This window comes from Pedobacter cryoconitis, assembly GCF_014200605.1.
Lineage (GTDB): Bacteria > Bacteroidota > Bacteroidia > Sphingobacteriales > Sphingobacteriaceae > Pedobacter > Pedobacter cryoconitis_B.
Window position 1 is genome coordinate 57,672 of sequence record NZ_JACHCE010000007.1, and the last position, 57,671, is coordinate 115,342.

The 57,671-nt window shown below is 37.0% G+C and carries 56 protein-coding genes and 1 other RNA gene (1 of these 57 only partly in view); 30 read left to right on the forward strand and 27 right to left on the reverse strand.

All coding sequences use genetic code 11. The annotated features are described in order from the left end of the window. Positions 1-25 precede the first annotated feature (25 nt). The 3 genes from HDE68_RS19255 to HDE68_RS19265 all read left to right on the forward strand — a co-directional run bounded on the left by HDE68_RS19255 (position 26) and on the right by HDE68_RS19265 (position 3,218). Positions 26-949 carry an alpha/beta fold hydrolase gene (locus HDE68_RS19255; RefSeq protein ID WP_183883865.1) on the forward strand — a complete coding sequence of 308 codons (924 nt, stop codon included), beginning with the start codon at positions 26-28 and terminating at the stop codon, positions 947-949. 179 nt (positions 950-1,128) lie between these two features. Next, a complete protein-coding gene (locus HDE68_RS19260; protein WP_183883866.1) occupies positions 1,129-1,920 on the forward strand; it encodes a M12 family metallopeptidase in 792 nt (263 codons plus the stop codon). Positions 1,921-2,132: 212 nt separating this feature from the next. Then, a complete protein-coding gene (locus tag HDE68_RS19265) occupies positions 2,133-3,218 on the forward strand; it encodes an esterase-like activity of phytase family protein (RefSeq protein WP_183883867.1) in 1,086 nt (361 codons plus the stop codon). Here the strand turns inward: HDE68_RS19265 and HDE68_RS19270 are convergent. Both HDE68_RS19270 and dinB read right to left on the reverse strand, forming a co-directional pair. Continuing rightward, positions 3,208-3,783 carry a pentapeptide repeat-containing protein gene (locus HDE68_RS19270; RefSeq protein ID WP_183883868.1) on the reverse strand — a complete coding sequence of 192 codons (576 nt, stop codon included), beginning with the start codon at positions 3,781-3,783 and terminating at the stop codon, positions 3,208-3,210. The two genes, HDE68_RS19265 and HDE68_RS19270, sit on opposite strands and share 11 nt — an antisense overlap. A gap of 19 nt (positions 3,784-3,802) precedes the next feature. Beyond that, positions 3,803-4,906 carry a DNA polymerase IV gene (dinB, locus tag HDE68_RS19275; protein ID WP_183883869.1) on the reverse strand — a complete coding sequence of 368 codons (1,104 nt, stop codon included), beginning with the start codon at positions 4,904-4,906 and terminating at the stop codon, positions 3,803-3,805. 171 nt (positions 4,907-5,077) lie between these two features. Here dinB and HDE68_RS19280 point away from each other — a divergent pair, with 171 nt between their 5' ends. Together HDE68_RS19280 and HDE68_RS19285 are read left to right on the forward strand one after the other, a co-directional pair. Continuing rightward, a complete protein-coding gene (locus HDE68_RS19280; RefSeq protein WP_183883870.1) occupies positions 5,078-8,476 on the forward strand; it encodes a glycosyltransferase in 3,399 nt (1,132 codons plus the stop codon). A gap of 54 nt (positions 8,477-8,530) precedes the next feature. Further along, a complete protein-coding gene (locus HDE68_RS19285; protein WP_183883871.1) occupies positions 8,531-8,875 on the forward strand; it encodes a hypothetical protein in 345 nt (114 codons plus the stop codon). Between the two features lie 60 nt (positions 8,876-8,935). Here HDE68_RS19285 and HDE68_RS19290 read toward each other — a convergent pair whose 3' ends face one another. The 5 genes from HDE68_RS19290 to HDE68_RS19310 form a co-directional block, all read right to left on the reverse strand. Continuing rightward, the gene (locus HDE68_RS19290; protein ID WP_183883872.1) at positions 8,936-10,126 is read right to left on the reverse strand and encodes a metallophosphoesterase; all 1,191 of its coding nucleotides are present in this window, start codon (positions 10,124-10,126) and stop codon (positions 8,936-8,938) included. A 75-nt stretch (positions 10,127-10,201) separates the two neighbouring features. Further along, the gene (locus tag HDE68_RS19295) at positions 10,202-12,622 is read right to left on the reverse strand and encodes a TonB-dependent receptor domain-containing protein (protein WP_183883873.1); all 2,421 of its coding nucleotides are present in this window, start codon (positions 12,620-12,622) and stop codon (positions 10,202-10,204) included. Positions 12,623-12,687: 65 nt separating this feature from the next. After that, a complete protein-coding gene (locus HDE68_RS19300) occupies positions 12,688-13,968 on the reverse strand; it encodes a sensor histidine kinase (RefSeq protein ID WP_183883874.1) in 1,281 nt (426 codons plus the stop codon). Beyond that, complete coding sequence (locus HDE68_RS19305) at positions 13,965-14,639, reverse strand: response regulator transcription factor (protein WP_183883875.1); 675 nt, start codon at positions 14,637-14,639, stop codon at positions 13,965-13,967. Before HDE68_RS19305 ends, HDE68_RS19300 begins: the two co-directional genes overlap by 4 nt. Before the next feature lie 75 nt (positions 14,640-14,714). Then, positions 14,715-16,067, reverse strand: coding sequence for a hypothetical protein (locus tag HDE68_RS19310; protein ID WP_183883876.1), 1,353 nt, complete (start codon positions 16,065-16,067; stop codon positions 14,715-14,717). Between the two features lie 162 nt (positions 16,068-16,229). Here HDE68_RS19310 and HDE68_RS19315 point away from each other — a divergent pair, with 162 nt between their 5' ends. After that, on the forward strand, positions 16,230-16,589 hold the full coding sequence (locus HDE68_RS19315) for a hypothetical protein (RefSeq protein WP_183883877.1): 360 nt from the start codon (positions 16,230-16,232) through the stop codon (positions 16,587-16,589). A gap of 90 nt (positions 16,590-16,679) precedes the next feature. On the opposite strand, the gene HDE68_RS19320 is transcribed toward HDE68_RS19315, so the two are convergent. Further along, a complete protein-coding gene (locus HDE68_RS19320; RefSeq protein ID WP_183883878.1) occupies positions 16,680-17,540 on the reverse strand; it encodes a DUF4240 domain-containing protein in 861 nt (286 codons plus the stop codon). A 32-nt stretch (positions 17,541-17,572) separates the two neighbouring features. Then, positions 17,573-18,049, reverse strand: a complete 477-nt coding sequence (locus HDE68_RS19325) for a hypothetical protein (protein ID WP_183883879.1) — start codon at positions 18,047-18,049, stop codon at positions 17,573-17,575. Positions 18,050-18,220: 171 nt separating this feature from the next. Here HDE68_RS19325 and HDE68_RS19330 point away from each other — a divergent pair, with 171 nt between their 5' ends. Continuing rightward, entirely contained in the window at positions 18,221-19,114 is an 894-nt protein-coding gene (locus tag HDE68_RS19330; RefSeq protein ID WP_183883880.1) for a hypothetical protein, read from the forward strand. On the opposite strand, the gene HDE68_RS19335 is transcribed toward HDE68_RS19330, so the two are convergent. Together HDE68_RS19335 and HDE68_RS19340 are read right to left on the reverse strand one after the other, a co-directional pair. After that, entirely contained in the window at positions 19,092-19,457 is a 366-nt protein-coding gene (locus tag HDE68_RS19335) for a hypothetical protein (protein ID WP_183883881.1), read from the reverse strand. The two genes, HDE68_RS19330 and HDE68_RS19335, sit on opposite strands and share 23 nt — an antisense overlap. A gap of 161 nt (positions 19,458-19,618) precedes the next feature. Continuing rightward, positions 19,619-19,999 carry a hypothetical protein gene (locus HDE68_RS19340; protein ID WP_183883882.1) on the reverse strand — a complete coding sequence of 127 codons (381 nt, stop codon included), beginning with the start codon at positions 19,997-19,999 and terminating at the stop codon, positions 19,619-19,621. A gap of 414 nt (positions 20,000-20,413) precedes the next feature. Here HDE68_RS19340 and HDE68_RS19345 point away from each other — a divergent pair, with 414 nt between their 5' ends. Next, positions 20,414-20,647, forward strand: a complete 234-nt coding sequence (locus HDE68_RS19345) for a hypothetical protein (protein ID WP_183883883.1) — start codon at positions 20,414-20,416, stop codon at positions 20,645-20,647. A gap of 70 nt (positions 20,648-20,717) precedes the next feature. Further along, positions 20,718-21,215, forward strand: a complete 498-nt coding sequence (locus HDE68_RS19350; RefSeq protein ID WP_183883884.1) for a D-glycero-alpha-D-manno-heptose-1,7-bisphosphate 7-phosphatase — start codon at positions 20,718-20,720, stop codon at positions 21,213-21,215. An 81-nt stretch (positions 21,216-21,296) separates the two neighbouring features. Here the strand turns inward: HDE68_RS19350 and fsa are convergent, their stop codons facing one another. Then, complete coding sequence (gene fsa, locus HDE68_RS19355; protein WP_183883885.1) at positions 21,297-21,962, reverse strand: fructose-6-phosphate aldolase; 666 nt, start codon at positions 21,960-21,962, stop codon at positions 21,297-21,299. A 100-nt stretch (positions 21,963-22,062) separates the two neighbouring features. Then, positions 22,063-22,162, reverse strand: an RNA gene (gene ffs / locus HDE68_RS19360) — signal recognition particle sRNA small type. 438 nt (positions 22,163-22,600) lie between these two features. On the opposite strand from ffs, the gene gltB reads away from it, so the two are divergent. From gltB to HDE68_RS19380, 4 genes are all read left to right on the forward strand, one after another. Beyond that, positions 22,601-27,112 carry a glutamate synthase large subunit gene (gene gltB, locus HDE68_RS19365; protein WP_183883886.1) on the forward strand — a complete coding sequence of 1,504 codons (4,512 nt, stop codon included), beginning with the start codon at positions 22,601-22,603 and terminating at the stop codon, positions 27,110-27,112. Between the two features lie 2 nt (positions 27,113-27,114). Next, entirely contained in the window at positions 27,115-28,581 is a 1,467-nt protein-coding gene (locus tag HDE68_RS19370) for a glutamate synthase subunit beta (protein ID WP_183883887.1), read from the forward strand. A 185-nt stretch (positions 28,582-28,766) separates the two neighbouring features. Beyond that, positions 28,767-29,294, forward strand: coding sequence for a hypothetical protein (locus HDE68_RS19375; protein WP_221300820.1), 528 nt, complete (start codon positions 28,767-28,769; stop codon positions 29,292-29,294). A 1-nt stretch (position 29,295) separates the two neighbouring features. Then, positions 29,296-29,796 carry a hypothetical protein gene (locus tag HDE68_RS19380; RefSeq protein WP_183883888.1) on the forward strand — a complete coding sequence of 167 codons (501 nt, stop codon included), beginning with the start codon at positions 29,296-29,298 and terminating at the stop codon, positions 29,794-29,796. Between the two features lie 78 nt (positions 29,797-29,874). Here the strand turns inward: HDE68_RS19380 and HDE68_RS19385 are convergent, their stop codons facing one another. Continuing rightward, positions 29,875-30,405: an RNA methyltransferase gene (locus HDE68_RS19385; RefSeq protein ID WP_183883889.1), complete on the reverse strand. Its 531-nt coding sequence runs from the start codon at positions 30,403-30,405 to the stop codon at positions 29,875-29,877. A gap of 15 nt (positions 30,406-30,420) precedes the next feature. Then, a complete protein-coding gene (locus HDE68_RS19390; protein WP_183883890.1) occupies positions 30,421-31,572 on the reverse strand; it encodes a galactokinase in 1,152 nt (383 codons plus the stop codon). Between the two features lie 152 nt (positions 31,573-31,724). Between HDE68_RS19390 and HDE68_RS19395 the strand changes: the two genes are divergently transcribed. The 7 genes from HDE68_RS19395 to HDE68_RS19425 all read left to right on the forward strand — a co-directional run bounded on the left by HDE68_RS19395 (position 31,725) and on the right by HDE68_RS19425 (position 37,689). Then, complete coding sequence (locus tag HDE68_RS19395) at positions 31,725-32,753, forward strand: aldose epimerase family protein (protein WP_183883891.1); 1,029 nt, start codon at positions 31,725-31,727, stop codon at positions 32,751-32,753. 10 nt (positions 32,754-32,763) lie between these two features. Then, on the forward strand, positions 32,764-33,333 hold the full coding sequence (locus HDE68_RS19400) for an NADPH-dependent FMN reductase (protein ID WP_183883892.1): 570 nt from the start codon (positions 32,764-32,766) through the stop codon (positions 33,331-33,333). A gap of 12 nt (positions 33,334-33,345) precedes the next feature. Further along, positions 33,346-33,993, forward strand: a complete 648-nt coding sequence (locus HDE68_RS19405) for a DsbA family oxidoreductase (RefSeq protein WP_183883893.1) — start codon at positions 33,346-33,348, stop codon at positions 33,991-33,993. 3 nt (positions 33,994-33,996) lie between these two features. Beyond that, a complete protein-coding gene (locus HDE68_RS19410) occupies positions 33,997-34,620 on the forward strand; it encodes a phosphatase PAP2 family protein (protein ID WP_183883894.1) in 624 nt (207 codons plus the stop codon). 66 nt (positions 34,621-34,686) lie between these two features. Next, positions 34,687-36,558 (forward strand): TonB-dependent receptor plug domain-containing protein, encoded by a 1,872-nt coding sequence (locus HDE68_RS19415; protein WP_183883895.1) that lies wholly within the window; start codon positions 34,687-34,689, stop codon positions 36,556-36,558. Positions 36,559-36,643: 85 nt separating this feature from the next. Further along, a complete protein-coding gene (locus tag HDE68_RS19420) occupies positions 36,644-37,360 on the forward strand; it encodes a pirin family protein (RefSeq protein WP_183883896.1) in 717 nt (238 codons plus the stop codon). After that, entirely contained in the window at positions 37,360-37,689 is a 330-nt protein-coding gene (locus tag HDE68_RS19425) for a hypothetical protein (protein WP_183883897.1), read from the forward strand. Before HDE68_RS19420 ends, HDE68_RS19425 begins: the two co-directional genes overlap by 1 nt. Positions 37,690-37,721: 32 nt before the next feature. On the opposite strand, the gene HDE68_RS19430 is transcribed toward HDE68_RS19425, so the two are convergent. Then, positions 37,722-38,156 carry a YtxH domain-containing protein gene (locus HDE68_RS19430; RefSeq protein WP_183883898.1) on the reverse strand — a complete coding sequence of 145 codons (435 nt, stop codon included), beginning with the start codon at positions 38,154-38,156 and terminating at the stop codon, positions 37,722-37,724. Positions 38,157-38,335: 179 nt separating this feature from the next. Continuing rightward, positions 38,336-38,788, reverse strand: a complete 453-nt coding sequence (locus tag HDE68_RS19435) for a DoxX family protein (protein ID WP_260171811.1) — start codon at positions 38,786-38,788, stop codon at positions 38,336-38,338. 151 nt (positions 38,789-38,939) lie between these two features. Here HDE68_RS19435 and HDE68_RS19440 point away from each other — a divergent pair, with 151 nt between their 5' ends. The 5 genes from HDE68_RS19440 (at position 38,940) to HDE68_RS19460 (ending at position 46,132) form a co-directional block, all read left to right on the forward strand. Further along, positions 38,940-39,287: a hypothetical protein gene (locus HDE68_RS19440; protein WP_183883899.1), complete on the forward strand. Its 348-nt coding sequence runs from the start codon at positions 38,940-38,942 to the stop codon at positions 39,285-39,287. 52 nt (positions 39,288-39,339) lie between these two features. After that, positions 39,340-41,964: an MGH1-like glycoside hydrolase domain-containing protein gene (locus tag HDE68_RS19445; RefSeq protein WP_183883900.1), complete on the forward strand. Its 2,625-nt coding sequence runs from the start codon at positions 39,340-39,342 to the stop codon at positions 41,962-41,964. A 95-nt stretch (positions 41,965-42,059) separates the two neighbouring features. Continuing rightward, positions 42,060-43,136 carry a glutamate 5-kinase gene (gene proB / locus HDE68_RS19450; RefSeq protein ID WP_183883901.1) on the forward strand — a complete coding sequence of 359 codons (1,077 nt, stop codon included), beginning with the start codon at positions 42,060-42,062 and terminating at the stop codon, positions 43,134-43,136. A 47-nt stretch (positions 43,137-43,183) separates the two neighbouring features. Then, entirely contained in the window at positions 43,184-44,428 is a 1,245-nt protein-coding gene (locus tag HDE68_RS19455) for a glutamate-5-semialdehyde dehydrogenase (RefSeq protein WP_183883902.1), read from the forward strand. Positions 44,429-44,626: 198 nt separating this feature from the next. Beyond that, positions 44,627-46,132 (forward strand): malate:quinone oxidoreductase, encoded by a 1,506-nt coding sequence (locus HDE68_RS19460; RefSeq protein WP_183883903.1) that lies wholly within the window; start codon positions 44,627-44,629, stop codon positions 46,130-46,132. Here HDE68_RS19460 and HDE68_RS19465 read toward each other — a convergent pair. Together HDE68_RS19465 and HDE68_RS19470 are read right to left on the reverse strand one after the other, a co-directional pair. Further along, on the reverse strand, positions 46,122-46,997 hold the full coding sequence (locus tag HDE68_RS19465) for a lysophospholipid acyltransferase family protein (RefSeq protein ID WP_183883904.1): 876 nt from the start codon (positions 46,995-46,997) through the stop codon (positions 46,122-46,124). The genes HDE68_RS19460 and HDE68_RS19465 overlap by 11 nt on opposite strands. Positions 46,998-47,168: 171 nt before the next feature. Then, positions 47,169-47,630 carry an Lrp/AsnC family transcriptional regulator gene (locus HDE68_RS19470; RefSeq protein WP_183883905.1) on the reverse strand — a complete coding sequence of 154 codons (462 nt, stop codon included), beginning with the start codon at positions 47,628-47,630 and terminating at the stop codon, positions 47,169-47,171. 222 nt (positions 47,631-47,852) lie between these two features. On the opposite strand from HDE68_RS19470, the gene HDE68_RS19475 reads away from it, so the two are divergent. Together HDE68_RS19475 and HDE68_RS19480 are read left to right on the forward strand one after the other, a co-directional pair. Continuing rightward, positions 47,853-48,713 carry an RNA polymerase sigma factor RpoD/SigA gene (locus HDE68_RS19475; RefSeq protein ID WP_183883906.1) on the forward strand — a complete coding sequence of 287 codons (861 nt, stop codon included), beginning with the start codon at positions 47,853-47,855 and terminating at the stop codon, positions 48,711-48,713. Positions 48,714-48,762: 49 nt separating this feature from the next. Then, positions 48,763-49,155 carry a hypothetical protein gene (locus HDE68_RS19480; RefSeq protein WP_183883907.1) on the forward strand — a complete coding sequence of 131 codons (393 nt, stop codon included), beginning with the start codon at positions 48,763-48,765 and terminating at the stop codon, positions 49,153-49,155. A 63-nt stretch (positions 49,156-49,218) separates the two neighbouring features. Here the strand turns inward: HDE68_RS19480 and HDE68_RS19485 are convergent, their stop codons facing one another. Next, entirely contained in the window at positions 49,219-49,539 is a 321-nt protein-coding gene (locus HDE68_RS19485; protein ID WP_183883908.1) for a hypothetical protein, read from the reverse strand. A gap of 163 nt (positions 49,540-49,702) precedes the next feature. Between HDE68_RS19485 and HDE68_RS19490 the strand changes: the two genes are divergently transcribed. Continuing rightward, complete coding sequence (locus tag HDE68_RS19490; protein ID WP_183883909.1) at positions 49,703-50,515, forward strand: mechanosensitive ion channel family protein; 813 nt, start codon at positions 49,703-49,705, stop codon at positions 50,513-50,515. Here HDE68_RS19490 and HDE68_RS19495 read toward each other — a convergent pair whose 3' ends face one another. From HDE68_RS19495 to ribD, 5 genes are read right to left on the reverse strand one after another with little or no spacing between them, the layout of a single operon-like run. Continuing rightward, the gene (locus HDE68_RS19495; protein ID WP_183883910.1) at positions 50,516-51,745 is read right to left on the reverse strand and encodes a multidrug effflux MFS transporter; all 1,230 of its coding nucleotides are present in this window, start codon (positions 51,743-51,745) and stop codon (positions 50,516-50,518) included. Positions 51,746-51,752: 7 nt separating this feature from the next. Next, a complete protein-coding gene (locus tag HDE68_RS19500; RefSeq protein WP_183883911.1) occupies positions 51,753-52,631 on the reverse strand; it encodes a nucleoside phosphorylase in 879 nt (292 codons plus the stop codon). Positions 52,632-52,665: 34 nt separating this feature from the next. Continuing rightward, positions 52,666-53,280 (reverse strand): IMPACT family protein, encoded by a 615-nt coding sequence (locus HDE68_RS19505; protein WP_183883912.1) that lies wholly within the window; start codon positions 53,278-53,280, stop codon positions 52,666-52,668. Next, the gene (locus tag HDE68_RS19510) at positions 53,270-54,133 is read right to left on the reverse strand and encodes an EamA/RhaT family transporter (RefSeq protein ID WP_183883913.1); all 864 of its coding nucleotides are present in this window, start codon (positions 54,131-54,133) and stop codon (positions 53,270-53,272) included. The genes HDE68_RS19505 and HDE68_RS19510 overlap by 11 nt, the downstream gene beginning before the upstream one ends. Next, positions 54,130-55,185: a bifunctional diaminohydroxyphosphoribosylaminopyrimidine deaminase/5-amino-6-(5-phosphoribosylamino)uracil reductase RibD gene (ribD, locus tag HDE68_RS19515; RefSeq protein WP_183883914.1), complete on the reverse strand. Its 1,056-nt coding sequence runs from the start codon at positions 55,183-55,185 to the stop codon at positions 54,130-54,132. Before ribD ends, HDE68_RS19510 begins: the two co-directional genes overlap by 4 nt. Positions 55,186-55,268: 83 nt before the next feature. Here ribD and prmC point away from each other — a divergent pair, with 83 nt between their 5' ends. Next, on the forward strand, positions 55,269-56,111 hold the full coding sequence (gene prmC / locus HDE68_RS19520; protein ID WP_183883915.1) for a peptide chain release factor N(5)-glutamine methyltransferase: 843 nt from the start codon (positions 55,269-55,271) through the stop codon (positions 56,109-56,111). A 34-nt stretch (positions 56,112-56,145) separates the two neighbouring features. Here prmC and xerD read toward each other — a convergent pair whose 3' ends face one another. Then, a complete protein-coding gene (gene xerD, locus HDE68_RS19525) occupies positions 56,146-57,045 on the reverse strand; it encodes a site-specific tyrosine recombinase XerD (RefSeq protein WP_183883916.1) in 900 nt (299 codons plus the stop codon). 42 nt (positions 57,046-57,087) lie between these two features. Between xerD and aroQ the strand changes: the two genes are divergently transcribed. Then, the gene (aroQ, locus tag HDE68_RS19530) at positions 57,088-57,507 is read left to right on the forward strand and encodes a type II 3-dehydroquinate dehydratase (protein ID WP_183883917.1); all 420 of its coding nucleotides are present in this window, start codon (positions 57,088-57,090) and stop codon (positions 57,505-57,507) included. On the opposite strand, the gene HDE68_RS19535 is transcribed toward aroQ, so the two are convergent. Beyond that, positions 57,482-57,671 carry the 3' portion of a glycosyltransferase family 2 protein gene (locus tag HDE68_RS19535; RefSeq protein ID WP_183883918.1) on the reverse strand. Its footprint extends 836 nt past the window's final position, so 190 of the gene's 1,026 nt are visible here — the last part of the coding sequence; its start codon lies beyond the right edge, outside the window — the gene reads right to left on this strand; the stop codon is at positions 57,482-57,484. The two genes, aroQ and HDE68_RS19535, sit on opposite strands and share 26 nt — an antisense overlap.

The window sequence follows — 57,671 nt, forward strand, 5'->3', positions numbered from 1 at the left end:
TTTTAAAATATTAATCATTTTTCATATGGAACCGGTGAATACATCATCAATTAAAAACGAATCATTAGTAAATTCACTACCTGGCTTTTCGAGTAATTTTGTAGCTGTTAATGGAATTAATCTTCACTATGTGCGTGGTGGGGCTGGTCTTCCTCTTATCCTTTTACCAGGCTGGCCATTAACCTGGTGGTCTTATCATAAAATCATGCCTGTGCTGGCTGAATATTATGATGTAATTGTTGTAGACTACCGTGGTATGGGGAGTTCAGATAAACCAGTGGATGGGTATGACAAAAAAAACATGGCAAGTGACATTTCTGAACTTGTTAAGGAGTTAGGGCTTGGACCTGTTCATATCGCAGGGCACGATATCGGAGCAATGATTGCATTTAGTTTTGCTGCGAACCATCCTGATCAGACCGCTAAGTTGATCTTGTTGGATGCAAATCATCCGGAAGAAAGTATGTATCAGCTTACTCTTATTCCCCCTTATGGTGGTTTTGATGGAGAACGACTAAGTATAGACACACCTTATTTTTGGTGGTGGTCATTTTTTCAGGTCAAAGGTTTATCAGAACAACTCATGGAGGGACGTGCACATTTTATCTTTGAGTGGTTTTTTCAAAATTCGCTTGTGGATCAAAATAGTATCAGTTCATTTGATCGCTCCGTATATTTTTCAGCTTACCAGACTAAAGATGATATCAGGGCAGCGAATGCATGGTTCCAAAATTTTGCCAGGGATATTGAAGATCAGAAATCTTACGCTCCGCTTGAACTTCCAGTACTTGGAATAGCAGGTGCCTTTTATGACTGGATGGGAGCAGTACTGCCTGCTAAAGTTAAAAATCTCAAAATGGTAAAGGCAACTAAAACCGCACATTATCCTGCACAGGAAGAGCCTGAATTTACTGCTCAAACTATAATTGACTTTATAGCTACTAAATAAAAATATAATAATCACATATGTATAGAAAAAGGCAGCTTTTATAAGCTGCCTTTTTTGTTTTTCTTTAAAATATATCAACAATCAGTTCTCTCAATAAATTGACGGATTATTCAATATATATTTTTTAGTATAAATAATTTTCTTAAATTGCTGATACCTATACTATTAAATCTATTAATATGAAAAACAAATTCCTATGGATTAGCGCAGCAGCGCTTTTCTGCCTGACCAGCTGTAAGAAAAATGCTGAAAATCCAGCACCAGCTGACAACACTCAAAAAGTCCAGGAAACTGGCTTACACACAGATTTTACCTGCCAGATGAAGGTTCCTGTTCACAACGGCCCGGTCACTGAGGCGAACGGCCCGGCAAACCAGCTCTGGCCAAATGGAAGTACAATTAAGGTTCGTTTTATCGGAGGTTCAACCTATGTCCGCAGTAAAGTCAAACAATATGCTAAAACATGGGAAACTTCTGCAAACATTACTTTTTCGTTCGTAGCAGACAATGCAGCGGCTGATATTAAAATTGCATTTGCCAATGATGGTTCGTGGTCTTATGTAGGTAAGGAGTCTAAAAACTATTCACCTTCAATGAACTATGGCTGGTTTAATGACAGTACAAGTGATACTGAATTCAGGAGAACAGTGACGCATGAATTTGGTCATGCTTTAGGACTTAACCATGAACAGTCTCATCCTGATGCTAATATTCCATGGAATACTCAGGCTGTATATGACTACTATATGGGTCCTCCTAATAACTGGTCTAAAGCGGATGTTGATTTTAATGTATTGGCTGTAGAGTCAAGAACAGGTTTAAATTACACTGCTTATGATTCTTCTTCTATTATGCATTATCCTGTCGAAGCCCGTTTTACGACAAACAATAAAACTATTGCGGCTAATAACACAACTATTTCTGCGAAAGATGTTTTATATATGAAAACTTACTATCCTGGCAGAAGCTAATTGATGGCCTTATTATTTTTTTTTAAGCGGGTGTTTATTTAAATAAACACCCGCTTTTATTTTGTTCTCACCGTATATTTGTCCTGGTTTTCAGAGACGGAATAATGTCTGTGTTTAGATTTTATGATATGTTGAATCGATTTTTCTACTCTAAAATAGTTTTATTTTTTTTTGTAGCCTTATCCCTTGTAGGCTGCGCTATTTCTAGAAATATGACTGCTAAACAACAGCTATTACCGGCTTTTAGCAGTTTGAAGTATATAAATACTTATGTTCTCCCGCATAACCTGCAATATAAAGGGACTACTGTAGGAGGCTTATCTGCTATAGATTTCGATCCGGAAAGCAAGCTTTATTACATGATCTCTGACGATAGGTCTACGATAAATCCGGCCAGATTTTATACCGCTAAAATTACACTGTCGGCATCAGGAATTAGTGAAGTGACGATAAATGGAGTGAAAACACTGTATCAGAAAGACGGCTCAACTTATCCTAAATTAACTGTCAGTGCTACACGGACTACTGATCCTGAAGCTATGCGCTTTAATGGTGTAACTAAACAACTGATCTGGACAAGTGAAGGGGAGCGAATTTTAAAAAATGGTGATACCACATTGATTGATCCAACAATTAATATTATTTCTACCCAAGGAAAATATGTGGATTCGATTCCATTACCGGATAATCTTAGAATGCATACCATAGAAAGTGGTCCAAGAAGAAATGGTGTTTTAGAAGGGCTTACTTTTGCTGATGATTTTAAGAGTTTATATGTTAACCTTGAAGAACCATTATATCAGGATGGACCACGTGCAGAGTTTGTTAGAAATAAGGCATTTATCAGGATTTATAAATTTGATTTAAAGACTAAACTGAATACCGCTCAGTACGCTTATGAGCTAGAGCCGGTAGCTGTGCGGCCTGTTAAAGAAGGCGGGGAATATAACAATGGAATCCCGGATATACTTTGGTTAGGTAATAACCGGATGCTGATTACCGAACGCTCTTACTCGGCAGGTCACGACGGGGCTAATATTAAGGTTTTTTTGGCTGATCTACAGGATGCCACTAATGTTATCTATACAAAATCTTTAAAGGATAATCCTGCCAGTCATCCTGTGAAGAAGAAATTACTGTTAAATATGGATGACCTTGGTATCTATATTGATAATATTGAAGGTGCAACTTTAGGGCCTGTTTTGCCAAACGGGCATCAGACAGTAATATTTGTGGCGGATAATAATTTCTATAAAAGAGAACAAAGCCAGTTTATGCTGTTTGAAGTTATCCCTTAATTTCTATATCGTATTTATCCAAAAGCCCGGCTATACCGGCCATAGAGAATTTTGCTTTTTTTATCCTGTTTAATTCAGGGTCAATAGAATAATTATAGGCGGTTAGAAAGTCAGTTTTTTCAAGTATGGTATTTTCAAAAGTTGTTCTGAAAAGATCGCAATTGTCAAAAACAGAATTGCTTAAGTCAGTTTCTGTGAAGTCTGCCTGATGAATTTTAGCATCTTTGAAAGAAGTCTTTTTCAGTTTGGCCTGGTAAAAAGAGCAATGATCCAGTATGCAATTGTCGAATGAGACTGCAAAGCCAAATTCATTACAACTTTCAAAGGATAAGCCCAGCATTTTACTGTTCTTGAATTTAACTTCTCTTAAAGCAGTCTTTGTTAGTTTAGCTAAACTTAAGTTACAAGCTGAAAATTCGCATTCCAGAAACACAAATCCTGAAAGATCAGTATTTGAAAAATCGCAATTTTTGAAATTACAGTATTCATATTCTGCCTTTTTTAAAGGGTCTTTCGTGAAATCTATCTTGTCAAATGTTTCTTCTTCTATAATTGCATGTGCCATGGCGCAAATTAAAGAATTATTAAAATAATTCCATCTGATCAGGATCAACAAATTTGCCTGAAGAGATCTGAGTCCCAAAATTACTTAGCGTAATGCCAAGTAAACGAATTTTTCGCTCTTCTGTTCCGACTTTTAAAAGCAGTTCTTTGGCGGCTGTAACAATGGAAGCATAATCTGCTACCGGATTTGGAAAGGACTGGTTTCTTGTCAATTGTTTAAAATCATCAAATTTGATTTTAAGCGTCACTGTCTTTCCTTTTAACCTGCTTTTTTCTAGTCTCTCTGCCAATTTTTCTGCAATTTGCTCCAGTTCGGCAAACAATTCTTCTGTAGAGATCAGATCTTTTCCAAAGGTATCTTCAACACTGATGGACTTACTTGGGCGATGGGGCTGTACCGGACGCTCGTCTATACCTCTGACTATTTTATAATAGAATTTTCCAGTCTTACCGAATTTACGGATCAACTCCTGTTCAGACATTTTTTTAAGATCTGAGCCATTATAGAGTCCCATCTTCTTCATTTTATCGGCTGTTACCCTGCCTACACCAAAAAACTTTTCGACTGGTAGCTTTTCCATGAAAGCATTGATCTTTGAAGGCCCTATAAAAGTTAATCCATCAGGTTTATTCATATCTGAAGCGATCTTAGCTACAAACTTATTACTGGACACACCTGCAGAAGCAGATAGATTCAGCTCATTGCGGATAGCATCTTTAATTTGTTTGGCTATTTCAAGTGCAGAACCTATATTCAGTTTATCAGTGGTGACATCAAGATAAGCTTCGTCTAAAGAAAGGGGCTCTATCAGATCTGTATAACGCCCGAATATTTCTCTGATACTAACGGAAACGCTTTTATAAGCATCAAATCTTGGTCTTACAAATATAGCATGGGGGCAGAGCTGAATAGCTTTATGAGAAGACATAGCCGAATGTATACCAAATTCACGGGCTTCATAACTTGCTGTAGCTACTACACCACGGCCATCAGGAGAGCCGCCAACTACGATTGGTTTACCTCTGTACTCAGGAAAATCACGCTGTTCTACGGTTGCATAAAATGCATCCATATCTATGTGAATAATTTTTCGCTGAATGGTTTTTTCGGTATTAACTGACATCCTGATTTATGGTTATACAAATCTCCCCATTATCTCCGGTTTTTTTGTCAAATTCTCCTTATATTTGAACAATATTAAGATTTTTTTAATTATTGCTCTTTTAATATTTCCTGCTGCTTCAGGCAGAAAAGGCTATAGTTTAATCTTGAATGCTAATTATTTATTCCACAAATGCCCGAAAAACAGATTTTTCAGACCACAAAGAAAAGTAGATGGATTACTTTTCAATGGGTTACCAGAATGCTTTTTATAGTGTTCATTATTGCTTCCGCGTGCGTAGCCTATACGCTGCTTTCTAATCATTATCCAAATTTGCCCATTATCAATAGTACGGCTACTTTAAGCAAGAAACAGATTGAGGACATTAAAAAATCAAAAACATATTCAGATTTTAAAATTTCTAAAAAGAAATTGCTGCATATACAAGAACACCAGAAAATAAACCGGCTTAAACACCCGAATAATAAAGCCAGGATCAATGCCGGTTTTTATGTTAACTGGGATCCGCAATCGCTGACCGATTTAAAAGACAATATCAAACATCTTGATATGGTGGTTACGGAGTCCTTTTTTATTAAGAATGGTGCGGATACATTAATTGATCAGGTGAATGTAGAGGCGATGAAAGTGATCAATAAGCATAAAAAGGTAGCCATTGCTATGGTTTCGAACTTTAGTGTAGATCGTTTTGATGGTAATGCTATTCATAAGCTGTTGCAGAATAAGTCTTTACAGAACAGGTTTATTGATAACCTGATCAAATCTTTAAAGAAATACGGATTTCATGGCGTAAATATTGATTTTGAAGAGATCAAAGAGAAGTCTGATGCACCACTTGCTGCATTTCAGAAAAATCTGTATGAGAAACTCCATGCACAGAATATGATTGTTACGCAGGATATTTCTCCTGAAAATGATGATTATAACTTACCATTACTGGAGAAATATAATGACTATGTTTTCGTGATGGCTTATGATCAGCATAGTGAAAACAGTAATGCGGGTGATGTTTCTCACCAGCAATGGGTAGAAGAGCAACTGGATAAAATCTGTCAAAAGATATCTTCTGAAAAAGTTATCCTGGCACTGGCTTGTTATGGTTATGACTGGCCGGATAAAGACGTAGGTAAAAATGTAACCTATCAACAGGCCATTGCCAATGCAAACAGGTATGGTGGCAAGATCAAATACGATCCTGTTTCAGCAAATCTTAATTATAACTATACGGATGAATCGGGTTTACATCACCAGGTGTTTTTTACTGACGCAGCTACCAATTTTAACCTGATCAGAAAGGCTGACGACTGGGATGTTGCTGGTATAGCCATCTGGCGTATGGGAGCTGAAGATCCAAGATTATGGAGTTTCATTTCTAAGGATCTGAGTATTGATTCGGTAAGGAAAAGTGGAGTGGATTTAAAAAAGTTAACTCATATTGGCTTAAATGATAGAATTGATTACTCTGGTGAAGGTGAAGTGCTGGATTTAGTTTCTGTTCCTAAACAGGGTAAGATTGATGTTAAACTGGATACACAGAACTATGTGATTTCGAATCAGACTTATGTCGATCTGCCTACAAAATACAGTATCCGCAGATATGGACATGCAGAGAAGAAAATCGTATTGACATTTGATGACGGACCTGATCCTATTTATACCCCTCAGATCATTGATATTTTGCAGAGAGAAAAAGTTCCGGGTAGCTTTTTTGTTGTAGGAATCATGGCCGAGCAGAATATGGGGCTGTTGCTCAAAGAATTTAAACTTGGTTATGAGATTGGAAATCATACATTTTTCCATCCTGATATGTCAAAAGTAGGCCCTGAGCGTGTGAATTTTGAATTGAATGCAACCAGAAAATTAATTGAGGCAGTAACCGGACATAGTACGATTTTATTCCGTCCTCCATTTAATGCTGATGCTGAACCCTCTACTTCTGCAGAGATTTTGCCTGTAGCACAAAGCAGGGATCAGAATTATATCAATATCGGGGAGTCTATTGATCCGCAGGATTGGCAGCCTGGAATTAGTGCAGATGAAATTTTTAATGCTGTTGTTAAATATCAGAATAATGGAAATGTGCTTTTACTGCATGATGCTGGTGGTAACCGTTCGGCAACTGTAGAAGCTTTGCCAAGGATTATTAAATATTTTAAGGCTAAAGGATATGAGTTTGTAACGATAGGAAACCTGATTGGCAAGAAGAAAGATGAATTGATGCCTCCGGTAAAAGCGGGCCGCAATAGCTTTATTACTTCTGGAAATACACTGTTTCTGAATGTATTCTCTTATGGAACTTTAATTCTGAATTATGTATTTATCCTGGCGATCATCCTGGCGATGTTAAGGAGTATTTTTATTGCTATTCTGGCTGTTAAACAGAAAATAGCGACTAAAAAAGATGCTTTGTTATTACTGGAAAATCCTGACATGAAGGTGAGTATTATTATTCCTGCCTATAATGAGGAAGTGACTGTAGTACAAACTTTAAACAGTCTGTTAAAGACTACTTATAAGAATGCAGAATTCATTTTTGTGGATGATGGTTCTTCGGATCGTACGGTTGAATTGGTAAAAGAGCATTTCAGTCATATGCCAAATATCAAGATATATACTAAAGTAAATGGGGGTAAAGCTTCTGCTCTAAACTTTGGTATTGCGCATTCTGAAACTGATTTCGTGATCTGTATTGATGCAGATACGCAATTGAAAACGGATGCAATAACAGAATTGATGCGTTATTTCTATGACGATGAAATTGCAGCGGTAGCTGGTACAGTAAAAGTGGGTAACAAGATCAACCTGATTACAAACTGGCAGTCTATTGAGTATATTACAGCTCAGAATATGGACAGAAGAGCATTTGATATTTTGAATACTATTACTGTTGTGCCAGGGGCGATTGGAGCTTTCAGAAAACAGGTGATCCAGGAAGTAGGTGGTTTCACTACCGATACGCTGGCTGAAGACTGTGATTTGACTATGCGTATTCTGAGAGCTGGTTATACAGTTAGAAACTGTGATACTGCGATTGCTTATACAGAGGCTCCTGAAACGGTAAATATGTTATTGAAGCAGCGTCTGAGATGGAGTTTTGGAGTTATGCAGAGTTTCTGGAAAAATAGAAAAACGCTTTTAAATAAAAAGTATGGTTATTTTGGAATGGTGGGGATGCCTAATATCCTGATCTATCAGATTATACTTCCATTATTTTCGCCATTGGCAGATTTCTTTATGGTGCTGTCTATTATTACCGGACTGTTTTCTTTATCTTCTGTAAATTCACTTACGCTCGAAGGAATGGGTAGTTTGCTAAGTCTTAATAATGGATTCGGACAGGTTTTCTTTTTCTATTGTGTATTTATCCTGGTAGATTTATTCTTTGCCGGCATAGCATTCAGAATGGAGAAAGAGCCTTATAAAAAATTGCTTTATATTATCCCTCAGCGTTTTTACTGGAGACAGCTGATGTACCTGGTCTTATTCAGATCGGTACGTAAGGCATTGAAAGGCGAGTTAGAAGGATGGGGCGTTTTAAAACGTACAGGAAACGTAAAAGAGCAATCTTAATTAAAATTTATAGTAAAAAATACATTAATATATACAATACGAAAGAACAATAATATGACTAACGATAACGCAAAACCAATATTTGCAGATTTTAATGAATTCTATATCAAAGCTGTTGAGCCTTTAAAAGCTGCGAACCCTATCTTTGTAAGACTGGATGGAAAGACAAAAGGAGATACCCGTGTAATTTTTGCTTATTTCTTATATCAGGAGAAAAAATGGAAAGTTAATGCAGATACACATATCGACAGGTTAAAGATTGCTTTTGATCTTGGCGCCAAAGGAAATGATCCTTTCGTAATCAAAGCATTAAGAGATAACAATGGCGAGTACCTGGCTATCAAGGGTCAGCCTGTAAGAAACAGCAAATTGTATATTTACGCTGTTGAAGCTAAATAAGTTGAATAAAAAAGCGCCCCGTATTATTACGGGGCGCTTTTTTATGGAGTGATTTTATCTTTAATTAACTGTTTTCTTTAATTCTATAATGGTAATTTCTGGCCAGATCCCTATTCTTCCTGAGAAGCCCAGGAAGCCAAAACCTCTGTTAATATTCAGCACTCTTCCGTTTTCCTGCTTGATCCCTGCCCAGTGTGCATAGCGGTATTTAACCGGACTCCATTTAATACCAAACGCTTCCAGACCAAATTGCATACCGTGGGTATGGCCTGAAAGTGTAAGCTGCACTTTATTACCAAAGACTTTAACTTGTTCTTCCCAGTGGCTTGGATCGTGGGATAATAAGATTTTAAAGTCAGTACTGACAGTTCCTTCCAGAGATTTTTTCAGATCACCTCTTTCTCCAAAACCGAGTCCCCAGTTTTCTACTCCTGCAAGAATGATCTTTTGATCTTCTTTTTTAAGTTCAACATGGTTGTCTAAAAGTAACTGAAAACCTAAATCTTTATGGTAAGTTTTGAGTTGTTCCAGATTTTTAGCTTTCACACTATCAGATTCCCATTTGACATAATCACCGTAATCATGGTTCCCCAAAATAGAAAACTGACCATAAGGAGCTTTGATTTGTGAAAAATAACTGATCCAGGGTTTAATCTCTTCGGCTTTATTATTAACCAGGTCACCCGTAAATACGAATAAATCAGCTTTTTGCTGATTGATCAGAGTGATCCCTTTTTGTACAGCAGATGGATTATTGAAACTACCAGCATGGACATCAGAAATCTGTGCGAGTTTAAAACCGTCAAATTTATCGGGCAGATCATCAAAATAAAGAACATGGTTTATAACCTGATATTTGTATTTTCCGAAAATCATTCCATAAACAAAAAGTAAAATAGTAAGAAGGAACATCAGAAAGGATACTTCTACCCAATAGATATTTCTGCCTGTTCCGGTAAACAGTCCTGGTACATCACCTATAAACAGGAAAATTGATAAGACAACTTCAGCAGCAAAAAGAGTAAGCAGCAGATGGCTTGAAATCTTAAAAAACCAATCCATACCATGTGCATTCATTCTTCTGATGGCTATAAACAGTGATCCGATTGCAGCTATAATAAACAGGCAAAATGCAGGAGTGACGAAGCCGGAGTTACTTAAACTTAAAAATCCTGAGAGTACGTACCAGTTTAAAAGGAAAATAAAAATGGCAAAAAGTACAATGGGAAGGAGGTTGATTTTTCTTTTCATAATCTGCGATAAATATAAATAATTTCTAATCAACCAAATGTCATTAACTGAGCAGGTCAGCAAGAGCTGTGATGGTTAGAATTTGAAGCTATATCCGATTCTGAAAACCTGGGTTTCATAATAATCTGTACTGCGCATCCGAAACCCGTTACCTGTAATATCCCTTTGTATGTTTAATGTATTTAATAGATCTGTAGCGTTTAAAAATAGTTCTCCTGAACCTTTCTGTATAGTTTTTTTGATTCCCAGATCTACTGAATATCTTGCATTTACTCTGCCCTGAGGAATAAGATCTGGAGCCAGGTAGATTCCTGTCAGTTGGGCTTCAAATCCATTTGAAAGATGGAACATACTGTTTATCTTAAAATTCCCGGAAATTAGCTGTTCCCGATCTGAAGTATAGATTACTGGTACAGGATATTTATTTTCTATCTGGAAAGCATTAATTGTATTCTGATAAACGTTAGCATTGGCATTGACAGAAATCCACCCTGCAAGATCTTGTTTCACAATCAGTTCAATTCCTGAATTATAACTTCTCCCTGCATTCTGAAATACATTGTAAATTAGTGTACTGGCTGGTGCCTGTGTGGCTATACGGGTTATTGTTCCATCTGTAATCCGGTGATAAAATGCTGTATAAAAATAACCTTTGCCCCAGTTGTTTTTATAACCCAGTTCCAGGCTGCTGGTAAATTGTGGACGTAAAGCCGGGTTTCCAACCTTGATAACTTCTGGTTCGTCATATTTTGGAAAGATCCGGATATCTACTTCATTTGGCCTGTCTACACGTCTGTTATAAAATATAGAAATTTTATGCTGATCATTCAGCTTATAAGCTAAACGCAGGTTAGGAAATGGTCTGGCATAATCGTAACCTTCACTTTTATAGGTATTGTGGTTTGGATTTACTTTATAATCTACTTTTACATATTCAGCCCTTAATCCAGCTTCCAGCTCAAACTGATTGTTTTCATAAACGTAGTTCCCATAAATAGCGGGAATAGTCTCCCTATAATCTGCCCATCCACCAGCATTGATGTCGATTGGAGAGTTCAAACCGGGGAAGAACTGCATGTTTACAGGGATAGTTCTTCTGCGAAACTTCAGGCCGCCTTCAATCTTTCCATGTTTTAAAGGACGGACATAATCTACATTCAGATCCGCTACTTGTTCATCAGAAAGGAGCTTAAACGAATCTTCTCCGGTATAGGCAGGCATTATATTGGTGAAAAAGTACTTTTCATCTTCCCGGTGGAAAGTATAATTGAAACTGGCATTGACTGTATGACCAGGTTGTTTGAAGTTATGCTGATATATTGCTGAAGCCGAGGCTGTATACTTTACCTCATCTTCTAAAAATTGCCATAAACGGCTGCGAACTGATAAATCGTGATTGAAATACGGGATATCACCACGGTCAATAATTTTTTCCCTATTGAAAAGGCCTGTTACAGTAACAGTATTGTAGTCATCTATATTCCAATCCATACCTGTTTTGGCTGTTGCAAAGGTGGTAATGCGATTGCGTTTTACTTGTTGACGGATGATTTCTCCGGTATCATAAGTCCGTTCGGCAAATTCGTTTCTGTTTAACGTTTGGGTATATAACCAATCTCCCTGAAAGAAGGTGTTAATTTTGTTTTTACGATAATTCAAAGATAGGGAAGGATTGATTTTGGGTGTGTTTTGGTATTGCGGACGGATACCCGGCAGGTTTTCCTTTTTTTGCCATAATGCACCTAATCCACTGGTGAGTGTAGCTTTTCCATTAAATCCATCTTGTTTATTCTTTTTATAGATGATGTTTATAATTCCTGCATTGCCATTGGCATCAAATTTAGCAGAAGGATTATTAATGATTTCGATCTTTTCAATTGCTGATGCCGGAATATTGTCCAGGCCTGTCTGGCCTGCGAATCCTGTAATTGCGGTTTGCTTTCCATCTATAAGAATGGAAACTTTATCACTTCCTCTTAATTCCAGTTTACCATCCTGTGTAGTGGATACCCCAGGTAAATTCTTCATGACCTGTAGTACTGAACCGCCCTCCTGACTGATATTATCAGCAACAGAAAAGGTCTTTTTATCCATTTTATTTCCAATTCCGCTGGTTTGCTGACCTGAAATTTTAATTTCGTTCAGGTTATTTGCATCTTCTTCCAGTTCTATATGGCCAAGGTCAAGAAAAGTGGTTAAGCTGCCAACCAATACAGGCAAGTGTTTGGTTTTATAACCTATATATGAAATAGCAAGGAGATGATTTCCACTGTTGATATCTGTCAGGCTAAACCGGCCGTTTCCATCACTTACTGTTCCGGCAATAAAGGCGCCCTCTCTGCTGGTTTTAAGCTGGACGTTTCCAAAAGGAATAGTTGTCTTTGTTTTTGAATCTTTGATTGTTCCTGATAAGGTTACTTTATTGGTTTGTTGCGCCCATCCCCAGAAGGGTAAAAAAAGAAATAAGATTAAAATGTGTTTGATTCTTTGCATCATATCAAAATTTGTGTGTAATTTTTGATGACAAAGTTTCTTTATGAATTGGGAGAAATATTGGATTTTCAGAAGCTGATTATAAAAATATGCTGTTTATTTATAAAGTTATAATTAACCTGCCATTGATAAAGGTCGCAGATCTGTTTGATAATGGCCAGCCCTAATCCGCTGCCAGGGTTAATTGCCGAGGTCGTGCTGAACCGTCTGAACAGCTTGTGTTCCGCTAAGCTATTAGTTCCTGTGTTTATTATTCTAAGCTGATTTGTGGTCAATTCTATACTGATGCTGCCGTGAGGTATATTATGTTTGATTGCATTAATCAGAAGGTTATTTATCAGCACCTCTATTAGCACAGTATTGGTCTGCAGTGATACGTCTGGCTGGATTTTTTTTTCTAATGTTAATTGCTTTCCTTCTAAGTGCTCTGTTAAAATGTCTGTCAGATCTGTCAATAGAAGGGACAAATTTATAGTTTCACCAACTGCAAACTGTCGATTTTCAATCCGGGCAAGTAGTAAAAGGTTCTTATTGATACGCGAGACCCGTGTGAGCGCTGTATTTGCACTTTCTATGATGGTGTATTGTTCATCTGTCAGTGCCGGATGTTGAAATAATAAGTCCATTTTTGACTGAATTATAGCCAGTGGAGTCTGTAATTCGTGGGAGACATTTTCTGTAAATTCTTTTTGCTGTTTGTATACGTTTACATTCCTTATTAATAGTTTACCAAGGCTGTCATTCAGCTCATTGAATTCCTGGATATTGCTGTTTTCAAAAGAGATTCCCTCATCACTATTGAGCTTGAATTTTTTGATAGTGTTTAAGGTCACATAAAAGGGCTGCCAGATACTTGCTGATAATCTTCTTATTAAAAAAATAAATCCACCAAGGAGTAGCAGAAAGAAGAAAATAGCTGTTAATGAAATGGCCGTTACCGTTTCATCCGTTTCTTCCATATTGGTTTCTATAAGCAGACGGTAGTATTTATGATTAATCCGGACGCTGGTTGAAAGACTTCGGAACTGCTCTGTGTCTTGCAGGAAATGATCAAAACGGGTGCTGGTATAAATGCTGTCTTTAATTACCGTATCTGTTGGATGGGAGGTCAGTATAAATCCGGGTTCTATCTCGTTCCATATATTGATAGTTTGTTCTATGGTACTATCTGGCAGGTTTAGCTTTGAAAGTCTTGATTCTATCTTATCACGAAGAGCATATTGATGTTTATCGAGTTCGTTTATCCAGATCCGGTCCACAATGAAATAATATGCCGGAATACTTAACAGAAGTACAATTAATGCGTAAATGGCAAGAGGCCGCAGGGTTTTATCAAGTAATCGCTTCATATTTCCCATTTATATCCTGTACCATAAACCGATTTTAAATAGTTGCCACAACCTGCATCGTTCAATTTCTTTTTCAGGTTTTTAATATGTGAGTAAATAAAATCATGGCTATCCAGCATGTCTGCAATATCTCCTGAAAGATGTTCTGCAATGGCATTTTTAGAAATAACCCGGTTTTGATTCCCTATGAAATACAGCAGTAAGGCATATTCTTTCTTTGTCAGAATAACGGGTACGTCATTTATCCGCACTGTTTTAGCAAGAATGTTAATGTGTAATTCTTTTTGTTGTACAAGGTTAGCATTGGTAAACTGCTTTCTGCGGATAACTGAAAATACTCTTGCTCCTAATTCTGAAAGATGAAATGGCTTGGCCAAATAGTCATCTGCTCCAATTTGAAGCCCTTTTATTTTATCATCTAAGGAGTCTTTAGCTGAAATGATAATTACCCCGTCTTGTTTATTTTGCCTTTTTAATTCTTCCAGAACTTCCATACCATCACCGCCAGGCAACATCAGGTCAAGTAAAATACAGTTGTATTCATACAAACTGATTTTATCCATTGCCTGATTGAAGTTTGCAGCAAGTTCACAGATATAATTTTCTCCTGAAAGATAAGTTGATATACTTACCGCAAGTTCTATCTCATCCTCTATGATCAGTATCTTCATTTGACGAATATACTATTGTAATTCTGGATTCTTTTTGGATATGGTACTGATGAGCTAACCTAATTTGAGATAAAATCAGGAAAGACGGTCAATTTTCTTTTGAAATTTTTCTACATATTTATTCCATGCAGTCTGATGTTCTTCATTGTCATATAATCTTTTGGCATACAGATATACTTCTTCCCGGAAGTGAAAACCCCATATTTCTTCTATGAACCTGATCCCTGAATCTAATGCTTTGGTAAGGACAGTGATTTTAGAGACATTAGCAATTTCACAATATTTATCCAGCCATAATCCCCGGCCTAGTTTTACATAATCTATTAGTAATTCTTCTGTTATAAATTGGGAAGGTACGTCTGACATTTCCGATTCATTATAATGAATTACTTCTTTAATCAGTGTTTTGTCCAGATAAGCAGGGGGAATGGACGAAATATTTGTCTGGTTTCTGGCAGCCAGATAACATAGTTCCCTGGTCATGAGGTGTTCAGGTATATATTTAAGATTCGTTCCTTTTTTCTGTATTTCCTGTTCACATACAGCCTGGGTTATAAACCTTTCGGGGAAATGAGGAAAACAAAAAGCACCGTATTTTTCACAGGCTTTTTTAAAGAATTGTTGTGTTTTAAATTCTTCTGGAATGCGGTTTAAATTATTCCAGTACTTGTATATTTTCTTTAACCAATAGGCTTCGTCTTTCCGGGGTAATTGCGTGGCTTTTGATAATACATATTCACCATCGTTCAAATCAAATATTAAATCTTCAAAAGCAGGGGTAGGGTTGTCTAAAAGTTTAGTGAGATTTGGAGAACACAGCCAGTCTTCACCTGTTTCGGCGTCTTCGTAACAGGCATTTTCAGGAGGATATTCACCTGTTCGATCATTATAATAAAACAGACTGGTGTTATAATTGCCAATTTCTGTATAATGATCACTGATAATCAGTACCGGAGAAGTAACCAGTCCATCGCACTTAAAATATCCATGATTATAATGGCTGATTAAGACTTCTTGTGTGATGATATCTCCTTGAGCATAGATCACTGACCCGCCTGCTACGAAACTCTGACAGGTTATCGATCCTGCTACATATAAAAATGCACCATAATCTCCTTCTTCATTGATAATAGAGCCTTTTACGGAGAGATTGCCTAAGACGATGATTCCTTCGATACGGTCATCTGTCTGCTGAATTTGTAAACCCTGAAATTGTTTAATCCATTGTTTATCATTACTGGTCCAGCCCAGATCAATGTCGAGTCTTAGGTGATCTTGAAAATAAGCATCGCCATGGCAGATAAGAAAAATAGATTCATCCTCAAATTCTTCATTCTGATAAGGAAAAATAGTCTCCCAGGATTTGGCAAAACTATCAATAGATAAAAGTTCTTTGAATGTTGTAAAGCAGAAATTCTTCATTTTCATCTTCCAGATTTTGAATTACCTGGTTTTAAATTTTGTATAAACAATAGTAATCATAGAAAAGCATGCAGGATGCAATTGCGATGAAGATAAGTTAAATGGGTAAATATTTATGTAATTGGTTGTTTAATGTTCGTAAATTAGCTTATAACTAATCTTCACGTGATGAAAATACAAATTAAATGGATTAAAGATCCTGAAGAGCATGATTATCCGGCAGCAACCTCTTATTTAAGTTTAATCTATGCAGACCCGGAGAAATATGTCAAACCTTTAAAAGCTGCTCCAATTACAGAATTTAAAGCTAAAGATATTTTTAGAGCCGCTATGCTTACCCGGTTAACGAAAGATAACTCGCATGTCGCAGAAAATATTGTTAAGATAAAAAAGGGTGTCAGACTATCTCCGATTTTATTGGTAAGAGATTCTCCGAATGGCAAAGTGATTATTGCAGATGGTTATCATCGAATGTGTGCTGTATATACATTCAATGAAGATGCAGTTATTCCTTGTAAAATTGTTTAATTGATCTGTTGTTCATGCGATCAGGAAGATATTTTAAACTAGAAGTCTTTCTGATATTGTTGTAATGAACAACAGATTATTGTCTGGATTTTATTGGTTAGTGCGGATGGAAACTATTTCTTCAACCAGCTTGGGATATCGTTTCTGGAATCCTTGTCCTTGTTCTATGTCCCTGTTCATTTCTTCCGGATCATCGTAATGAATTGTATCCGGATATAATTCAGATACTGCATCACGGATAACATCTTCCTGGTCTTCATGATTGATACTATAAGCCTCATCTGCTACATACAGAAGACCCTCTGCCCAGCAATTACCAATATTAAAATCAATATCAGGTGATAAAAATGTATTGATGTCAGTTTTTAGTCCTTCGAAAAAATCTTTTCCTTTTAACAGCAACCAGCATCTGAAGTAAATAAACCCATCACCAGAGAGTGATTCGTCAAACGTAATTACACCGTTTTCATTTTTAAAATCATTTTCTAAAATAATATTGAGTTCAGCAATTTCTGCTTTATAAAGTTCGTGAAGCTTTTCCTGTAAGCATTTTTCAAACAGAATAAGTCTTTGTTTGCCGCTTTTTGATAGTAATTCTGTTAGGCTTTCTATATGTTCATCCGCATCGTATTCCTGCCAGTTTGCGTTTCTGTATTTGTTTGATTTTTTAATAGACTCCCAAAAAAATATATCTGCCGTTTCGTCTTCTGAAAGTTCTGCCTTATCAGGAATGTCATCGTCTTTGCCCAGTTCGATATAGCCTGATTTAGTCTTCTGATGAATCAGCTTGTGTGTTTCCAGATCACATTCAGCGTCTGAACTAAATTCTTTAACAAGTTCACGGCCTTTTGTTCCAACTTTCCCAAAAGCTATAGTCTGAATCTTGTTTTCTACAGTTATATTCCAAAATTTATTAGAAGTGCTGTCCTGATTTATAAATCTTCTTGTCATAGCTTGTCAAATAGGTTTCTTATCAAAAATGTTTATTTCTTCTTTTTAAATTCTTTCCATTGTTCAAAACGCTCATCGATCCGCACTTTTAGCAGATCATAATTACTCCAGGAGTTTCCGATTCTGTAAAGAGCGTCCTGATCAAGGAGGTTATTGACTACTCTTATATTGAGTAACTGAGCGTAATCGCCTACATAATCTTTGTAGGCTTTTGCAAATTTTGTTCCGTCTTCATAATATGCTTTTGCGAATTCATTTCCAATCTTACTCAGGTCATTACTGGTGAGTTTTCCGTCACAGTTATGCATCAGATATTCGCTTCCGGTCAGTGTTCTGTTTTTTACACTTTTAATGTCTTCTTCGCCATCTTTTATCTGTTCTTGAGAGAGTAAGCCATTCTCTATAAACCAGGTTAAGAATATTCCAATATGTGTGGCGCCGTTTATTTTAGGTAAATCGGGAGGGAAATCACCCTCATAATGCCAGGAAGCATCATCGTATTTCTTCATAATTCTAATTATATTTGCGTTTTATGATATTGCTAATATATAAAAATTAAGATATTTCCTGTTTTATAAAATCTATGAAAATGCTGCAAAACAAGTGATGTATCCTGATTTTGAATTAATGAATCCAGTTATTTCCCCTTTGCGGTTATTTAATCTTAAAGGAGTGAAAAAATGAAAATAATAAGTATGAATATTTTTAAAGTAATAACCATGATGCTCACTATAAGCTGTGGTGGGGCTATTGCACAAGTGAAAAATGATATGCCATCAAAAAATGTAGAAAAAGCAATGATGTATCTTGCTTTTGATCTGGCAACTAAAGATCGTTATGTATTTCCAATTCAATTCTTTAAGCTTAAAAATGTAAAAAAAATTGTATCAGATAATCCTAAAGATCCAGACAATGAATTTAGTTTAGAATTCAATACTAAAGGACAGTGGATTAGTCTGGAAACTAAAGGTGACAATCTGCGGGTTAAATATATGAATGATGCTCCGGCTGGTTTTACAAATAATCACGGTAAGATGCTTGATTTTTATTATTCGGGGGATACTGCAGTTGTTAAGATTGAACATAAGATATGGCAATACAGACTTGTTGGACAAATGTTTTTAGACACGGAATCTTATCCCTGTGAAAAAGGCATTGGTTCGATATTTCATCCATCAGAAACAAGCTTTAACCATAAGAAAATTAGAAAAACAGATAAGCATCAGCAGATCATTTCTGAACCGGCCGATCTAAAAGAAAGTGACTATCTGCCCAGGTTAATTACAACTTATAGTCATACAAGCTGGAATTTACCGCTGTCAATTGATGAAGATGACTATGCTTATAAAGATAGAAACGATATTGGAAATGTTAAGAGAACAAAATACTTTTATGATACAGAAGGGAATCTGGTTATGGATGTATCTGAAAATGGTTTTACTACCAACCATGTTTTTAAAATGAAAAACGGATTACCTGTTACGCTGACAACAAGGTGGAAGGGGAGACAAATGAAAGGGACTGCTGAGGAAAAACCAGAAATCACTAATTTCAGCTATACGTTTTTTCGGTAATTGACCCGATTATAATCTTTATAAGTTCTTTAGCGTTAGCATAAACCATAAAATGTCCGCCATCATTAATTATTATATCGGGCGTCGTGGTGTATTTAATAGGGAGTACATGGTCTGCCGTACCATGAATATGAATCAGATTGATTGGGCGCTCTGTATTTCTCCATTCCAGAATACAGGTCAAAGCCCATTTCATAAAATAGGGGTCACTGTCTATAACCAGTTGCTTTAATAAAGTGATCTCATCAGAGGTTTTAGCACCAAGAAATTTCAAGCCTAAGTGATTACCTTTTTTCAAAAGATTAACTGGCAGCAATTTTTGCAGTCTTAGGCTCCCGGCCATTCTGTAATTTTTAAAAGCTCGCCGATCGGCGCCTAAGCCGCTAATGAAGTATATCTTTTTGCACATACTGAGCAATCTTGACTATAAAAAATAAAAAGGCCTTCGGGATTGAAAATGAGTAAATAGCAAGGTATCTGCCTTATTATTTACTCATGAATAGATTACATCCATTTAGAGGCAAAGCGATAAAACCCATGTCTCAGTTCGTTGAAAAGTTTTTCTTCAGTAAGATAGTCTTCATGTAAATTGTGATTATCTGATAAAGTGATTTTCTCTACTGAGCCACCGGATTCACTGATCTGATCTTTGATATTGCTGTTATTCTCATGAATGCTGCTTCTTAAATCATCGATAGCAGTCTTATGTATAATAAATTCGTTTTGAAAATGCTCAACTTGCTCAGCTACCTCTTTATTGGTATTGTCAGCAAGGATCTCTTCCAGGCGTTCCTGAAGAATTACAAGTTCCTGAGCGTAAAAATCAAGGCCCCTTAAGGAGTCGCTATGTAAATTCGTGATGTGTTTAATACTTAGCTGTTTCATAGATCTAATGTATCTATAATTTCAGTTACGATTTGTTAATTCAAAATAATCTTTCTTAAGCTGATTTGTCGCTGACAATCAGCTGGCTGGAGAAACGAAAAGCCCGGCTATATCTTTGCCGGGCTCTTACTATTGGGTGTGTTGTGCATTCTGGTTAGAAAATAAAGAAATCTTTAATCTTTATTTATATACCTATGACTATACTGCTTTCTGAAGGTTTAATCAGTTATCAAAATAAATTACAGCGTAATTAAATGATTTGTTCTTTATGAAAGACATAATGTCGGCAACATGTGTATGTTAATGATTAACAATTCTTTGTATGAATATGTGTTTATAGTTGTTAACTATAAGGTGAACAAAAGTAAGGTAAATTTAATTTGTTTTCTAGAAAATCGTTAATTACATTTGGGTATGGATATATTTAACAGAGAAAAATACGATTTGGTATTTAGTAGTGGTTTAATAGCCAATAATGCAGTAAAAGACACTGAATCCCGTACTGTAATTAATAAATACAGCGCATTTTGTGAAAAATTAATCATAGAAAATCCAGCTACCAAAGTGGATGATCTTTGCGATTCTGCAATAACAGGGTTCCGTTATCTTAAGAAATATGGAGAAATACCTGTTGTAAATACATTATAATTTTAAAATTGGTTAAAATCATCACGGGTTTTTCATTTATATTTTGATCTTTGGCAGCAAATCAAAAATAATGAATAAAGCAATTTTTTTAGACCGTGATGGAGTCCTTAACCATGAGATGAATGATTACATCTGCAGAGTAGAAGATTTTGAAGTGCTGGAATATCAGATTCCTCCTTTAAAAAGATTATTTGATGAAGGATATCTCCTGGTAGTTATCACTAATCAGGGTGGAATTGCATTAAAGCGTTATACTGAAGACACGCTGGCTGATATGCATGAAATCCTTTTCAATAAATTCGAAGAGCAAGGTGCTGAAATTATTCATGCTTATTATTGCCCGCATCATCCAACGGTAGATGGGGAGTGTGAATGCCGCAAGCCTAAATCTGGTATGTTGCTTGAAGCGATCGCTGAATATAATATAGATCCTGCATTATCAGTAATGATAGGTGATAAACCGAGGGATGTGGAAGCTGCTAATGGAGCAGGAGTGAAGGGTATTTTAATCGCGCCTGACGAACAAATAGATTATAACAAAGTAAAAGCTGTTCTGGAAGGAAATTAAGCTTTCTGATAAATAAAAAATTCCGTTTCAATTGAAACGGAATTTTTATTTTCTAACCTTTTATATTTTGAAAAGCTAAATTTAAGCCTGAGCTTCAGCTGCTTTTTTATGATCAGCAAGGAATGTAGCTAATCCGTTGTCTGTTAATGGGTGTTTTAATAAACCTAAAATAGCAGATAATGGGCCAGTCATTACATCTGCACCTAATTTAGCACAGTTGATAATGTGTAATGGTCCGCGGATAGAAGCTGCAAGAATTTCAGTTTCATAACCGTAGTTATCAAATATTAAACGAATATCTTCGATTAATTGTAAACCATCAGTACCTATGTCGTCTAAACGGCCAAGGAAAGGAGATACATAAGTAGCACCTGCTTTAGCAGCTAATAAAGCTTGTCCTGAAGAGAAGATCAATGTACAGTTCGTTCTGATCCCTTTTGAAGAGAAATATTTGATAGCTTTAACACCATCTTTAATCATTGGAACTTTTACTACGATCTTTGGATCAAGTTTAGCTAAGGCTTCACCTTCTTTAATAATGTTCTCAAAATCTGTAGAGATAACTTCAGCACTTACATCTCCGTCAACGATAGCACAAATTGCTTTGTAATGATCGATAACTTTTTGATCGCCTGAAATACCTTCTTTAGCCATAAGGCTCGGATTGGTCGTTACACCATCTAATACACCAAGATCTTGTGCTTCTTTGATTTGCTCAAGATTAGCTGTGTCAATGAAAAATTTCATGATTATATGATTTAAGGAAAAATAAACTCTGGATAAATTCAGGGTGTGCCCTGGTCGGAAGATTGTGCAATGAAATCATAGTCAATCTGAAAAAATAAAAAATGGGCAAGCAACCTTTATCGCACCGCTACAACCTTCTACCCTTGCTTCGTTCCCGCCCTGGGGGAGTTCAAAGGGAGCTGATCGTAAAGGACTTGCCCACTGCAAATGTAGCAAAAGAGTTCAGTCTACAAAAACGAAATCAAGAAATAATTCATGTTTTTTATTGAAAATTTGATAATAGATTGAAATTTAGCGGATTGTAGTTGAATAAAAATTTGATTTTTCTTTATATTTAGTGGAATAAGCTTGAAAATTGGGCTCAGTAGTATAATTTCGGCTCTTTTTTAGGCCCGAAAAAGGAGAGGAAAAGAAATTTTCGAATAAAATCTGCTGATAATTGTTGCAAATTCATTTGCTAATGCAAAATAATTCTAAATAATATGATTATTAAATTCGTAATAATTATATGGTTTTATTGTTAAGTTCGTAAACTAACATGCTTGCAATTATGCTGTTATTTATTTTTCGCAAAAAAAATATCAAAATGGCAATTATTCCGCTAAATTATTATCTTAGTGTTTCGAATACATTAAGATATGGAACAAATAGAAGAAAATCAGGGCTTATACAATTCAAGCTTTGAGCATGATGCTTGCGGTATTGGTTTTGTTGCCCACGTAAAAGGACGAAAGTCACAGCAAATCATTTCTGATGCCATTACGATTTTAGAGAATCTTGACCATCGGGGAGCTTGCGGCGCCGAGATTAACACTGGTGATGGTGCCGGGATTATGATACAGGTTCCACATGAATTTTTATATGACGAGTGCCTCAAAATCGGATTTAGCTTAAATCAGTCTGGTGACTATGGCGTAGGAATGTTATTCCTGCCAAAGGATGTAAGAGCAAGAGAAGAATGCCGGGAAGTAATTTACCGTGCTGCTGAAAAATTGAACCTTGAAGTATTAGGGTTTAGAAGAGTAAATACCAATACTGAAGGTATTGGAGAAACGGCCCTCTCTGTAGAGCCGGAAATGGAGCAAGTATTTGTAGCGAGACCTGACCAGATCGCTGCCGGTGCTGACTTTGAACGTAAACTATATGTATTCAAAAATTACCTGACTAAAACTATTCTGAATACAGTTAAAGGAATTAAAACCGATTTTTATATCGCTTCTTTTTCTTCTCGTACTATAGTTTACAAGGGTCAGCTGACCTCCATGCAACTCCGCACTTATTTCACAGAACTTAGTGATAAAAGAGTTGTCTCGGCTTTTGGATTAATCCACTCCAGATTTGCAACGAATACATTCCCTTCGTGGAGACTGGCACAGCCTTTTCGTTATATCGCTCACAATGGCGAGATTAATACCCTGCAAGGTAATTTGAACTGGTTCCGCGCAAGTGTGAAGTCTTTTGCATCAAGCTACTTTACAGCCGAAGAATTAAATATTCTTTTACCTGTAATCGATGAAACACAGTCTGATTCTGGCTGTCTTGATAATATCATAGAGTTGTTAGTACATGCAGGCCGTTCTCTGCCACATGTATTAATGATGCTGATACCTGAGGCATGGGATGGAAATGATGATATGGATGAGCTTAAACAGGCTTTCTATAAATTCCATGCAACTTTAATGGAACCATGGGACGGACCTGCTGCTATTGCATTTACTGATGGTAATCTGATTGGGGCAACTTTAGACAGAAATGGATTAAGGCCTTCCAGATATGCGATTACTAAAGATGACCGTGTAATCATGGCTTCTGAGTCTGGTGTAGTCGCTTTAGATCAAAGTCAGATCATTGAAAAAGGGAGATTAACGCCTGGAAAAATGTTTGTGGTGGATATGGAACAAGGAAGAATTATCAGTGATGAGGAAATCAAAACTGTAGTTTGCAGCCGTCGTCCATATGCAGACTGGTTAAATCAATATCAGATTCGTCTGGAAGAATTATCTGATCCAAGAGTTGTATTTACAGGACTTTCGCAAGAGTCTATGTTTAAATATCACCAGGTATTCGGATATAGCAGAGAAGATATTGATCTGATCTTAAAACCAATGGCTATTGAGGCTAAAGAACCTATAGGATCAATGGGTACTGATATTCCATTAGCTGTTTTATCTCAAAAACCACAGCATCTTTCTTCTTATTTCAAACAGTTGTTTGCGCAGGTAACTAACCCGCCAATTGACCCGATCAGAGAAAAAGTGGTGATGAGCCTTGCCGGATTTATGGGTAATAATGGCAATCTTTTGGAAGAACATGCGATGCAATGCCATTGTGTAGGTATTAAACATCCCATATTGACAAATCTGGAATTAGAAAAAGTAAGAAGTATTGATACCGGGGTATTTCAATCTAAAACCCTGCAGACCTATTTTAGGGCTGATGGTAAACCTGGATCACTGGCCAAAGGTCTGGAACGTCTTTGCCGTTATGCAGTAGATGCGGTGGAAGATGGTTTCCAGGTGATTGTTTTATCTGACCGTGCGCTGGATTCTGAACATGCTGCTATTCCTTCTTTACTGGCTGTTTCAGCTGTGCATCACCATTTGATCCGTAAAGGTCATCGTGGTGCTGTTGGAATTGTAGTTGAAGCGGGGGATGTATGGGAAGTTCACCATTTTGCCTGTTTAATTGGCTTTGGTGCAACTGCAGTAAATCCTTATCTGGCGCTGGAAACTATTTCAGGTTTTGAAATAGAAAGTGGTTTGAAAGCAGAAAAACTGATTCAGAATTATATATATGCTGTGAATAGTGGCTTGTTGAAAATATTTTCTAAAATGGGTATTTCAACTTTGCAATCTTATCATGGTGCACAGATATTTGAGATATTAGGTATTCATAAAAGTGTTGTTGATAATTATTTCAGCGGCGCAGTTTCCAGAATAGGTGGTTTAGGATTAGATGAAATTGCAAGAGAGTCTTTAATTAAGCATAGCCGTGTATTTGGTAAATCTACACGTCCTGATATGCTGCTGCCAACAGGTGGTAACTATAAATGGAGAAGAAAAGGGGAGCAGCATTTGTTCAATCCTCAAACTATCCATTTATTGCAGAATGCTACACGTAAAAATGATTATAATGTTTACAAGCAGTATAGTAAACTGGTAAATGAGCAAACTAAACAGGCCTATACGATTCGTGGTTTGTTTGAATTTAACTATAACCGTGCACCTGTTTCATTGACTGAGGTTGAACCTGTTGAAACTATATTAAAACGTTTTGCTACCGGAGCGATGTCTTTCGGGTCTATTTCTCACGAAGCACATTCAACTTTAGCAATTGCCATGAACCGTATTGGTGGAAAAAGCAATACTGGAGAAGGTGGTGAGGATGAGTTAAGGTATGAGGTATTGCCAAATGGTGATTCTATGCGCTCGTCAATTAAACAGATTGCTTCTGCACGTTTTGGAGTGACCAGTAATTACCTGACTAACGCAGATGAGTTACAGATAAAAATGGCTCAGGGTGCAAAACCGGGAGAAGGTGGACAATTGCCTGGACATAAAGTGGATGACTGGATTGCAAAAGTGCGCCATGCTACACCTGGTGTAGGTTTAATTTCTCCGCCTCCGCATCATGATATTTATTCTATTGAAGATTTGGCACAGCTGATTTTTGATCTTAAAAATGCAAACAGAGCTGCCAGAATCAATGTAAAACTAGTTTCTAAAGCTGGTGTAGGTACTATTGCAGCGGGTGTGGCGAAAGCACATGCTGATGTGATTTTAGTCTCTGGTTTTGATGGTGGTACCGGTGCTTCACCGCTTACTTCTATTCAGCATGCTGGCTTACCATGGGAACTTGGTCTGGCAGAAGCGCATCAGACCTTAGTGAAAAACAGTCTGCGCAGCAGGGTGGTTTTACAGACCGATGGTCAGTTGAAAACTGGAAGAGATATTGCTGTTGCAGCTTTATTAGGTGCGGAAGAATGGGGGGTAGCAACGGCTGCTTTAGTTACTTCGGGTTGTATTATGATGAGAAAATGTCATTTAAATACTTGTCCGGTTGGGGTAGCTACGCAAGATCCTGAACTGAGAAAACTGTTTACTGGTGATGCTGATCATGTAGTTAACCTTTTCCATTTCCTGGCAGAAGAACTGCGTGAGACCATGGCCGAATTAGGCTTCAGGACTGTTGAAGAAATGGTTGGACAAGCAGATGCATTACGTATGCGTGCTATTGATGATGCAGACTGGAAGTTGAAAAATCTTGATCTTTCTGCAATTCTATATAAAGCACCAGATAATGGATTGAGTTTATATAATACAGAAACACAGGATCATGGGATAAGCCATGTGCTTGATCACGAATTAATTGCTGCTTCTCAACCTGCTTTACTAAATAAAGAGCCGGTTTTCAAAGAGTTTGAAGTTAAAAATACGGACCGCGCAATTGGTACGATGTTATCAAACGAAGTATCTAAGGTTTATAAAGCAACAGGTTTACCTCCGGATACTATTAATTTCAAGTTTCATGGTTCTGCCGGACAGAGTTTTGGTGCATTTGCAGCAAGAGGAGTTTCGCTTGAACTGGAAGGTGAAGGAAATGATTACGTAGGAAAAGGACTTTCAGGAGCACGTTTATCAGTGTATCCATTCCGTGAAGTAACTTATGTACCTGAGCAAAATATCATTATTGGTAACGTGGCTTTATATGGAGCTACTTCGGGTGAACTGTTTGCAAGAGGTTTAGCTGGTGAGCGTTTCGCTGTAAGAAACTCTGGTGCTACTGCTGTTGTAGAAGGTTTAGGTGATCATGGTTGTGAGTATATGACTGGTGGAGAAGTGCTTGTACTGGGTAATACAGGTAGTAATTTTGCTGCTGGTATGAGCGGAGGGGTAGCCTGGATTTATGACGTCAATGGTGATTTTCCTAATAAATGTAATAAGGAAATGGTAGACCTTGATCCTTTGAATGAAGATGATGAATTGCGTATCAATAATTTGTTAAAAAAACATATTCAGCTTACAGGTAGCAGATTAGCTGAATTCATTTTAAGTGATTGGGCAACACAATCTGCTCATTTCATTAAGGTATTCCCTAAAGAATACAAAGCGGTTTTATTAAAAAGAAGCAATAAAGTTAAGACATCATAATTATGGGAAAAGTAACCGGATTTTTAGAGTATGAAAGAACTGCTCCTGTAAAACAAGATGCGAAAGCACGTTTAGAGCATTATAATGAATTTGTCGTTGCATTTGAACAGGATCAGGTAAAACAGGAAGCTGCACGCTGTATGGATTGCGGTGTACCATTTTGTCAGTCGGGCTGTCCGCTGGGAAATGTAATTCCTGAATTTAATGAGGCTGTATATAAAGCAGAATGGGAGATTGCAGCTAATATCTTATTGAGCACCAATAATTTTCCTGAATTTACAGGGCGTATTTGTCCGGCTCCTTGTGAGTCTGCCTGTGTATTGGGAATCAATAAATCTCCTGTATCAATTGAAGATATAGAGAAGCATATTATTGAAATTGCTTTTTCTAAAGGATATATTAAAGCTGAACCGCCTTTGATCCGCAGTGGTAAAAAGGTAGCGGTAATTGGTTCTGGTCCTGCGGGGCTTGCAGCAGCAGCTCAGCTAAATAAAGCTGGTCATGAGGTGGTTGTTTATGAACGTGATGATACTCCGGGAGGTCTATTAAATTATGGTATTCCTGACTTTAAATTACAGAAGGATATTGTCACCAGAAGGATCAGCCTGATGGAGAAAGAAGGAATTGAGTTCAAATGTAATGCTAATGTAGGGGTTAATGTTGAACTGAATACTTTACTGAGAGAATATCAGTCTATCGTTCTGGCTGGAGGTTCTACGATACCGCGTGATTTAAATGTGACTGGCAGAGCTGCTAAAGGAGTGCATTATGCAATGGATTTCTTAAAACAGCAGAATAAAAGGGTACGTAATTTCAGTATTGATCAGGAGCCTGTTTTAGCAACTGGAAAAGATGTCATTGTAATCGGTGGTGGTGATACCGGATCGGATTGCATTGGTACTTCAAATCGCCAGGGGGCAAAATCTGTCACTCAATTTGAAATTATGCCAATGCCGGCCCAGCAACGTACCGAAAATATGCCATGGCCAACTTATCCAATGCTGCTTAAAGTAACCAGTTCGCATGAAGAAGGTTGCAGCAGAGCCTGGGGTGTAAATACTAAAGAGTTTATCGCGGATGAAAATGGTGCGCTTAAAGCTTTAAAAGTGGTTGATGTAGAATGGGAAATAGATGCAACCGGTCGTCCGGTTAATTTTAAGGAGATTGAAGGTACTACCCGTGAACTTCCTTGTCAGCTGGTTTTACTGGCTATGGGATTTTTATATCCGCAGAAAGAAGGTTTAATTGAAAAATTAGGAATTGAACTGGATAACAGAGGCAATGTAAAAGCAGAAGAAGGTAAATACCAAACTAATATTGCTAAGGTTTTTGTAGCTGGCGATATGAGAAGAGGGCAATCTTTAGTAGTCTGGGCAATATCCGAAGGGAGAGAAGCAGCGAGAAAAGTAGATGAATATCTGATGGGATCTAGTAAACTAGCTACTAAAGATGGTATTCCTTATGCTTAATTAAGGAATTATATCAGGAACCTATACCTAACCAACAATAAACAATAAGTACTAACCAAAAAGAAAGCCGTTCCATATTTATTATGGGCGGCTTTTTACTTTTAATTGATTTTTATTAGTTTATTAGTTAATATTTATTTCTATATTAGTGTGTTGATTATATATTTATACACTGATTGACTGATATGAAAAGAAATAATTTACTCCTTTTGTTGCTCCTGATTACCACAGTAACTTTTATTGTATCCTGTAAGAAAGATGATATTGATCATAAAAATGATTATGACAAGAGTCATCAGTCCTGGATGAGCTTCAAACAATCATCCAATAATTCTTATAGCTATAAAACAAGTAGTGGGTCATGGACTGGAACCAGTACTGAAACTGTGATTACAGTAAAAGACGGTAAAGTCACCAATCGCTCTTATGTATATAAAGTGCCAGACAAAACACCAGGGGGAACCGGGATTGTAAAGGATGAATGGAGCGAAGATCAATCTACGCTGAATACACATACTGCTGGTGCGCCAACTTTAACTTTAGATGAAGTCTATCAGAAAGCAAAAACTGAGTGGTTATTAAAAAGAAAAGATACTGAAGTTTTTTTTGAAGCAAATAATAATGGAATGATCTCTTCTTGCGGATACCGGGATAATAATTGTCAGGATGATTGTTTTAATGGAATTAATATTGTCTCTATTGTAAAACTGTAAAATGAAAAAAAAACATACTTTGTTATTGCTGTCGCTGATTACTTTATTTGGGGCCTGTAAGAAAACAGAAGATTTGGAGCCGCCTATTATTATTGACCCTTACTTTATAAAGAATGTTAACTTCGTTGTAATAGGTAGTGATGATAAGCCTGTAATGCCATCCAAAAAAGAAGACATAGTTATTACGATCAATAATCAGAAAGACAGTGAGTACCGTATGGTGTATTCTGATCTTATGAAAATTCCTGAGATAGAAGCATTGAAAAAGTATGGAGGGTCTGTAATAAGTGCCAATATCAGACCTTATGTAATATATGGCCCTAAACCTATTCATGAATTTGATCTGGCCATGAATGGAAAAAAACTAGGTATTATATACTTTGATTGTGACAATAGAGAGGAAACTGACTACAGGACCAAATCATTTAAATTTAATGGTGTAAATGTAGAAACAGATAAGATTGATGGGTTTCCTGACTTATATTTAATCAGGTTAAAATAGATTGCTGTTCAGAATAATACGAAAGGTTTTTGTCTGATAAACAACGCTTGCTTCATACTGTTTATCAGACAAAAACCTTTATAATCTTAATTTAGCATAGAAATCCCATAAAACTATTCCAGCTGAGATCACAATGTTAAAGGAATGTTTAGTGCCAAACTGAGGTATTTCAATACATTTATCAATTTCGGCCATTACTTCATCACTTACTCCGTTAACTTCGTTTCCAAAGATCAACGCATATTTTTTATCCTGGTCTGGTTTAAATGTGTTTAACATAATGCTGTCTACTGCCTGTTCAATGGCTATAATTTCATAACCATCTTTTCTCAGTTCTCTGATCGCGTCAAGAGTTTCCTCAAAATGTATCCAGGCAACAGATTGTGTTGCGCCAATAGCTGTTTTCTCAATTTCACGATGTGGTGGCTGTGCGGTAATCCCGCAAAGGATAATTTTTTCTATAGCAAAGCCATCCGCTGTCCTGAAAGCAGAACCCACATTGTTCATGCTGCGCACATTATCCAGTATCACAACTACCGGTAGTTTATCCTGTTCTTTAAATTCCTCTATACCTACACGGTTTAATTCAGTTGTCTTTAATTTCTGCATGCCGCAAAAATAGAATTAAATTGTGGTAGCTCCATCGCCAATTTTACTGATATATATATCCGGTGCATAACCAATGTGTTCTGTGTAATATGCGGTAAGTTTTTCTCTGAAATCTGTTTCTGCATCTTTTTTGAGAAGTGCTATTGCACAACCGCCAAAACCAGCGCCTGTCATTCTTGCACCTGTAATATCCGGATAGGCCGAACAGAAATCTACGACAGTATCCAGTTCTTTGCCTGTTACTTCATATAAGTCTTTCAGAGATTGATGTGAAGCATACATCAAGCGGCCAAATTCTTCCAGATCACCATTATTTAAGGCTTTTGCAGCCAGGGTTACCCGGTCATTTTCTTTGATTACATGGGTTGCACGTTTTAATATGGTTTCATCTTTAATCAGATGGCTATGTAATGCAAACTTATCAGCGCTCAGTTCGCACAGGTTATTTAGTGTGATTTCCTCATTCAGCGCTTTTAAAGCAGCCTGGCATTCTGCTACTCTTTCGTTGTACTTTGATTCTGCAAGCTCCCTTGGTTTATTGGTATTGATGATTGTCAATACATGGTCACCAAGATCACAATCTGCAATTTTGTATTTTAAGGTATCACAGTTCAAAACAATTGCTTTGTCTTTTTCTCCAAAAGCAACGGCAAACTGATCCATAATGCCACTGTTAACTCCTATAAATTCATTTTCTACTTTTTGGGCCAGTTTGACCAAAGCCAGACGGTCATAATCTAAGCCAAGGTAGGCAGTCAGCGCATAGGCTGTTACTACTTCTATGGAAGCTGAAGACGAAAGGCCGGAGCCAACAGGGATATTTCCGGCATATAAGAGGTCAAAACCTACCGGGATCTGGAAGTTTTTAAGAATTTCATTGAAAACTCCTAATGGATAGTTATACCAGGCTGTGCCTTCTTTTTTATAGGCCGGCTGTAAAGGGATAACTGCTTCTTCAGGGAAATTCAGACTTTTAAAACGGATAACCTGGTCAGTGTTAGGAGCCAGGCATAGCCAGGTGCCTAAGGTGATTGCGCAGGGTAAAACTAAACCTCCATTATAGTCTATATGTTCACCGATCAGATTTACACGACCGGGAGTAAAATAAGTTGCCGCTGGTTGCTGGCCATAAGTGTCAAAAAAATTACTGGATAGTTCAGATTTCATTAGTATATGCTTGTTTTGTGGTTTGGTTGATTTATTGAAATAACATGAATATAAAAAAAACAATTTTATACAGATTAAATGTTTCAATCCGTTTAAAACTTGCTGGTATTATTTGTAGTATTGTTAAGTAAATATCGACTAATATACGTTTTATGAAAGAAAATCAGATTAGCACAGGGCGATTTATTGACGGAAAAGAAATCTTCGCAGTAGAGCTTACCAATAGCCTGGGCAGCAAGGTTAAAATATATAATTACGGTGCTATTGTAAGTGAGTTTATTGTAACTAATGCAAAAGGTGAAAAACAGGATATAATTTTAGGTTTTGATGATATTGATGGCTATCTCAATGAAGATTATCTCGCTGATTACCCTTACCTGGGTGTCATTGTTGGCCGTTATTCTAATAGAATTAAAGATGGAAAATATAGCATTGACGGTGTAGGTTATCAAATGGATAAAAGCCTGCACGGTGGAATAACCGGTTTCGATAAAAAAGTTTGGAATATTCTGCCTACGGTTGATCCAAGTTTGACACTGCAATATATAAGCCCTGACGGTGAAGAGAGTTTCCCTGGTAATCTGACTGTACAGCTTACTTTTAAATTGTCTGATGCTAACGAACTGATTCTGGACTATAGTGCAGTCACTGATGCAGCGACAGCAATTAACCTGACACATCATACTTATTTTAATTTAAATAAGGATGGTGGAAATGTGGCAGGTCATCAACTTAGAATACCAGCAGGTAACTACCTGGAACAGGATGCAGATTATGTGGTGACCGGCAGATTAACACCAGTAGCTGGTACAAGTCATGATTTTCTGGCGGGTAAAGCGATTGGGCACGACTGGGACCCGGGAGAGGGTTATGATCAGAGTTTTGTACTGGATAAACCTTATGGAGAATTAGGATTGGCTTCTGAGACTACTGAACGAACCTCTGGTTTAAAGCTTGATGTTTATACGACAGAGCCTGTAGCTCATTTTTATACGGCTAAATATTTGAATACTGCTATTGGCAAAGGAGGGAAGGGCTATGGTCCGTTTGAAGCTTTCTGCATAGAAACGCAGCATTATCCGAATAGTGTTAATGTGCCGGATTTTCCTACGACAATTTTAAGACCTGGAGATACTTATAAGCAAACCACAATTTTTAAGGTCAGTCATTCAGTTAAATAATTATTTGGTTATGGATAAGTTGAAAATTATCAGTGCTACGGTAAGACCTGGCAGAAAAGGACCTCTGGTAGCAGAGTGGATCACTGAGATAGCGAAGAATTATGGGGCTTTTGATGTTGAACTGATAGATTTGGGTCTATTAAATCTGCCTTTAATGGATGAAATCAATCATCCTGCGATGCAGAAATATGAACATGAGCATACGAAGCAGTGGAGTGCAAAAATAGAGGAAGCAGATGCTTTTATTTTTGTAACCGGTGAATATGATTTTGGATACCCGTCACCTTTAAGAAATGCATTGGAATTTTTGTACAGAGAATGGAATTATAAAGCTGCTGGAATTGTGAGTTATGGTGGGATTTCTGCAGGGACAAGAGCTTCAAATTCTTTGAAAAATGATCTGAGTACTTTTAAAATGGTACCTTTGTACGAAGCAGTCAACTTTTCTTTCTTTACAGAACTGATCAATGAAGATGATGTTTTTGTACCGCATGAACGTTCTGAGAAAGCTGCTTTAGCGATGTTGAAAGAACTGGTCCGATGGACGAAAGGCTTGAAGTTAATTAAGGCTGACATATAAAAACAAGATAAAATGAAAGTAGATATTTGGTCGGATGTGAACTGTCCGTTTTGTTATATAGGTAAGAGAAAGTTTGAACTGGCATTAGAACAGTTTGAGCATAAAGATCAGGTAGAAATAGAATGGCATAGTTTTGAACTGGACCCGAACGCGGAAACCAGACCCGGGCTAAATGCTTATGACTATCTGGCAGAGAAAAAAGGACAAAGCAGAGAATGGTCTGTACAAATGCATCAGCAGGTAATTGGAGCCGCTGCAGAAGTGGGGCTGGAATTTGACTTTGACAAGGTTATTATCGCTAATTCATTTAATGCGCACAGGCTTATTCAGCTTGCTAAAGCTAAAGGTCTGGACAATGAAGTTGAAGAACAGTTGTTTATTGCACATTTTACTGCAGGTAAAAATATAGATGATCATGCAGTTTTAGTAGAAACAGGTAAGGCTGCCGGATTAGCACAGGCGGATATAGAGACCTTGCTTGCAGGGGATACTTTTACCAGTGAAGTAAGGGCTGATGAACAAATAGCACAGCAGATTGGGATTAGTGGTGTGCCATTTTTTATTCTTGATCAAAAACTAGCGGTTTCAGGTGCTCAGCCTCCTTCAACTTTTTTGGGGGCATTAGAACAAGCATGGACTAAAAGCCAGGCAGAAGTCTAAATAATGTATAGACTTTTTAATAAATATATTGTGGTATTGCAGCTCGGTTTACTGACTGCAATACCAATTAAATCAGTTGCTCAAGGTTTATCCCCTGATAATCCCATACAGAAACTTGATAACCGTATCATGACTGATCTTTCTGAACACAGAACGGAACAGAAGACCAGTTTTTTTATGTTTTTATCAAAATACAATAACCTGGTTAATGTGGCTATTCCGGCGGGTATATTTGCTGCAGGTGTGATTGACAATGATAAAGGGACCCGGCAGAATGCACTTTATATTGCCAGTAGTTCTGCTGTGAATATATTACTGACCATGGTAACCAAGAAACTTGTCAAACGGCCAAGACCATTTTTAGGACAGGTTAAAATCAGTGCAGTTTATTATCCGGGGCAGACTTCTTTTCCTTCCGGCCATACTTCTTCTTCCTTTGCTACAGCAACAGCGTTATCTCAGGTTTATCACAAGTGGTATGTGATTGCACCTGCTTACTTATGGGCGGGTTCCATGGGTTATTCAAGAATGTACCTTGGCGTGCATTATCCTTCGGACGTAGCTGCTGGTGCTTTAATAGGTACAGGATCAGCACTTTCTATGAAATTTATAAGGCCTTCTAACTAGTTAAATAGAAGGATTCTAAACTATCTGCTCAGGGATTTCCTATATTCGCACCAATTTTAATCGAATATGAAGAAAATGATACCTGTTTTGGTTGCATTATGTTTGTCTGCAGGTTATGCAGAAGCGCAAAGTGATACCACAAAAAATTTAAATGAAGTGATGGTGAGAGAGAACCGGCTAAAACTTCCTTTCTCTAAACAAAATCGTAATATATGGATTATTGATAACCAGCAAATCAAGAATTTACCTTCAAGGTCAATTAGTGAATTGCTGAGTTATGTAACTGGTGTTGATGTCCGTCAGCGTGGACCTGGTGGGGTACAGGCTGATATTAGTATTGATGGCGGTACTTTTGACCAGACTCTGGTATTGATTAATGGAATTAAGGTTTCTGATCCTCAAACGGGGCATAATATGATGAATTTACCTATTTCTGTGGATGATATTGATCATATCGAAGTATTAAGGGGTTCTGCGTCACGTATTTATGGTACCAATGCCTTGACCGGAGCAATTAATATTGTAACGAAGTCTGTAACCAGAACTGGTGTTTCGGCCAATGTTTTTACCGGAAGCAGTTTTAAAAAAGACGAGGTAAGTGGTGATACCTATGCGAACTATGGAGTTCGTGCTACAGGGACATTGGCGCTTAAAGAATCAAGTCACCTTTTCTCTGTCGGTCAGGAAGCGGGAAATGGATATCGCTATAATACAGCTTTTAACAATCAGAAATTATTTTATGAGGGTAAGGTTAATGTAGGGAAAACTGATCAGCTGGATATTACAGGTGGTTATATTCATAATAATTTTGGTGCTAATGGCTATTATTCTGCTCCGGGAGATAAAGAGGCAGAAGAAACAGTTAAAACTGCGCTTGCAGCTATTGCCTATAAAACACAGCTGACTTCTTTCTGGACGCTGATGCCGAGATTGAGTTACAGAAATAATGTCGATGACTATCTTTATATCAAGCAAACTCCTGATAAATTCCATAACCACCATGTAACACAGGTTTTGAGTGCTGAATTAAATAATAGTTTCCAAACAGGCATTGGTGAATTTGGTTTGGGTTTTGAAGCCAGAAAGGAAAAGATTAACAGTACCAATCTGGGTAAGAGAAATAGAGATAATGCTGGTATTTATGGAGAATATAAGTTTGATCTGGTTAAGAATTTATTGGTAAACGTTGGAAGTTATGTGAACTATAACTCTGATTATGGCTGGCAGGCTTTTCCTGGTATTGATGCAGGATATACATTTTATGGAAACTGGAAGGTTTTTGTGAATGTTGGGACCGGACAGCGTCTGCCAACTTTTACTGATCTTTATTATAAAGGTCCGACAAATATCGGTAATGATCAGTTACAACCGGAAAAATCACGGTATGCTGAAGGCGGTATTAAATATAATTCTACACATTTTGTGTTAAATGCGAGTTTGTTTAAACGCAGGATTACTAATTTTATTGATTGGGTAAAGGAGAAAACCACAGATCCATGGCAGCCTAAAAATTTCAGTGAGCTGAATACAATGGGTTATACACTTAGTGCGGATTATAATACCGGCGCTCTGGAAAATGCAACTGTCCTGAATAGCCTGAGGTTTGGCCTGGCTTATACTTATCTTAATCCTAAAGTTAAAACAACATTGCCCGAAGCTAATATTTCCCGCTATGCTGTCGAGTCTTTGAAGAATCAGCTTACTGCAACAGTGAATGCTGATTTTCTAAAAGTAATGGCTTTAACCATGACGGCAAGGTATTGTGAGCGAATCAGTTATAAGGATTATACTGTGATGGATGCAAGGTTAAGCTATAAATTTAAACGCAGCAGTATTTATGCTGATGCTTCAAATATCTTTGATGTGAACTTTATCCAGGCGGGAGCAGTACCTATGCCGGGTGTCTGGGCAACTTTAGGTTATAAAATAGCACTATAACATTTTTCTTTATTTCTTAATCTATGGTAAGATGCAGTAAAATTATAGTTGGTAAATTTGTATAACAAACCAAAGGAATAAGCATATGGCACAAACAGTTTTACATTCTGCAGCCTCAAGAGGCGGAGCAGATCATGGATGGTTAAAAAGTTATCACACTTTTAGCTTTGCAAGTTACTATAATCCTGAAAGAGTTAATTTTGGTGCATTAAGAGTTTTAAATGATGATTCGGTAGCTGGAGGAAGAGGTTTTGGTGAACATCCGCATGACAACATGGAAATTATTTCGATCCCTTTATCAGGATCATTAGAACATAAAGATAGTATGGGTAATATTGGCACTATTGAGCCTGGGGAAATTCAGGTGATGAGTGCAGGAACAGGAATATATCATACTGAATATAATAAGAATAAAGATGAGGTAGTTAAGTTTTTGCAGATCTGGGTTTTTCCAAACAAAAGAAATGTAGAGCCAAGATATGATCAGGTAAAAATCGGTGCACCCGAAAAACCAAATTCACTGGTTCAGATTTTATCACCAAATCCTGAAGATGCAGGAGTGTGGATTCACCAGGATGCCTGGTTTAATCTGGGTAAACTGGAAAAAGGCAGCGAGGTTGATTATGTTTTTCAAAGAAAAGGTAACGGAGCCTATATCTTTATACTGGAAGGTGAGGCTGAAGTTCATGGTCAGACACTGTCAGCAAGAGATGGCTTTGGAATCTGGGATACGGAAAACTTTGTGATCAAAGCATCATCGGATACTGAATTCTTAATTATGGATGTTCCAATGGAATTCTGATGATGGATAATCTGACAGAGATTTTAGTAGTTGGTACACAGGAAGACATTTTACAAACTGTACTCAGGTTGTTGAATTCACAACCTTCATGGCATGCTGAAGGTGTTTCAGGATGTGAAGAAGCAATTTCTAAATGTAAATCACAGTCTTATCAGGTATTATTGCTTGGTGGCGGATTAACGGATATGGAAGAAGAACGGCTTAAAACCGAAATTAAAATCATCCAGCCTGGAATACATATCATTCCGCATTATGGCGGGGGAAGTGGATTACTATACGCTGAAATCTATCTTGCTTTAGGGACAGATAATAAAAAAAGCGGGCTTTAAGGCCCGCTTTTTTTATTATCTGTTGTATTGAATTAAGCATTTTCAATCTCATCTTTTATATCGTGCGCCTTATTCTTAATATCTTCTTTAGCGTCTTTAACCTCATCTTTAACATCGCTGAATTTAGATTTTACTGTTTCTACAGCTCTATCTTTTAAATCAACAAGATCATCAGCTCCGTTTTGCAGCTTTTCACCGTAAGTTTGATATTTATTTTTTGCAGTGTCGGCTAAATGATCCGCACTGTCCTTTAGTTTCTCTTTATAAGTCTGCAATTTGTCTTTTGCACTATCTGCAAGATCTTTCGTCTTATCTGATAATAAGTTTCTTGTTTCTGATCCGCTTCCTGGTGCAAATAATATACCTAAAGCTGCTCCAACTGCTAATCCAGCTAATAAAGCTACAACAACAGGAGTTTTATCAGTTTGCTTGCCCAGGTGGTCATTAATTAATCTTTTGTAATCCATGGTAATTAGTTTTTATGATTAACGGTATTCAATTAAAGTTGGTAAGCAAATATGTTGTAATTGTGCTCACACTGATTACAGTTCAAAAACCAGTCCATTTTAAATATTTAGCGAAAATAAATCACATAAAAAGCGGCCTTTTGATTAAAACAAAGGCCGCTCATATAAAACATGAAATATTAGTTTGATGAAATTGTAGGTTTGCTAACTGTTTCAATAGATAATACACCATCTCCTTCAACCAGAAAGCAAATTAAACCGGCTAAAACAAGACATGATAGCCAGAATTCTGAATAAGGACTGAATATTTGTTGTTGTGGTAAATTAACATAGAAAACAGCGACTATCAATATAGGAATAATCAACAGACAAAAAAGACGCGTATGTGTCCCCAATGCAATAAGTAAACCTCCTATAATGTGAAGGGCTATAATCAAATGTGCTAACAAACTAATGGTTACTGCTGTACCTAATCCTGAGTTTTCCATCAGAACTGTAAAAGCATGCAGATTGAGTGCAAATGCTACTCCTTTCCAGATCAGTATTATGCCCAGAACTATTCTCAGATAGTCCAGCCATTTCGGATGGTGGTGATCACCCCAATCCTGAATTTTTGATATTAGGTTCATCATGTCGTTATAATTTGGTTAGATGAATATAAGAAATAATCTGTTGTATATCAAGGGTAAAGAAGATAATTATCCGGATTGGACAGCATCGTATTATTATAGCTGATAACAGATTAAATTAATAAATTTGCACTCTTATAAAATTCCAGATTAAATGATAGAGCCAACATTATATTACGAAACGATTAACAGAAACGCAATCCTGATTAAAGCAAAGAAACCATTTTATGACTGGATCAATTATGTAGACCCTGAATTTCCAATAGTTGACAATGATGAAGGCACTGTTTATCTGATTAAAGAACAAAAAACAAAAGCTAAAATTGAAAGCTGGTTAAAAAAGAATTTTGATCAGTTGTTTAAAAATGAACTGAATGACTTTCATACAGACGAAAATGACTGGCCGCAGAAGCGTACTTATAAGGTTTTCCAGGAATGGTTTACTATTGAAATATCGTCTATGATCGTTGATCTTCAAGATACTGATATTGTAAAAAGTTAAGCTATTCGATTATCCTTTCTTTAATTCGCTTAACAATCGTTATTATTGAAATATGAACTCCAAAGATCAGCTTAATCCGGAACAGCAGCGCCTCACCAATCATTACCATAAGGAAACGAACTGGCTGAAGTGGGGGCCTTATGTTTCTGACCGGCAATGGGGAACTGTAAGGGAAGATTATAGCTATAATGGAGAGGTATGGGACTATACGACCCATGATATGGCTAGAAGTAAGGCCTATCGCTGGGGAGAAGAGGGGATTGGCGGCTTTAGCGACGATCAGCAAAATTTATGTACAGGGCTGGCGTTGTGGAATGGTAAAGATGCAATTCTTAAAGAACGCTTATTTGGTTTAACCAATGGGCAGGGAAATCACGGAGAAGATGTGAAAGAATTGTATTATCATTTAGATAGCAGCCCTACACACAGCTATATGAAAATGCTGTATAAATATCCTTTTCAAGCTTTCCCTTATGAATTATTGATCAGCGAAAATGCAAAACGTGATAAAACACAACCAGAATTTGAGCTAATTGATACAGGATTGTTTGATAAAGATGAATATGGAGATGTTTTTATTGAGTATGCTAAAAATAATGAAGAGGATCTTTTAATTAAATATACGGTATTTAACAGGAGTACAGCTGCTGTAATGCTCCATGTGATTCCTCAGCTTTGGTATCGTAATACCTGGTTTGACGGGCAACACGGAGTAAAACCTGAAATTCTGAACCAGGGTAATCAGACACTGCTTTTAAGATCAGCGCTGATGGGCGATTATCATTGTTATGCAGATGGTGATGCTAAGTTCCTATTCACTGATAACGAAACTAATAATGAACGCTTATATCAGTCTGCTAATGTCAGCCGTTACGTAAAGGACGGAATAAATGATTATATAGTACATGGAAATCAGGATGCTGTTAATTCTGATAATATGGGTACCAAAGCAGGTATATGGTATCATCTGGATATTCCTGCTGGAGGAAGCCGCGAAATCAGAATCAGGCTGAGTAAAACTAAATTAGCTAAGCCTTTTAGTGATTTTGATGATATTTTCGCTTTACGTATACAGGAAACAGAAATTTTTTATGCGGAAAAACAGCTTAACACTGATAATGCCGATGAAAAGAATATGCAGCGTCAGGCATGGGCCGGAATGTTCTGGAATAAACAGTTTTACAGTTATGATGTCAATAGATGGCTAATAGGAGATACCGGGCAACCTGATCCTCCAAAGCAGAGAAAAACCGGCAGGAACTCTCATTGGAAACATTTTGTGGCCAATGATATTCTCTCCATGCCTGATAAATGGGAATATCCATGGTTTGCAGCCTGGGACCTGGCTTTTCATTGTATCAGCTTTGCACCCTTGGATCCTGATTTTGCGAAAGATCAGCTGCGTTTAATGGTCAGTGCTAATTATATGCACCCCAGCGGACAGTTGCCTGCTTATGAATGGGATTTTGGAGATGTAAATCCTCCTGTACATGCAATGGCTACATGGCATGTATATCTCGCAGATAAAGCTGTAAAAGGAAAGGGAGATATTAATTTCCTGGTAGAAATCTTTAATAAGCTTTTACTCAACTTCACCTGGTGGGTAAATCAGAAAGATAGTGAAGGGAACAATATTTTTGAAGGTGGTTTTCTTGGCCTTGATAATATTGGTGTCTTTAATCGCAGTCAGCCAGTTCCCGGTGGTGGTTTTCTGGAACAGGCAGATGGCACGAGCTGGATGGCTATGTATGCATTGAATATGATGCAGATTAGCATGGAACTTTCTCTGCATTTTGATGTATTTGAAAGTATGGCTATCAAATTCTCTGAACACTTTTTATATATAGCAGGCTCAATTTCCAGTATGGGAGAGGATTCATGTGGTTTATGGGATGAAGAGGATGGTTTTTATTATGATATGCTGAGAAGGCCTGACGGATCGGCTGACCGCCTTCGTTTAAGAAGTCTTGTCGGGCTTATTCCAATGTTTGCCCAGGTCGTATTTGACGAAGGTAAATGGGGTAAACTACCAAAATTAAAAGAGCGTTTAGAGTGGTTTATGCAGCAAAGGCCTGATCTGGTACAATTGGTTAGTCACTGGACGGATACCAAAGGCAGCGATCAGCACTTACTTTCTTTGTTACGCGGACACCGGATGAAACTTTTACTGAAACGTATGCTTGACCCGAATGAGTTTCTATCAGATTACGGTATTCGATCTGTTTCTAAAGCATATTGTGCTTATCCTTTTAATTATCAGCTGGATGGTATGGATTATACTGTCAAATATCTTCCCGCAGAGAGTGACTCGGGTATGTTTGGCGGAAATAGTAACTGGCGTGGCCCAATGTGGATGCCTGTTAATTATCTGATTATTGAATCACTTAAAAATTTCCAGGAATATTATACGGATGATTTTAAGGTCGAATGCCCTACAGGCTCCGGGCAGTTTTTAAGTCTTCAGGAAATTGCTGAATTATTAAGCAAGAGATTGAAATGTATATTTATGAAAAATGAAGCAGGTGAACGACCCGTATCGGGTGGGAACCCTAAGTTTAACCATGATCCACATTTTAAAGATTATATATTATTCCATGAATATTTCAATGGAGATAATGGCAAAGGTCTGGGGGCTAGTCATCAGACTGGCTGGACAGGCTTAATTGCAATGCTTTAGTTGAATTGTAAAGCCTTATAATCTGAGTAGCTGCTGAAATATCAAAAGCGGCTATGCAATCTTTTTTTTCTTAAACACTTTATCCTTAAATAGCTATGGCTGTCGCCTATAAAAGAATTGTTGTTAAAATTGGTTCAAATGTGCTTACAAGGCCGGATGGTTTGCCAGACCAGGTACGAATTGAACATCTTGTTTCTCAAATTGTAAAACTTAAAAACGCTGGTATTACGGTAGTTCTTGTTTCTTCTGGTGCTGTTGCTGCCGGCAGAAGTATGATCACGTTGTCTGAAAAGCAGGATGCTGTAGCTGCCAGGCAGCTTCTGGCCTCTATCGGACAAATAAAATTAATTAATACTTATTTGGCATTGTTTGAAAAGCAGCAAATGCTTTGTTCGCAGGTATTGGTAACTAAGGAAGACTTTCGTGACCGTAAGCACTATTTAAATATTAAAAACTGTCTGTCAATTTTGTTAAAACATAAGGTTATTCCTATTATCAATGAAAATGATGTCGTTTCTGTTACCGAACTTATGTTTACTGATAATGATGAATTAGCTGGTTTGGTAGCTTCTATGCTTGAAGCTGATGCACTGATTATTCTTTCTAATGTAAACGGTATTTATAACGGTGACCCTAAATCTCCGGATTCTATTATTATACAGCAGATTAAAAAGGATGACCGGATAGACTCTTTCATTAATACTGCTAAATCTGGTTTAGGCAGAGGCGGGATGGTCACTAAATTGGGAATGGCACAGAAAGTTGCCAAATTAGGTATTCCTGTACATATTGCTAATGGAACACGTCAGGATATTCTAACTGATTTGATAGCCCAAAAGGTTGAACATACTTATTTCGTACCTGAAAAGAATACATCGGGAAAGAAAAAGTGGATTGCGCATTCTGAACATTCAGCCACAGGAAGTGTTCAGCTTAACAGGGGTGCGGCGGATGCTTTAATTTCTGGTCAGGCTCGCAGTCTATTACCTGTAGGAATAACAGAAGTGCTGTCTTCATTTCAAAAAGGTGATATTATCAGATTGCTGGATGAAAATGGAAAACTGATTGGTTTGGGAATAGCAGATTACGGATCTGATAAAGCGAAAGAGAGAATAGGACAAAAGGGACATAAATCTTTAGTTCATTATAATTATTTTTATGCAGTTAGCTAAACAGGCTGAATGCTTGCTTTGGTTTTAATGGTTTAAAGGAGAAAACAATGGGATATCAGCAATATTTTGAAAATGCATTAAAAGCAAGCAGAACTTTATGTCGATTAGATCAATTAATTGTAAATGAGGTTTTAATAGATCTGGCAGCTCATGTCAGATTGTTTGCAGACGATATATTATTCGCTAATGATTTGGATTTGAAGCGGATGTCTGCTGAAGATCCGAAATATGACCGTTTGAAGCTTACCAGGGAAAGATTGAATGATATCGCACAGGAAGTATTGAATGTTGCGAAACTGGAAAGTCCGCTGGCGGAAGTTATGGAAGCCAGTAAACTACCCAATGGTTTGCAACTGTCTAAAATCAGAGTTCCCCTGGGGGTTATTGGGGTGATTTACGAGGCAAGACCAAATGTAACCATAGATGTTTTTTCATTATGTTTTAAAACGGGTAATGCTGCTGTATTAAAAGGTGGCAGTGATGCTGAATTTTCTAATCAGGCTTTGATTAAAATTATTCATCAGGTATTACTTAAACACGGAGTGGATATTCATGTGGCTGTGCTTTTACCCTCTGAGCGGGAAGCTACTGCTGCGCTTTTAGATGCAACAGGTTTTGTGGATGTACTGATTCCAAGAGGGAGTCAGTCGTTAATTAATTATGTACGTCAGCATAGCAATGTTCCTGTAATTGAAACGGGAGCGGGAATAGTCCATACTTATTTTGACCTGTCTGGTGATCGGGAAAAAGGAAAAGAAATCATTTTTAATGCGAAAACCAGAAGAGTAAGTGTTTGTAATGCATTGGATTGTTTATTGATTCATACGGAGAGATTGAATGATCTTTACTTGCTTATTGAACCTCTTGCTGTTAAATCTGTTCATGTTTTTGCTGACCCTGATGCTTTCAATGCTGTAAAAGGAAGGTATCCAGATGATTTACTGCATCATTCCAGTCCTGAAGATTTCGGAACAGAATTCCTTGACTATAAGATGGCTATTAAAACGGTTGAAGATCTTGAAGAGGCTTTGTCACATATTGCTACTTATAGCTCCAAACATAGTGAAGCTATCATTGCTGAAGATGAAAATCAATTACTTACTTTTCTGAATGTAGTAGATGCTGCTGCGGTTTATGCTAATGCTTCAACTGCATTTACAGACGGAGGACAATTTGGGCTTGGTGCTGAGATTGGTATCAGTACACAAAAACTTCATGCAAGAGGACCAATGGGACTGAAAGAATTAACAAGTTATAAATGGGTAGTAAGGGGTAACGGACAGATTCGTTGATTAATGGCTTGATTTTTTTGTAAAAAAAGACCTGATTCTGACAATTCTAAAGTAAATAAAGAATTTTTATCATTGTATTTCAGGTTTTATCAGTTATTAGTAAAAATAACAGTTATTAAATTGAAATTTAGGACTCATTTCCCGGTCATTATATTATTTTTGTGTCCGATATAAAGAGAATAAATTATCTATCCTTTCATGACCAGTAAAAGTCCTAATTCAGATAAAGCAGTTGATGTTGTATTAATTGGCGCAGGTATTATGAGCGCAACACTTGGTGTATTACTTAAAGAACTCTCCCCGGATTTAACGATACAGATTTATGAACGGCTTGATGTAGCAGCCGCAGAAAGTTCAGACGCATGGAATAATGCCGGAACCGGACATTCGGCTTTTTGCGAGTTGAATTATACACCTCAATTGGAAGATGGTACAGTAGAAACTTCAAAGGCTGTTGCTATTGCCGAGTCTTTTGAAGTATCAAAGCAATTCTGGTCATTTCTGGTGCAGAATAAATTAGTTGATTCGCCTGAAACATTCATTAAGAGCATTCCACATATGAGTTTTGTATGGGGAGGTGATAATGTTGATTTTTTGAAAACACGTTTTAATAATTTACAGCAATGTGAACTGTTTAAAGAAATGACGTATTCTGAGGATCCTAAGCAATTGGCAGAATGGATGCCACTAGTGATGCAGGGAAGAAGTGCTGAGGACAAGGTTGCTGCAACAAGAATGATGTTGGGTACTGATGTGAATTTTGGAGCATTAACCAGAATGATGCTGAATACCCTGCAAAGTAAACCTAATGTAGCAATGGACTTCAATCAGGAAGTACGTAAACTGAAACAAAAAGATGGTTTGTGGGAAGTGAAGGTGAAAGATGAAGAAACTGGCAAGAGAAAAACAGTAAAAGCTAAATTTGTTTTTATTGGTGCCGGGGGTGGTTCTCTTCCTTTATTAGAGAAATCTGATATTCCTGAAGGTAAAGGTTTTGGTGGTTTCCCGGTTAGCGGACAATGGTTAAAATGTGTTAATCCCGATGTAATTGAGCATCATCATGCTAAAGTATATGGTAAAGCATCGGTAGGGGCACCTCCAATGTCAGTTCCTCACTTGGATACCAGAATGATAGACGGTAAAAAAGCATTGCTTTTCGGACCTTATGCTGGATTTTCTACCCGTTTTCTGAAAAATGGTTCATTACTTGATCTTCCTTTGTCTATTAAAGCAAATAATATCCGACCGATGATTGCTGCTGGTCTGGATAATATTCCTTTGACCAAGTATTTAATTGACCAGGTGAGACAATCACCAGAAGATCGTATGGAAGCTCTCAGAGAATATCTTCCTTCGGCTGAAATGAAAGATTGGGAACTTGAAACTGCTGGTCAGCGTGTTCAGGTTATCAAAAAAGACGAAAAGCATGGCGGAATACTGGAATTCGGTACAGAAGTCGTTGCTGCCGCAGACGGTTCTATTGCAGCTTTATTAGGCGCTTCGCCTGGTGCCTCAACTGCAGTATCTATTATGATTAGTTTGATGAAACGTTGTTTTAAAGACAAAATGGAAAGTGAAGAATGGAAAACTAAGCTGAAGCAAATGATTCCTTCTTACGGTCATACTTTAAGTGATGATGCCCAGCTTTGCAAAAATATCCGTGCACAAACTACACACGCACTTAATCTTCAGATTACTGAGTAGGCTGATGTTTCCATCGTCTATGACTCCATAACCAGTAAGCAGGCTCTTCTTCTATTAGTTCTTCTAATAAACGGGTGTGCTTCTGGGTTATTTCATTAATAGGAGTTTCGGCAGGATTAAGACAAACAGGAATAAATTCTACTGTGTAATACCCTCTTTTTGGGCAATTAATTTTTGCATAAAAGATTGGTCTGTTGGTTTTTATTGCAATCTTCTCTATTCCTTGTTGAATTGAAGTATGCTGATTTAGGAACGTAGTCCAGAAATGAGATTCATTTTTTGGCGGAGCCTGATCGTTACCAAATAAAAAGACGGTTGGTGTTCCTTTACTCTCTGTAATTGCTCTTAAAGTTTGTCTCATGGGGATCATTTTATTCACAAACCTTGTTCTGATACGGTAGAACCAATTTCCAAATTCTTTGTTTGACAACGGTTTATAGATAGCATAGCAATCACAGTTCAATGCCAGGCCTATATATACTGATGTCCATTCCCAATTTCCATAGTGACCAGAACAGGCCAGAATGCTTTCTCCACGTTCAAAATATGAATTGATTATATCTGCATTTTTAAATGTGAAGCGTTTACGCATATCCTGCTCTGAAATGGTTGACATTTTAATGATTTCGAATATCAATCCTGAAAGGTATTTGTAGTATTTTTTTTCAATCTTTCCGATTTCCTTTTCCTCTTTTTCGGGAAAGGCCTTTGTCAGATTAGTTCTGACCACATTTCTACGGTATTTAATAAGATAATATAATATTACATAGACTATATTAGAAAATATATAAAGTACTGATAATGGAAGCAAAGAAATGGCATAGATGAAGAATATCCCGATATAGGAAAAGGCCTTATTTAACATTAACTGGAATTAAGATGCAAATCTAATTTTTTTTGGGCCTTAATGGGTTAGATTTTAAAGAAAACAATGTATTTCTTTAAATACAATGATTCATACCCAAAGAAAAGACACTGATGTTCTTTTTTCAGATGTCGTTTCTCTGAGTAAATCTGTTAATTGTTAAGCATGTTTTTAAAAGCTGAATCCGGTATCGTTGATTATATTGTCCAATACAACATAGCTCTCCAGCGCCTGTACATTTTTGATATTGGCTATATTTCTTTGTATTCCTGAAAAAGATGTATTATCCGTGGTAATAATTTTGAGTTTAATGTTATATTGTCCGGTGATTGTGCAACATTCACAAACTTCTTTTATCCTGGAGATATCATATTTAAAAGCGTCGATGATTTCATCAGAATAATGGCTAAGTCTAAGATGAATAAAAGCCAGGACTTCTTGTTTTAACTTTCTTCTGTTTAATATCGCTACTGATGTGATGATGTAGCCTTCTGTTTTTAGCTTCTTGATGCGTTCACAAATAGTAGTAGAAGATAGATTTAAAACTCCGGCTATTTGTTTGTGCGGACGCGAATTGTCCTCCTGTAAAAGTTTAAGAATAGAAATGTCTAATCTGTCAAGCTTCTCTTTCATAATTATTGTTTTTATAATTAGTGAATATAGCGTATTGTTAATTATTTAATTAACAATTTTAATTATAAATAAACTTATTATTGTTCAGTTTATGGCTCGTAAATGAACAGAAACTGAATTATATTCGTCTATATACTACCAAAGCCGTTAATTTGTCGGATAAACATCGTTTACTTTCTTTAGTAGATTTTAATTGTCAGATTTGTTTAATAACCTAAACATATGAGAGAATTGAAAATTGATTGCAGTATTACAGTCAGAGACATTGAATCCCTTAATATATATCTCAACGAAGTAGGCAAAATACCACTGCTTACTATGGAAGAAGAAATCCTGTTAACAACAAAAATCAGAAGTGGAGACCAGCTCGCTCTGGATCGTTTGGTAAGAACAAATCTGAGATTTGTAATTTCTGTTGCAAAAAAATATCAGCACAGAGGGCTCAGTCTGGGAGATCTGATCAATGAGGGTAATTTGGGATTGATTAAGGCGGCTTCCCGCTTTGATGATACAAAAGGATTCAGATTTATATCTTTTGCAGTATGGTGGATCAGGCAGGCTATTATGCTGGCTATTTCCCAGCAAACACGTGTCATTCGTTTGCCTCTTAATCTGATTAATTCAATATCTAAAATAAATATAACTATATCTTCTCTGGAACAAAGACTGGAACGCAGGCCAACTATGGATGAGATTGCAGGGGAAATGGATGTTGAGCCACAAAAAGTGACAATTTATCTCGAGAAAGTACGTAAATGTATGTCTCTTGATGAGGTCATCAAACCTGATTTTGGGAGTACACTAATGGAGGTGACACCAGCCCGGGAGTATTCAGCAGATCATTTACTGATACAGGATTCTGATAGGATAGAGGCTTGTCAGTTATTGAAAATATTGTCTAAAAGAGAGGAGAAGGTATTGAGCTTATTTTTCGGACTGAAGGGAATGCAGCCCTTGTCATTAGATGATATTGCTTTATTATTTAAACTAAGCAGAGAGCGCATCAGGCAGTTAAAAGATGGAGGGATAAAAAAACTACGGCTAAAGTTGCGTAGCGAAAAGAAATTTAAAGAATCCATCTGATAGAAGGGATGATAAATGAACTAAAATATATAAACAAACAACAGACCTTATGCCTTATTTATATCTAGCGGAAAGCTATAATGAAATTGAATTATTAACTAAACTGGTTAGTAAAATAGAAAATATCGAAAGACCATTGAAAGAACTCGATAATGAAAGCTATATAAAGACTGAAATGCAGCGGATCAGGTTTTCAGCATGCAGGGATATCCTGATTTTTGGCAGTTATTCTAATCTATATCTTAATTTTCATCTTTGCCAGGTTTATCATTTACAAATCCGGATAATCGATATACTGAAATCTCTGGGAGACAGATTATATCTCTGTGAGCGGGAAATATATGTTTATAAACACTGTAAAGTATTACACCTGGAAATGGGAGGTCTGGCTGTATTTTATGAGAGGCTAGGGGAAATGAAAATGGGATTTAAAAGCAGGTAAATTAGTTTTTTCCTGATCTACCTGCTTATTTTATGGACAAATAATAACCTGGTATTATATCCACTAGACAAAAGCTGGAACAGGTGAATTAGGGTCATTACCCTGAATCTGATTTCTTCTTATTTCAGCAGGGTCTGTTGGTTTCATTGGATAAGTGTCCTTAATACTTTTTACTGCATCATACATTAAAAAGCCACCTAAAAATGCTTCTTGTATGCCAATTATCGGGTGTTTATATAAACATTTGATGCCTCTCTGAAAAATATAAGCCCCTGCTATGATAGATACCAGTCGTTTTGCAGTACTTAGATTTTCGGCATTATTGGTATGTAAAATCTTCTTAGCAGCCAGTATAGTTAGATTATGAGTGATTTTGTTTAACATATTTTTCTCTTTATTTCTATGAATTTAACATCTGTGCCACCTTTTTGTTTTGCAATTACTGAAAATTATGTTTTTTACAATTCTGGAAAATTTTAAACTTTTTCATAGAGACGACGTTATTATTTATTCAGTTAATGATTGTTTTTTCAATTAGAATTAAATTATGAAGCCAGTTAATCAAGACCATACAGCTCAGTTTTACGATAAAGCCTTTACCTGGATTATTGAAAAGGGACCCAATATTCTGATTGGAATATTGGCTTTAGCAATTGGGTTATGGTTAATTAAAGTCTTCTCCAGGTGGATTAAAAACAGACTTTACAAGAAGGATGTTGATCCTTCGGTAAAGCCATTTTTTATAAGTCTTTCTGTAGCTGTACTCCGTATTTTGCTTGTATTCACTGTGATGCAGTTTATCGGTATACAAATGACTGTATTTGCAGCATTAATTGGAGCTTTGGGGGTAGCAGCTGGATTAGCCTTGTCAGGTACTTTACAGAATTTTGCAAGTGGAGTACTTATTCTGATGCTTAAGCCATTCAGGGTTGGTGACAATATTATTGCCCAGGGACAAGAGGGAACAGTAACAGATATTGAGATCTTTTATACTACAGTAACAACTTTTGATAATAGAACCGTGGTGGTACCTAATGGGAAACTATCCAATGAAGTTATCATTAATATCAGCAAAAAGGGGAGCCGCAGATTGGATATTGAATTGAAATTCAGTTATGGCATAGATTACGATCAATTATTGAAACTCACAAATGAGACCATAAATAACTCATTAAATATCTTAAAAGACAAAGAATATCGGATAGGTATTTCCGTACTGGAAGAAAGTGGTTATAAGGTGATGATCAGTGTCTGGTTAAACTCTCATGGTTTTAACGATGCAAAGCTGATCTTTCAGGAAAGATTACTCCGTGCATATAAAGATGGGGGCATTCCTCTTCCTGGAATTACCCCCAAATAGTTAGTGAAGAGATATTCCTGGATTATCTTTATCCAATTCTACTTTGTGTTTGATATTCTTTCTTCCAAAATAAAGGATGGCTAAGGCAAGGATTGAAGTTGCTGCCATAATGGAAACCATTGGTGTTGAAGTATGTGTATCAAATAGACTTACAACTACAGAGGCGAGTGTGCCCAGGCCCATTTGTATAGCACCCATTAATGCAGATGCGCTGCCCGCATTTTTAGTAAAGGGTGCCAATGTCAATGCGGATGCATTTGGACTTGCAAAACCAAGGCAGCTCAGGAAGATAAATAATAATATAATAGTTTCAACAATGCCAAACCAGCCGTTCATACTTCCTATTAAAAATACGACACCGGTAATTGCCTGGCAAATCAAAGCACCAAAGATCAGTTGCTCACTGCTATACTTTCTAAGCATGAGTGTATTCACCTGACTGGCACCAATTAAACCTATGGACAAGAATGCGAATATCCATCCGTATGTTTTTTCGCTTACTGCAAATATCTTCATAAACAATAAAGGAGATCCTGAGATATAAGCAAAGAGGCCCCCGAATGCTACTGCACCGGTAAAAGCATAGGTATAAAACTGAGGTTCCCTTAAAACTGTGATAAAGCCCATAATAATAGGTTTCGGCTTTAAAGAAATTGTCGTGTCAGGTTTATAGGAGCCAGGTAATGCAAAAATACTTGCCAGTAAATTTAATAAACCAAGGAGCATTAAGACTAAAAATACAGCATGCCATCCATAGGTTGAAGTAACATATCCGCCAATGGTTGGCGCAATCATTGGGGAGACACCTACTACAAGCCATAATAACGCAAATACTTTGGCATTTTCATTTACTGGAAATAAATCCCTTACCATAGCAATAGAAGCCACTGCTGCTGCGCAGCTACCCAATGCCTGTATACACCTGAGTACAATCAATGCATCGATGCTTTTTGCATAGGCACAGCCTAAAGAGGCAAGAATATAAATAACCAAGCCAATATATAGTGGCTTTTTTCTTCCAAAACGGTCTAATAATGGGCCGTATAGTAGTTGTCCTAAAGAAATACCTATAAAGAAACCAGACAAAGAAAGCGATACACTCGCTATTGAGGTGTTTAAATCTTTAGCAATTGCAGGAAAACCCGGCAAATACATGTCGATAGAAAATGGACCCAATGCAGTAAGCGAACCTAACAGGAGAATAAGGAAGAAATGCTTTTTTTTAGTCATCTATCCACTATGAATTAGTTGTTGTAATTCTTTCTAAAACAAGCTTAATAGCTTTATCTACAACTGCATTTGGATCTTTACTAAACTGATAGTTTACTCTGCTTGCTAAGATAGCATTTACTGAAAGAGCTTTGTGTCCAAGAACTTTAGCTAAGGCATAAATTCCGGCAGTTTCCATTTCAAGGTTTGTAATTCTATAATTTTCATAGCTGAAGGTATTCAGTTTCTGAATAAAATCTGGCACTGCATTTTTAGCTCTTACCTGACGGCCTTGTGGTGCATAAAATCCCGGAGCGGTTACAGTAATTCCCTGTTCCATTCCTTTGCCTATCGTATTCAATAATATCGGATCTGCTGAAGTCAGATAAGGATTAACAGCATGGAGATCCTGAAAATGGGTCTTGATATGATCGAAAAGCCCCTTTTCTGTATTTGGTACCTCATGCACATAATAATGCATTAAAGCATCAAGTCCCAGACCGAAAGTAGAGGCAAGGATTGTTCCCATCGGTAAATCAGGTTGTACAGCACCTGAAGTGCCCACTCTGATAATATCTAATGATGTCAGTTGTTCTTTTACTTCACGGGTCTTAAAATCTACATTGACAAGCGCATCCAGTTCGTTAAATACGATATCTATATTGTCTGTGCCAATACCTGTGGAAATTACAGTAATACGTTTTGTACCTATATACCCAGTATGAGTTAAAAATTCTCTTTTTCCTTTTTTAAGCTCGATGCGATCAAAGTGTTTAGTTATTTCTGAAATCCTGTCAGGATCGCCTACAGTAATTACTGTGTCTGCGACATCTTCAGGAAGTAAATTTAAATGGTAAATACTTCCATCTGGATTGATGACCAAGTCTGCTTCTGATAATTTTTGCATGGTAATTGGATTAATAATATTCTAAATTAAGGTTTTAAACTGTGCCAAGGTATTTTATTTCAACCCCTGACTGTTTTTCAATTCTTTGTAAAACTCTGTTCAACTGAGCTTTTCTCACTTCAAATCTGATTTTACATTCGTTGTCAAACTGCTGATCAAGAACCGTAAGCTGCTCTTCTTTAATCAGACGCATTACATCGTTCATGACCAGATAATCAAATTTGATTTCATAAATGTCGTTCACTGTTTTACCGACTATTTCTGCTAATGTAATTGCTTCAGCAGCAGCTGACTTGTAAGCGTTAATTAAACCAGGGACACCCAGTAATGTTCCCCCAAAATAGCGAACGACTACAATGAGTATATTAGTCAGACCTGCTGATAATAATGCATTTAATATAGGTCTGCCTGCCGTTCCGGATGGTTCTCCATCGTCATTTACACGGTAAACACTTTTGTCTGGTGTTAAACGGTAAGCATAACAAAAATGGTTAGCTTTTGTATGTTCAGCCCTAAGCTTTACCAGATGGGCTTTGACATCACTTTCTGAAAGTAATGGATAGGCAAAAGCTATAAATTTACTCCCTTTGTCTTTAAAGGTACCTTCCGCAGGATGATCTATCGTTTTGTAGGTGTCATCAAACAGCATATTTTTGTGATAATGTAATCAGGATAATGGCTATCAATGCCATTGCAATACCTATATAATTCAATTTACTTACTTTTTCTTTAAACAGGATGATCCCAATGATGCTTCCCAAAATAATTACCCCCATATTCATTGCCGCAAATACTGTAGAAGGGTTGGAGGCCATCGCCCTGTGTGCTTTCATATAAAACAGGATATTACCAAAATTGAAACAACCCAGCACTACACCACAAAAGAAATTGATCAATTCAACTTTTTTCTTTCTGATCAGCACGGTGTATCCCAGAATAAGCGCTGCAATTATAAAGGAAATACAAAAGATCACCATTAATGCACTGGTATAAGGAATAGATTTGTCCAGCGCAAGTTTTTTAAACATGACATCGATCAGCCCAAAACCAATAAATACTAAAATGGGGTATATATAAGATCCGGTATCTGTCTTAACTGTTGATTTGCGGGAAAGCGTTAAAACTATAGCTACTAATCCGACTATTAACCCTGCAATCTTCAGGCTGCTAAAGTTTTCTCCAAAAAGATATAAGGAAGCGAGGATAGGAATAAATAAGGATAAACGTTGGGCAATATCTGATTTGACTATTCCAATATTTCTAACAGATGCTCCAAGAATTAGAAATAATATGGGTAACAATACACCAATAGCAATAGATAATGTAGAAGGCACGCCCATAATTTCTTTCAGATCTGGTCTGAAGAAAATATAGCTTAATATAATAGCTGTCATATAATTCCACATCACCGCCTGCAGTATATGAATCTTGTAACGTTTCGCTAGTTTTAGAAGAACTGCTACCGTTACGCTGCAGCTGATGCTGAGTAATATATATATCATTGGTTATTGTAATTTTCGTATATAGTTAATTGATCCTGATCTATTTGTGTCATTGATGTGATTTTTCCATTGATCTGTGGAGAGTGTATACCAGTATCCCAGCTTGCAGCTGAGTTAAATACTCTGGCTTCATCCCATAATCCTGATGAAATAAATTGATTAAGAATATTTGCACCACCTTCAATGATAATAGATTGTACATCCATGAGATATAACTGATAAGCAATTTTTTGTGGAAGGTAGTATTGCATGTCTTCCATTTCTATAAAATGGATGTTACCTTCAACGTTCGTTTTCTGTTCGTTAAAAATAATGGTCTTAGCATCCATATTATATAGGTGACTGGTTACCGGAATTTCCAGTTTGCGGTCAATAGCTATTCTTATCGGATTTTTACCAGCCCAGTCTCTGGCGCTAAGGGCCGGGTTATCTGCAATGGCGGTTTGTTTACCTACCAATATGGCATCTTCTTCTGTTCTCCATTTATGGACTAGTTTTTTTGCCAGCGGGCCACTTATCCATTCCTGTACAGAATTTTTAGGGGCAAAGAAGCCATTAGCTGTTCTGGCCCATTTAAGGATGATATAAGGACGCTGCTTCGCAATTCTGGTAAAAAACCGACGGTTCACAAAGAAACATTCTTTTTCTAAAACACCGGAAACTACTTCTATACCCGCATTTTTTAACTTCTCAATTCCTTTGCCATTCACATCAGGGAAAGGATCGCGGTTACCAATCACCACTTTTTTAACCTGATGGCGGATAAGTAAATCAGCACAGGGAGGTGTTTTTCCAAAATGTGCACAAGGCTCGAGACTCACATAGGCGACCGCATCTTTTAACAATTCAGCTGCACTTTCTCCATATTTATCTATAACAGAATGGATAGCATTCACCTCTGCGTGAGCCTGACCATATTTCTGGTGAAAACCTTCACCTATAATCTTTCCTCCGCTGACAATTACACAGCCAACCAAAGGGTTTGGGCTGACCTGACCATTACCCATTTCTGCCAGCTCCAGACAGCGTTTCATGTACAATTCATCGCTCATATGGGCAAAAATAGCTTCAATTTATGAGCTATTGAAATATTTCCACCATAGAGATGTAACATTTATTAATACTTTTGCATTTAATGAATTTTAAGCAATTAGAACAATACTTCATAAAGGAACTATTCGTGTGGTATGAGCAGGAGGAAGCAAAACAATTGTTTTATCTGGCAGCTGAAGATGTTTCAGGATATAACCGTACTCAATTACTGATGGATGCAATGACTATACCAGGTACAGAACAGTTTCTGGCTTATGAATATATTTTGCTTGAACTGAAAAAGGGCCGGCCAATGCAGCATATCCTTGCTGAAGCATGGTTCTATGGGTTGAAATTCAAAGTGAACGAATCTGTACTGATTCCAAGACCTGAAACCGAAGAGCTGATTGAATGGATTCTGGATACTGTGAAAGTACAGCCTGTTTCCAGTATATTGGATATTGGTACTGGCAGCGGATGTATCGCTATTGCTTTAAAGAAGAACCTGGAGCAAGTTGAAGTGAGTGCATTGGATGTATCTGCTGATGCATTAACTGTGGCCAGAGAAAACGCGGCTGCAAATAATACAGCTATCAATTTTATTCATTCAGATATCATAACTTACAGTAGTCCTGTGAAATATGATCTCATTGTTAGTAACCCACCTTATATTACTCAAACTGAAAAGGAAGAGATGCACCATAATGTTTTAGCCTATGAACCACATCTCGCCTTATTTGTAAGTAATGAAAATCCTTTGTTATTTTATAAAAGTATAGCAGATTTTGCACTGCTGAATTTGAAGCCAGGGGGCAGGCTATTTTTTGAAATCAATGAATATTTAGGTAAAGAAACGGTAGATATGCTTTTAGATAAAGGCTTATCCAATATCATATTGAAGACTGATATGCAAGGGAAAGACAGAATGATATCCTGTAATTTGTAATGATTCCGATAAAGGAAAAAACAGCTTTACGCGGTTAAGTTCTGGGGTGAAACTGAGTAATTACTCCTCTTAAATAATCCTTATCTAAATGCGTATATACTTCTGTGGTTGTAATACTCGAATGACCGAGCATTTCCTGTACAGCCCGAAGATCTGCACCTCCTTCAATTAAGTGAGTTGCAAAAGAGTGTCTGAAAGTATGCGGACTTATGTTTTTTTGCAGACCAATGGCAATAGCAAGTGTTTTAATCATAGTAAACACAGATATTCTTGATAATCGGGTACCTAATCTATTCAGGAAAATATAATCTTCATTACCTTTTTTTATGACTAAATGTATTCTGACCTGGCTTAAATAGATGTCGATAAACTTTAGAGCCGTTTCTCCAATAGGTACAATTCTCTCTTTATTTCCTTTGCCGGTTACTTTAATGTACTCTTGTGTGGGATTTAAATCTGATATACGAAGTGTAATTAATTCTGTAACCCTCAGACCACAACCATACAATACTTCTAAAATTGCTTTGTTTCTCATGCCTTCCGGCCTGGATGCGTCTACAGCATCAATTAATGCGTTGATCTCTGTAACGTTAAGTATATCAGGTAGTTTTCTGCTGAGTTTCGGAGAGTCAAGTTGTTGGGAAGGGTCTATAGTAATCAAGTCTTCCAACATCAGGTAATTGAAAAAAGATTTTAATCCTGAAATTACTCTTGCCTGTGTATTGGCCAGCATACCCAATTGACTGAGCCAGGTAATGAATTCATGTAAGTTGTTGTCTGTTATGTTTTTGATGTTTAATTCCTCACCTATAACTTCATAATACTGGAACAATTTACTGACATCATTCAGGTAAGCATCAATAGAGTTCTCAGATAGTCCGCGTTCAAGTTTTAAGTAAGCTTTGAAAGCATTATGGTAAGGATAATTAATCACACGAATTTTTATTTATTAGTTTTTAAGGCTAAGTTTGAAAAGATGAAGATACAGATTATTAACGGACCAAATTTAAATCTGCTGGGGATACGTGAACCAGGAGTATACGGAAGCAAAGGTTTTGAAGAATATTTTATAGAATTAAAAGAAAGGTTCAAAGACATAGAATTATCTTATTTCCAAAGTAATGTAGAAGGTGAGCTGATCAACAAATTACACGAAGTTGGTTTTTCATTTGACGGTATTATTTTAAACGGGGGGGGCTATACACATACTTCGGTGGCTATTGCTGATGCAATTTCAGGAATTAATACGCCGGTTGTAGAAGTTCATGTCTCCAATATCTACGCAAGAGAAGAATTTCGTCATGTTTCATTAACCGGAAAAAACTGCAAAGGTGTATTGACCGGTTTTGGATTAGACGGCTATCGCTTAGCTATTGAAAGTCTTTTAGCTGGCTAAAATGACGGATTCCTTTGATGAAAAAACTCCAGACTACACTGGAATGATAAACGCCGGTGTGTTTGGAGTAAGCTAATTGCCTGTTACCTCTTTTAGATTTTGTCTTTTTTAGATTGGATAAAAACTGGTAATGTGCTTTATTGATTGCAAATGCAAATTTAGTT

Bases quoted from the DNA above. Each gene is read 5' to 3' on its own strand.
- HDE68_RS19430 (WP_183883898.1), bottom strand. From the start codon at position 38,156: ATGGATTACAAAAGATTAATTAATGACCACCTGGGCAAGCAAACTGAT.
- HDE68_RS19500 (WP_183883911.1), bottom strand. From the start codon at position 52,631: ATGCAAAAATTATCAGAAGCAGACTTGGTCATCAATCCAGATGGAAGT.
- HDE68_RS19445 (WP_183883900.1), top strand. From the start codon at position 39,340: ATGAACTCCAAAGATCAGCTTAATCCGGAACAGCAGCGCCTCACCAAT.
- HDE68_RS19470 (WP_183883905.1), bottom strand. From the start codon at position 47,630: ATGAAAGAGAAGCTTGACAGATTAGACATTTCTATTCTTAAACTTTTA.
- proB (WP_183883901.1), top strand. From the start codon at position 42,060: ATGGCTGTCGCCTATAAAAGAATTGTTGTTAAAATTGGTTCAAATGTG.
- HDE68_RS19295 (WP_183883873.1), bottom strand. From the start codon at position 12,622: ATGATGCAAAGAATCAAACACATTTTAATCTTATTTCTTTTTTTACCC.
- dinB (WP_183883869.1), bottom strand. From the start codon at position 4,906: ATGTCAGTTAATACCGAAAAAACCATTCAGCGAAAAATTATTCACATA.
- HDE68_RS19380 (WP_183883888.1), top strand. From the start codon at position 29,296: ATGAAAAAAAAACATACTTTGTTATTGCTGTCGCTGATTACTTTATTT.
- HDE68_RS19485 (WP_183883908.1), bottom strand. From the start codon at position 49,539: ATGTTAAACAAAATCACTCATAATCTAACTATACTGGCTGCTAAGAAG.
- HDE68_RS19350 (WP_183883884.1), top strand. From the start codon at position 20,718: ATGAATAAAGCAATTTTTTTAGACCGTGATGGAGTCCTTAACCATGAG.
- HDE68_RS19290 (WP_183883872.1), bottom strand. From the start codon at position 10,126: ATGAAAAGAAAAATCAACCTCCTTCCCATTGTACTTTTTGCCATTTTT.
- ribD (WP_183883914.1), bottom strand. From the start codon at position 55,185: ATGAGCGATGAATTGTACATGAAACGCTGTCTGGAGCTGGCAGAAATG.
- HDE68_RS19455 (WP_183883902.1), top strand. From the start codon at position 43,184: ATGGGATATCAGCAATATTTTGAAAATGCATTAAAAGCAAGCAGAACT.
- HDE68_RS19370 (WP_183883887.1), top strand. From the start codon at position 27,115: ATGGGAAAAGTAACCGGATTTTTAGAGTATGAAAGAACTGCTCCTGTA.
- HDE68_RS19310 (WP_183883876.1), bottom strand. From the start codon at position 16,067: ATGAAAATGAAGAATTTCTGCTTTACAACATTCAAAGAACTTTTATCT.
- HDE68_RS19405 (WP_183883893.1), top strand. From the start codon at position 33,346: ATGAAAGTAGATATTTGGTCGGATGTGAACTGTCCGTTTTGTTATATA.
- HDE68_RS19400 (WP_183883892.1), top strand. From the start codon at position 32,764: ATGGATAAGTTGAAAATTATCAGTGCTACGGTAAGACCTGGCAGAAAA.
- HDE68_RS19330 (WP_183883880.1), top strand. From the start codon at position 18,221: ATGAAAATAATAAGTATGAATATTTTTAAAGTAATAACCATGATGCTC.
- HDE68_RS19385 (WP_183883889.1), bottom strand. From the start codon at position 30,405: ATGCAGAAATTAAAGACAACTGAATTAAACCGTGTAGGTATAGAGGAA.
- HDE68_RS19480 (WP_183883907.1), top strand. From the start codon at position 48,763: ATGCCTTATTTATATCTAGCGGAAAGCTATAATGAAATTGAATTATTA.
- HDE68_RS19265 (WP_183883867.1), top strand. From the start codon at position 2,133: ATGACTGCTAAACAACAGCTATTACCGGCTTTTAGCAGTTTGAAGTAT.
- HDE68_RS19280 (WP_183883870.1), top strand. From the start codon at position 5,078: ATGCCCGAAAAACAGATTTTTCAGACCACAAAGAAAAGTAGATGGATT.
- HDE68_RS19315 (WP_183883877.1), top strand. From the start codon at position 16,230: ATGAAAATACAAATTAAATGGATTAAAGATCCTGAAGAGCATGATTAT.
- HDE68_RS19415 (WP_183883895.1), top strand. From the start codon at position 34,687: ATGAAGAAAATGATACCTGTTTTGGTTGCATTATGTTTGTCTGCAGGT.
- HDE68_RS19255 (WP_183883865.1), top strand. From the start codon at position 26: ATGGAACCGGTGAATACATCATCAATTAAAAACGAATCATTAGTAAAT.
- HDE68_RS19320 (WP_183883878.1), bottom strand. From the start codon at position 17,540: ATGACAAGAAGATTTATAAATCAGGACAGCACTTCTAATAAATTTTGG.
- HDE68_RS19440 (WP_183883899.1), top strand. From the start codon at position 38,940: ATGATAGAGCCAACATTATATTACGAAACGATTAACAGAAACGCAATC.
- aroQ (WP_183883917.1), top strand. From the start codon at position 57,088: ATGAAGATACAGATTATTAACGGACCAAATTTAAATCTGCTGGGGATA.
- HDE68_RS19465 (WP_183883904.1), bottom strand. From the start codon at position 46,997: ATGTTAAATAAGGCCTTTTCCTATATCGGGATATTCTTCATCTATGCC.
- prmC (WP_183883915.1), top strand. From the start codon at position 55,269: ATGAATTTTAAGCAATTAGAACAATACTTCATAAAGGAACTATTCGTG.
- HDE68_RS19410 (WP_183883894.1), top strand. From the start codon at position 33,997: ATGTATAGACTTTTTAATAAATATATTGTGGTATTGCAGCTCGGTTTA.
- HDE68_RS19375 (WP_221300820.1), top strand. From the start codon at position 28,767: ATGAAAAGAAATAATTTACTCCTTTTGTTGCTCCTGATTACCACAGTA.
- HDE68_RS19300 (WP_183883874.1), bottom strand. From the start codon at position 13,968: ATGAAGCGATTACTTGATAAAACCCTGCGGCCTCTTGCCATTTACGCA.
- HDE68_RS19325 (WP_183883879.1), bottom strand. From the start codon at position 18,049: ATGAAGAAATACGATGATGCTTCCTGGCATTATGAGGGTGATTTCCCT.
- HDE68_RS19460 (WP_183883903.1), top strand. From the start codon at position 44,627: ATGACCAGTAAAAGTCCTAATTCAGATAAAGCAGTTGATGTTGTATTA.
- HDE68_RS19285 (WP_183883871.1), top strand. From the start codon at position 8,531: ATGACTAACGATAACGCAAAACCAATATTTGCAGATTTTAATGAATTC.
- HDE68_RS19395 (WP_183883891.1), top strand. From the start codon at position 31,725: ATGAAAGAAAATCAGATTAGCACAGGGCGATTTATTGACGGAAAAGAA.
- HDE68_RS19495 (WP_183883910.1), bottom strand. From the start codon at position 51,745: ATGACTAAAAAAAAGCATTTCTTCCTTATTCTCCTGTTAGGTTCGCTT.
- HDE68_RS19345 (WP_183883883.1), top strand. From the start codon at position 20,414: ATGGATATATTTAACAGAGAAAAATACGATTTGGTATTTAGTAGTGGT.
- HDE68_RS19425 (WP_183883897.1), top strand. From the start codon at position 37,360: ATGATGGATAATCTGACAGAGATTTTAGTAGTTGGTACACAGGAAGAC.
- HDE68_RS19305 (WP_183883875.1), bottom strand. From the start codon at position 14,639: ATGAAGATACTGATCATAGAGGATGAGATAGAACTTGCGGTAAGTATA.
- HDE68_RS19435 (WP_260171811.1), bottom strand. From the start codon at position 38,788: ATGATGAACCTAATATCAAAAATTCAGGATTGGGGTGATCACCACCAT.
- HDE68_RS19505 (WP_183883912.1), bottom strand. From the start codon at position 53,280: ATGCTGTTTGATGACACCTACAAAACGATAGATCATCCTGCGGAAGGT.
- HDE68_RS19510 (WP_183883913.1), bottom strand. From the start codon at position 54,133: ATGATATATATATTACTCAGCATCAGCTGCAGCGTAACGGTAGCAGTT.
- HDE68_RS19270 (WP_183883868.1), bottom strand. From the start codon at position 3,783: ATGGCACATGCAATTATAGAAGAAGAAACATTTGACAAGATAGATTTC.
- HDE68_RS19340 (WP_183883882.1), bottom strand. From the start codon at position 19,999: ATGAAACAGCTAAGTATTAAACACATCACGAATTTACATAGCGACTCC.
- HDE68_RS19260 (WP_183883866.1), top strand. From the start codon at position 1,129: ATGAAAAACAAATTCCTATGGATTAGCGCAGCAGCGCTTTTCTGCCTG.
- HDE68_RS19390 (WP_183883890.1), bottom strand. From the start codon at position 31,572: ATGAAATCTGAACTATCCAGTAATTTTTTTGACACTTATGGCCAGCAA.
- HDE68_RS19475 (WP_183883906.1), top strand. From the start codon at position 47,853: ATGAGAGAATTGAAAATTGATTGCAGTATTACAGTCAGAGACATTGAA.
- gltB (WP_183883886.1), top strand. From the start codon at position 22,601: ATGGAACAAATAGAAGAAAATCAGGGCTTATACAATTCAAGCTTTGAG.
- HDE68_RS19420 (WP_183883896.1), top strand. From the start codon at position 36,644: ATGGCACAAACAGTTTTACATTCTGCAGCCTCAAGAGGCGGAGCAGAT.
- HDE68_RS19335 (WP_183883881.1), bottom strand. From the start codon at position 19,457: ATGGCCGGGAGCCTAAGACTGCAAAAATTGCTGCCAGTTAATCTTTTG.
- HDE68_RS19490 (WP_183883909.1), top strand. From the start codon at position 49,703: ATGAAGCCAGTTAATCAAGACCATACAGCTCAGTTTTACGATAAAGCC.
- fsa (WP_183883885.1), bottom strand. From the start codon at position 21,962: ATGAAATTTTTCATTGACACAGCTAATCTTGAGCAAATCAAAGAAGCA.